At 63.3% G+C, this 56,732-nt stretch carries 52 protein-coding genes (2 of these 52 running past the window's edge); 32 read left to right on the plus strand and 20 right to left on the minus strand.

Annotated features, from left to right (window positions below; all coding sequences use genetic code 11):
* The 3 genes in view from A3AI_RS0120075 to A3AI_RS0120085 are tightly spaced (each overlapping or abutting the next) and all read left to right on the plus strand, a layout consistent with a single transcriptional unit that may run on beyond the window.
* Positions 1 to 348, plus strand: the 3' portion of a protein-coding gene (locus tag A3AI_RS0120075) for a branched-chain amino acid ABC transporter permease (protein ID WP_024517285.1). The gene continues 633 nt to the left of window position 1, outside the view; 348 of the gene's 981 nt are visible here — the last part of the coding sequence; its start codon lies beyond the left edge, outside the window; it ends in the stop codon at positions 346 to 348.
* Entirely contained in the window at positions 345 to 1,076 is a 732-nt protein-coding gene (locus A3AI_RS0120080; RefSeq protein ID WP_024517286.1) for an ABC transporter ATP-binding protein, read from the plus strand. Before A3AI_RS0120075 ends, A3AI_RS0120080 begins: the two co-directional genes overlap by 4 nt.
* Complete coding sequence (locus A3AI_RS0120085) at positions 1,060 to 1,764, plus strand: ABC transporter ATP-binding protein (RefSeq protein ID WP_024517287.1); 705 nt, start codon at positions 1,060 to 1,062, stop codon at positions 1,762 to 1,764. Before A3AI_RS0120080 ends, A3AI_RS0120085 begins: the two co-directional genes overlap by 17 nt.
* 125 nt (positions 1,765 to 1,889) lie before the next feature.
* Here A3AI_RS0120085 and otnC read toward each other — a convergent pair whose 3' ends face one another.
* Positions 1,890 to 2,561, minus strand: a complete 672-nt coding sequence (gene otnC / locus A3AI_RS0120090; RefSeq protein WP_024517288.1) for a 3-oxo-tetronate 4-phosphate decarboxylase — start codon at positions 2,559 to 2,561, stop codon at positions 1,890 to 1,892.
* Positions 2,562 to 2,655: 94 nt separating this feature from the next.
* On the opposite strand from otnC, the gene ltnD reads away from it, so the two are divergent.
* The 6 genes from ltnD (at position 2,656) to A3AI_RS0120120 (ending at position 12,255) form a co-directional block, all read left to right on the plus strand.
* Positions 2,656 to 3,570, plus strand: a complete 915-nt coding sequence (gene ltnD, locus A3AI_RS0120095; RefSeq protein ID WP_024517289.1) for an L-threonate dehydrogenase — start codon at positions 2,656 to 2,658, stop codon at positions 3,568 to 3,570.
* An 11-nt stretch (positions 3,571 to 3,581) separates the two neighbouring features.
* Complete coding sequence (gene otnI / locus A3AI_RS0120100; RefSeq protein WP_024517290.1) at positions 3,582 to 4,364, plus strand: 2-oxo-tetronate isomerase; 783 nt, start codon at positions 3,582 to 3,584, stop codon at positions 4,362 to 4,364.
* The gene (otnK, locus tag A3AI_RS0120105; protein ID WP_024517291.1) at positions 4,361 to 5,638 is read left to right on the plus strand and encodes a 3-oxo-tetronate kinase; all 1,278 of its coding nucleotides are present in this window, start codon (positions 4,361 to 4,363) and stop codon (positions 5,636 to 5,638) included. The genes otnI and otnK overlap by 4 nt, the downstream gene beginning before the upstream one ends.
* Before the next feature lie 179 nt (positions 5,639 to 5,817).
* Positions 5,818 to 7,509, plus strand: a complete 1,692-nt coding sequence (locus tag A3AI_RS0120110; RefSeq protein ID WP_024517292.1) for a methyl-accepting chemotaxis protein — start codon at positions 5,818 to 5,820, stop codon at positions 7,507 to 7,509.
* A 383-nt stretch (positions 7,510 to 7,892) separates the two neighbouring features.
* Positions 7,893 to 11,072: an efflux RND transporter permease subunit gene (locus A3AI_RS0120115; RefSeq protein WP_024517293.1), complete on the plus strand. Its 3,180-nt coding sequence runs from the start codon at positions 7,893 to 7,895 to the stop codon at positions 11,070 to 11,072.
* Complete coding sequence (locus A3AI_RS0120120; RefSeq protein WP_024517294.1) at positions 11,062 to 12,255, plus strand: efflux RND transporter periplasmic adaptor subunit; 1,194 nt, start codon at positions 11,062 to 11,064, stop codon at positions 12,253 to 12,255. Before A3AI_RS0120115 ends, A3AI_RS0120120 begins: the two co-directional genes overlap by 11 nt.
* A 159-nt stretch (positions 12,256 to 12,414) precedes the next feature.
* Here the strand turns inward: A3AI_RS0120120 and A3AI_RS0120125 are convergent, their stop codons facing one another.
* Positions 12,415 to 13,929 carry an acetyl-CoA acetyltransferase gene (locus A3AI_RS0120125; RefSeq protein WP_024517295.1) on the minus strand — a complete coding sequence of 505 codons (1,515 nt, stop codon included), beginning with the start codon at positions 13,927 to 13,929 and terminating at the stop codon, positions 12,415 to 12,417.
* Between the two features lie 137 nt (positions 13,930 to 14,066).
* A complete protein-coding gene (locus A3AI_RS0120130) occupies positions 14,067 to 15,200 on the minus strand; it encodes a nitronate monooxygenase (protein WP_024517296.1) in 1,134 nt (377 codons plus the stop codon).
* A 263-nt stretch (positions 15,201 to 15,463) separates the two neighbouring features.
* On the opposite strand from A3AI_RS0120130, the gene A3AI_RS0120135 reads away from it, so the two are divergent.
* A complete protein-coding gene (locus tag A3AI_RS0120135; RefSeq protein WP_024517297.1) occupies positions 15,464 to 17,119 on the plus strand; it encodes a flavin-containing monooxygenase in 1,656 nt (551 codons plus the stop codon).
* A gap of 174 nt (positions 17,120 to 17,293) precedes the next feature.
* Here A3AI_RS0120135 and A3AI_RS0120140 read toward each other — a convergent pair whose 3' ends face one another.
* Positions 17,294 to 17,905 (minus strand): flavin reductase family protein, encoded by a 612-nt coding sequence (locus tag A3AI_RS0120140; protein ID WP_024517298.1) that lies wholly within the window; start codon positions 17,903 to 17,905, stop codon positions 17,294 to 17,296.
* Between the two features lie 355 nt (positions 17,906 to 18,260).
* Between A3AI_RS0120140 and A3AI_RS0120145 the strand changes: the two genes are divergently transcribed.
* Positions 18,261 to 18,596 (plus strand): GYD domain-containing protein, encoded by a 336-nt coding sequence (locus A3AI_RS0120145; RefSeq protein WP_024517299.1) that lies wholly within the window; start codon positions 18,261 to 18,263, stop codon positions 18,594 to 18,596.
* Positions 18,597 to 18,732: 136 nt separating this feature from the next.
* Here the strand turns inward: A3AI_RS0120145 and A3AI_RS0120150 are convergent, their stop codons facing one another.
* Positions 18,733 to 18,951 (minus strand): hypothetical protein, encoded by a 219-nt coding sequence (locus A3AI_RS0120150; RefSeq protein ID WP_036048965.1) that lies wholly within the window; start codon positions 18,949 to 18,951, stop codon positions 18,733 to 18,735.
* A gap of 87 nt (positions 18,952 to 19,038) precedes the next feature.
* Positions 19,039 to 19,818: an SDR family NAD(P)-dependent oxidoreductase gene (locus A3AI_RS0120155; protein WP_024517301.1), complete on the minus strand. Its 780-nt coding sequence runs from the start codon at positions 19,816 to 19,818 to the stop codon at positions 19,039 to 19,041.
* Positions 19,819 to 20,019: 201 nt separating this feature from the next.
* Between A3AI_RS0120155 and A3AI_RS0120160 the strand changes: the two genes are divergently transcribed.
* From A3AI_RS0120160 to A3AI_RS0120170, 3 genes are read left to right on the plus strand one after another with little or no spacing between them, the layout of a single operon-like run.
* Complete coding sequence (locus A3AI_RS0120160) at positions 20,020 to 20,814, plus strand: enoyl-CoA hydratase/isomerase (RefSeq protein ID WP_024517302.1); 795 nt, start codon at positions 20,020 to 20,022, stop codon at positions 20,812 to 20,814.
* Positions 20,811 to 21,797, plus strand: a complete 987-nt coding sequence (locus A3AI_RS0120165; protein ID WP_024517303.1) for a phosphotransferase family protein — start codon at positions 20,811 to 20,813, stop codon at positions 21,795 to 21,797. Before A3AI_RS0120160 ends, A3AI_RS0120165 begins: the two co-directional genes overlap by 4 nt.
* Position 21,798: 1 nt before the next feature.
* The gene (locus tag A3AI_RS0120170) at positions 21,799 to 22,185 is read left to right on the plus strand and encodes a DUF6285 domain-containing protein (RefSeq protein ID WP_024517304.1); all 387 of its coding nucleotides are present in this window, start codon (positions 21,799 to 21,801) and stop codon (positions 22,183 to 22,185) included.
* Positions 22,186 to 22,286: 101 nt separating this feature from the next.
* Here A3AI_RS0120170 and A3AI_RS0120175 read toward each other — a convergent pair whose 3' ends face one another.
* Positions 22,287 to 23,066: an enoyl-CoA hydratase-related protein gene (locus tag A3AI_RS0120175; protein ID WP_024517305.1), complete on the minus strand. Its 780-nt coding sequence runs from the start codon at positions 23,064 to 23,066 to the stop codon at positions 22,287 to 22,289.
* 180 nt (positions 23,067 to 23,246) lie between these two features.
* Here A3AI_RS0120175 and A3AI_RS0120180 point away from each other — a divergent pair, with 180 nt between their 5' ends.
* Complete coding sequence (locus A3AI_RS0120180) at positions 23,247 to 24,521, plus strand: acyl-CoA dehydrogenase family protein (RefSeq protein ID WP_024517306.1); 1,275 nt, start codon at positions 23,247 to 23,249, stop codon at positions 24,519 to 24,521.
* A gap of 28 nt (positions 24,522 to 24,549) precedes the next feature.
* Here the strand turns inward: A3AI_RS0120180 and A3AI_RS0120185 are convergent, their stop codons facing one another.
* The gene (locus A3AI_RS0120185; RefSeq protein ID WP_024517307.1) at positions 24,550 to 26,130 is read right to left on the minus strand and encodes a fatty acid--CoA ligase; all 1,581 of its coding nucleotides are present in this window, start codon (positions 26,128 to 26,130) and stop codon (positions 24,550 to 24,552) included.
* 75 nt (positions 26,131 to 26,205) lie between these two features.
* Positions 26,206 to 27,078: an SDR family oxidoreductase gene (locus A3AI_RS0120190; RefSeq protein ID WP_024517308.1), complete on the minus strand. Its 873-nt coding sequence runs from the start codon at positions 27,076 to 27,078 to the stop codon at positions 26,206 to 26,208.
* A gap of 105 nt (positions 27,079 to 27,183) precedes the next feature.
* Between A3AI_RS0120190 and A3AI_RS0120195 the strand changes: the two genes are divergently transcribed.
* From A3AI_RS0120195 to ppc, 3 genes are all read left to right on the plus strand, one after another.
* Complete coding sequence (locus A3AI_RS0120195) at positions 27,184 to 27,999, plus strand: crotonase/enoyl-CoA hydratase family protein (RefSeq protein ID WP_024517309.1); 816 nt, start codon at positions 27,184 to 27,186, stop codon at positions 27,997 to 27,999.
* A 146-nt stretch (positions 28,000 to 28,145) separates the two neighbouring features.
* Positions 28,146 to 29,693: an acyl-CoA synthetase gene (locus A3AI_RS0120200; protein ID WP_024517310.1), complete on the plus strand. Its 1,548-nt coding sequence runs from the start codon at positions 28,146 to 28,148 to the stop codon at positions 29,691 to 29,693.
* 164 nt (positions 29,694 to 29,857) lie between these two features.
* Positions 29,858 to 32,653, plus strand: a complete 2,796-nt coding sequence (ppc, locus tag A3AI_RS0120205) for a phosphoenolpyruvate carboxylase (RefSeq protein WP_024517311.1) — start codon at positions 29,858 to 29,860, stop codon at positions 32,651 to 32,653.
* A 106-nt stretch (positions 32,654 to 32,759) separates the two neighbouring features.
* Here ppc and A3AI_RS0120210 read toward each other — a convergent pair whose 3' ends face one another.
* The 5 genes from A3AI_RS0120210 to A3AI_RS0120230 all read right to left on the minus strand — a co-directional run bounded on the left by A3AI_RS0120210 (position 32,760) and on the right by A3AI_RS0120230 (position 37,635).
* A complete protein-coding gene (locus tag A3AI_RS0120210; RefSeq protein WP_024517312.1) occupies positions 32,760 to 33,917 on the minus strand; it encodes an SMP-30/gluconolactonase/LRE family protein in 1,158 nt (385 codons plus the stop codon).
* Positions 33,918 to 34,020: 103 nt separating this feature from the next.
* Entirely contained in the window at positions 34,021 to 34,935 is a 915-nt protein-coding gene (locus tag A3AI_RS0120215; RefSeq protein WP_024517313.1) for an SDR family oxidoreductase, read from the minus strand.
* Between the two features lie 106 nt (positions 34,936 to 35,041).
* A complete protein-coding gene (locus A3AI_RS0120220; RefSeq protein ID WP_024517314.1) occupies positions 35,042 to 36,184 on the minus strand; it encodes a thiolase C-terminal domain-containing protein in 1,143 nt (380 codons plus the stop codon).
* Between the two features lie 4 nt (positions 36,185 to 36,188).
* Entirely contained in the window at positions 36,189 to 36,599 is a 411-nt protein-coding gene (locus tag A3AI_RS0120225; protein ID WP_024517315.1) for a Zn-ribbon domain-containing OB-fold protein, read from the minus strand.
* A gap of 121 nt (positions 36,600 to 36,720) precedes the next feature.
* Positions 36,721 to 37,635 (minus strand): LysR family transcriptional regulator, encoded by a 915-nt coding sequence (locus tag A3AI_RS0120230; RefSeq protein WP_024517316.1) that lies wholly within the window; start codon positions 37,633 to 37,635, stop codon positions 36,721 to 36,723.
* A gap of 105 nt (positions 37,636 to 37,740) precedes the next feature.
* Here A3AI_RS0120230 and A3AI_RS0120235 point away from each other — a divergent pair, with 105 nt between their 5' ends.
* From A3AI_RS0120235 to alkB, 11 genes are all read left to right on the plus strand, one after another.
* Positions 37,741 to 38,988, plus strand: coding sequence for an ABC transporter substrate-binding protein (locus tag A3AI_RS0120235; RefSeq protein WP_024517317.1), 1,248 nt, complete (start codon positions 37,741 to 37,743; stop codon positions 38,986 to 38,988).
* Between the two features lie 44 nt (positions 38,989 to 39,032).
* On the plus strand, positions 39,033 to 39,959 hold the full coding sequence (locus A3AI_RS0120240) for a branched-chain amino acid ABC transporter permease (RefSeq protein WP_024517318.1): 927 nt from the start codon (positions 39,033 to 39,035) through the stop codon (positions 39,957 to 39,959).
* Positions 39,952 to 40,872, plus strand: a complete 921-nt coding sequence (locus tag A3AI_RS0120245) for a branched-chain amino acid ABC transporter permease (protein ID WP_024517319.1) — start codon at positions 39,952 to 39,954, stop codon at positions 40,870 to 40,872. The genes A3AI_RS0120240 and A3AI_RS0120245 overlap by 8 nt, the downstream gene beginning before the upstream one ends.
* A complete protein-coding gene (locus A3AI_RS0120250) occupies positions 40,862 to 41,593 on the plus strand; it encodes an ABC transporter ATP-binding protein (protein WP_024517320.1) in 732 nt (243 codons plus the stop codon). The genes A3AI_RS0120245 and A3AI_RS0120250 overlap by 11 nt, the downstream gene beginning before the upstream one ends.
* Positions 41,583 to 42,302: an ABC transporter ATP-binding protein gene (locus A3AI_RS0120255; RefSeq protein WP_024517321.1), complete on the plus strand. Its 720-nt coding sequence runs from the start codon at positions 41,583 to 41,585 to the stop codon at positions 42,300 to 42,302. The genes A3AI_RS0120250 and A3AI_RS0120255 overlap by 11 nt, the downstream gene beginning before the upstream one ends.
* The gene (locus A3AI_RS0120260) at positions 42,302 to 43,648 is read left to right on the plus strand and encodes an acyclic terpene utilization AtuA family protein (protein ID WP_024517322.1); all 1,347 of its coding nucleotides are present in this window, start codon (positions 42,302 to 42,304) and stop codon (positions 43,646 to 43,648) included. Before A3AI_RS0120255 ends, A3AI_RS0120260 begins: the two co-directional genes overlap by 1 nt.
* A complete protein-coding gene (locus A3AI_RS0120265) occupies positions 43,645 to 43,959 on the plus strand; it encodes an AtuA-related protein (protein WP_024517323.1) in 315 nt (104 codons plus the stop codon). Before A3AI_RS0120260 ends, A3AI_RS0120265 begins: the two co-directional genes overlap by 4 nt.
* A 27-nt stretch (positions 43,960 to 43,986) precedes the next feature.
* Entirely contained in the window at positions 43,987 to 45,336 is a 1,350-nt protein-coding gene (locus A3AI_RS0120270) for an amidase (protein ID WP_024517324.1), read from the plus strand.
* The gene (locus A3AI_RS0120275; protein WP_024517325.1) at positions 45,329 to 46,015 is read left to right on the plus strand and encodes a DUF2848 domain-containing protein; all 687 of its coding nucleotides are present in this window, start codon (positions 45,329 to 45,331) and stop codon (positions 46,013 to 46,015) included. Before A3AI_RS0120270 ends, A3AI_RS0120275 begins: the two co-directional genes overlap by 8 nt.
* 111 nt (positions 46,016 to 46,126) lie before the next feature.
* On the plus strand, positions 46,127 to 46,876 hold the full coding sequence (locus A3AI_RS0120280; protein ID WP_024517326.1) for a 2OG-Fe(II) oxygenase: 750 nt from the start codon (positions 46,127 to 46,129) through the stop codon (positions 46,874 to 46,876).
* Entirely contained in the window at positions 46,873 to 47,526 is a 654-nt protein-coding gene (alkB, locus tag A3AI_RS0120285; protein ID WP_024517327.1) for a DNA oxidative demethylase AlkB, read from the plus strand. The genes A3AI_RS0120280 and alkB overlap by 4 nt, the downstream gene beginning before the upstream one ends.
* A 27-nt stretch (positions 47,527 to 47,553) precedes the next feature.
* On the opposite strand, the gene A3AI_RS0120290 is transcribed toward alkB, so the two are convergent.
* The 6 genes from A3AI_RS0120290 to hpaH all read right to left on the minus strand — a co-directional run bounded on the left by A3AI_RS0120290 (position 47,554) and on the right by hpaH (position 54,051).
* A complete protein-coding gene (locus A3AI_RS0120290) occupies positions 47,554 to 49,179 on the minus strand; it encodes a thiamine pyrophosphate-dependent enzyme (RefSeq protein WP_024517328.1) in 1,626 nt (541 codons plus the stop codon).
* Positions 49,180 to 49,314: 135 nt separating this feature from the next.
* Positions 49,315 to 50,187, minus strand: coding sequence for a fumarylacetoacetate hydrolase family protein (locus tag A3AI_RS0120295; protein WP_024517329.1), 873 nt, complete (start codon positions 50,185 to 50,187; stop codon positions 49,315 to 49,317).
* 5 nt (positions 50,188 to 50,192) lie between these two features.
* Entirely contained in the window at positions 50,193 to 51,176 is a 984-nt protein-coding gene (gene hpaD / locus A3AI_RS0120300; protein ID WP_024517330.1) for a 3,4-dihydroxyphenylacetate 2,3-dioxygenase, read from the minus strand.
* 107 nt (positions 51,177 to 51,283) lie between these two features.
* On the minus strand, positions 51,284 to 52,822 hold the full coding sequence (hpaE, locus tag A3AI_RS0120305) for a 5-carboxymethyl-2-hydroxymuconate semialdehyde dehydrogenase (protein WP_024517331.1): 1,539 nt from the start codon (positions 52,820 to 52,822) through the stop codon (positions 51,284 to 51,286).
* Positions 52,815 to 53,213, minus strand: a complete 399-nt coding sequence (locus tag A3AI_RS0120310) for a 5-carboxymethyl-2-hydroxymuconate Delta-isomerase (protein WP_024517332.1) — start codon at positions 53,211 to 53,213, stop codon at positions 52,815 to 52,817. The genes hpaE and A3AI_RS0120310 overlap by 8 nt, the downstream gene beginning before the upstream one ends.
* A 31-nt stretch (positions 53,214 to 53,244) precedes the next feature.
* The gene (hpaH, locus tag A3AI_RS0120315; protein WP_024517333.1) at positions 53,245 to 54,051 is read right to left on the minus strand and encodes a 2-oxo-hept-4-ene-1,7-dioate hydratase; all 807 of its coding nucleotides are present in this window, start codon (positions 54,049 to 54,051) and stop codon (positions 53,245 to 53,247) included.
* 122 nt (positions 54,052 to 54,173) lie between these two features.
* Between hpaH and hpaR the strand changes: the two genes are divergently transcribed.
* The 3 genes from hpaR to A3AI_RS0120330 form a co-directional block, all read left to right on the plus strand.
* On the plus strand, positions 54,174 to 54,698 hold the full coding sequence (hpaR, locus tag A3AI_RS0120320) for a homoprotocatechuate degradation operon regulator HpaR (protein ID WP_024517334.1): 525 nt from the start codon (positions 54,174 to 54,176) through the stop codon (positions 54,696 to 54,698).
* A 343-nt stretch (positions 54,699 to 55,041) separates the two neighbouring features.
* Complete coding sequence (locus A3AI_RS0120325; RefSeq protein WP_024517335.1) at positions 55,042 to 56,190, plus strand: ABC transporter substrate-binding protein; 1,149 nt, start codon at positions 55,042 to 55,044, stop codon at positions 56,188 to 56,190.
* A gap of 86 nt (positions 56,191 to 56,276) precedes the next feature.
* Positions 56,277 to 56,732: the 5' portion of a branched-chain amino acid ABC transporter permease gene (locus tag A3AI_RS0120330; RefSeq protein WP_024517336.1), read on the plus strand. The gene runs 420 nt beyond the window's last position; the window shows 456 of its 876 coding nt (coding positions 1-456); its start codon is at positions 56,277 to 56,279; its stop codon lies beyond the right edge, outside the window.

Raw genomic sequence — 56,732 nt, forward strand, 5'->3', positions numbered from 1 at the left:
AACTCCAAAATGGGCGCAGCTGCCGTCTCCGCGTTCCTCACCGCAATTGGCGGCAGCTTCTATGCGCAGTTCGTCTCCTATATCGACCCCGAGAGCGTGATGGGCTTCCAGTTCTCGCTTCTGATGGCGCTGCCTGCTGTACTCGGCGGCATCGGTACGCTCTGGGGGCCGGTGCTTGGCGCGGTAATCCTGATCCCGCTCACTGAGCTTACGCGGTCCTATATCGGCGGCTCCGGGCGCGGCGTCGACCTCATCGTCTATGGTCTCATGATCGTCCTGATCTCGCTGGCGCGGCCGCAAGGCCTGGTCGGACTGTTCTCGGTCTCGAAGAAGGCGGTGTCGCGATGACGGCGCTGCTCGAGACCCGGGGCATCACCCAGCGCTTCAGCGGGCTGGTCGCCAACAGCAACGTGTCGATTTCGGTCGGGCGCGGCGAGATCGTCGGCCTGATCGGCCCCAACGGCGCCGGCAAGTCGACACTGTTCAACCTGATCGCCGGTGTCTACACGCCGAGCGAAGGTTCGATCTGGTTCGACGGTGAGGACGTCACGCGGCTGCGGCCCGCCGCGCGCTGCCAGCGCGGCATCGGCCGCACCTTCCAGGTGGTCAAGAGTTTTGAGAGCATGAGTGTGATCGACAATGTCATTGTCGGCGCGCTGGTGCAGAACACCGTGATGCGCGAGGCTCGTCGCAAGGCGCATGAGGTGCTGGAGTTCACAGGCCTCGGAGCGCGTGCCGCGGTGCCGGCAAGCGACCTCGTGCCGGCGGAAAAGCGCCGGCTGGAAGTGGCGCGCGCGCTTGCGACCGAGCCGAAGCTGCTGCTGCTCGACGAGGTGCTGACCGGGCTGACGCCGACGGAGGCGCAGACCGGCGTGGAGCTGGTGCGCCGGGTGCGCGACACCGGCATCACCGTGCTGATGGTCGAGCATGTCATGGAAATCGTGATGCCGCTGGTCGACCGCGCCATCGTGCTCGATCTCGGCAAGGTGCTGGTTGAGGGCAAGCCGACCGAGGTCGTTCGCGATCCAAAAGTCATCACCGCCTATCTCGGGGACCGTCATGCTGTCGGTTCGTGAAGTCACCACCGCCTATCAGGGGCTGGTCGCCATCTCCTCCGTCTCGATCGAGGTGACGAAGGGCGAGATCGTCTGCGTCGCCGGCGCCAACGGCGCGGGCAAATCGACGCTTCTGAAATCGATCGCCGGCGCCGAACGTCCGCGCTCGGGTACGGTGACCTTCGACGGTAGTCGCATCGACGGGTTGGCGCCGCACCTCGTCACCGCCCGCGGCATCGCCTATGTGCCGGAGAACCGCAGGCTGTTTCCGCGGCTCTCGGTACGCGACAATCTGCGGCTCGGCAGCTATCTCTATCGCGGGCAGACTGACCGGGAAGGACCGCTGGACCTCGTCTTCAAGCTGTTCCCGCGCCTGCAGGAGCGGCTGGAGCAGCGCGCCGAGACGCTCTCCGGTGGCGAGCAGCAGATGCTTGCGATCGGGCGCGCGCTGATGACACGACCGCGGCTTCTGATGCTGGACGAGCCCTCGCAGGGTATCATGCCAAAACTGGTCGACGAAATCTTCGCCGCCGTGAAACGTATCCGCGATACGGGCATGACCGTGCTGATCGTCGAGCAGCGCATGGCCGAGTGCCTCGAGATCGCCGACCGCGCCTACATCCTGCAGACCGGCCGCGTGCTGATCGCAGGCCCGTCCGCCGAGATCAGGGTGAACCAGGACGTCCGCAAGGCGTATCTGGGGCTGTAGGTTTTCTCGCCGCCTGCGGAGCGGCTAAAGCATGATCCGGAAAAGTGTGTAGCGGTTTTCCGAAAAGATCATGCTCAATCAAAGACCTAAAGCGCGATGACGATTCAACCAAACCTCATCGCGCTTTAGTGCCCATGCGCCGGCAGCGTCAACCCGAACTTCTTGACCAGATCCGCAATCTGCTCCGGCGACAAAAATCGCGGGTTCAGCCCACGCAACAGCAGATACAGCCTCGCCGTCTCCTCCAGCTCCTCGGTCGCGAACACCGCTGCTTCGAGCGTATCGCCGGCGACCACCGGGCCGTGATTGGCAAGCAGCACCGAGGAATATTTCCCCGCCAGTCCCTTGATGGCGTCCGCCACCGCGGGGTCGCCGGGCCGGTAATAGGGCACGAGCGCGGTCGCGCCGCAGCGCATCAGGTAATATGCTGTCATCGGGGGAAGGACGGCGTGCGGGTCGATCTCGGGCAGCATCGACAGCGCGACCGAATGGGTGGAATGCAGGTGCACCACGGCACGCGCTGCGCTTCGGGTGTGGTATAGGGCGCTGTGCAGCGGCACTTCCTTGGTGGGCGCATCGCCCGACAGGAGGCGGCCCTGTGCATCCAGCCGCGACAGTCTGGCCGGATCGAGAAAGCCGAGCGAGGCGTTGGTCGGCGTGACCAGATAGCTGCCGTCATCCAGCCGCACGCTGATATTGCCGGAGGAGCCGGGCGTCAGCCCGCGCTCGAACAACGAGCGGCCGAACCGGCAGATATCTTCACGGACTTTTGCGTCCCCGGTTCCTGTTTCCTTCATGGCGGCCACCCTTTTTCTGCCTTGTCTCACGCTTTGGCAGCGTGGCCAAGCCATGATAGGCAAGAGGCAAAGCCGCAAATAAGGGAAACGCCGTATGCCGTCATCCGACAGACCTAAAATCGCCGTGATCGGGCTTGGCTCGATGGGATTTGGCATGGCGACCTCGCTCAGGCGCGCGGGATTTGAGGTGACTGGCTGCGATGTGTCCGCCGACAGCGTCGCCCGCTTTGTCGCCGACGGTGGCAAGGGCGCCGGGACGCCGGCTGAGTCGGCGAAGTCGGCCGATATCGTGGTGAGCGTCGTCGTCAATGCTGCCCAGACCGAGGCCATCCTGTTCGGCCAGAACGGCGTCGCGGAAACGCTGGCCAAGGATGCGGTGTTCATCTCCTCTGCCACCATGGACCCGGACATCGCCCGCCGGCTCGCGGCGCAACTCGAGGCAACCGGGCGGCATTATCTCGATGCGCCGATTTCGGGTGGCGCGCAGCGCGCCGCGCAAGGCGAGCTCACGATACTTGCGTCCGGCAGTCCGGCGGCTTTTGCAAAGGCGCGTCCCGCGCTCGATGCAATGGCGGCCAAGCTCTACGAACTCGGCGATGCTCCGGGCCAGGGCGCTGCGTTCAAGATGATCAACCAGCTCTTGGCCGGTGTGCATATCGCGGCCGCCTCCGAGGCGATTGCCTTTGCCGCGCGACAGGGGCTCGACATCCGCAAGGTCTATGAGGTGATCACGGCTTCCGCCGGCAATTCCTGGATGTTCGAAAACCGCATGCCTCATGTGCTCGACGGCGACTATGCCCCACGCAGCGCGGTCGAGATCTTTGTCAAAGACCTCGGCATCATCCAGGACATGGCGCGCTCGGCGCGGTTTCCGGTGCCGGTCGCGGCCGCGGCACTGCAGATGTTTCTGATGACCTCGGCCTCCGGCATGGGCCGAGATGATGATGCCTCCGTGGCGCGGATGTATGCGAAGATCGGCGGCGCCAAGCTGCCCGGTGAGACGAGCTGAGGAGGACGACAATGCCCCGTTTCGCTGCCAATCTCACCATGATGTTCAACGAGGTGCCGTTCCTCGATCGTTTCGAGGCGGCGGCCGAAGCCGGTTTCACCGCGGTGGAATTCCTGTTTCCTTACGATCATCCGGCGGATGAGGTCGGCGCGCGGCTGAAACGATTTGGGCTGACGCAGGCGCTGTTCAACCTGCCGCCGGGCGATTGGGCGGCCGGCGAAAAAGGTTTCGCGGCCTTGGCCGATCGTTTCGAGGATCTCAAACAGAGCCTCGTCACCGCGCTCCCTTATGCGAAGGCAACCGGCGTGAAGCGGGTGCATCTGATGGCGGGGATTGCAAGCCGGACGGACCCGCGAGCGGCCGAGGCGTTCCATAAATCGGTCGCCTGGGCTGCGGAGTTCTTCGCGCCTCACGGTCTTGATGTCGTCATCGAGCCGATCAATTCGCGCAACGTGCCCGGCTATTTCCTCAACGATTTCGCCTTCGCCCGCGATCTGATCGAGGAACTGCAAATCCCGAACCTGAAACTTCAGTTCGACATCTATCACTGCCAGATCATCCATGGCGACGTCACGATGCGGCTACGCGAGATGATGCCGATCATCGGCCATATCCAGATCGCCAGCATTCCCTCCCGCCATGAGCCCGACGGCGAGGAGCTGAACTATCCTTTCCTGTTCGACGAGCTCGACCGGCTCGGCTATGGCGGCTTTGTCGGCTGCGAATACAACCCGCGCGGCAAGACCACCGATGGCCTCGCCTGGTTCAAGCCATATGCCGGAGTAAAGCCGTGACCTTGAAGCTGGGCTGCATTGCCGACGACTATACCGGCGCCTCCGACCTCGCCAACACGCTGACCCGTGCAGGGCTTCGCACCGTGCAGACCATCGGCGTGCCCGCCGATGATCTGGCGCTGCCCGAGGTCGATGCCGTCGTGGTGTCGCTCAAGAGCCGATCGATCGAGGCGTCGCTTGCGGTGGCGAAGTCGCGTGCCGCCGAAAAATGGCTGCGCGGGCGCGGTGCACGTCACATCCTGTTCAAGATCTGCTCGACCTTCGATTCTACCGACCGGGGCAATATCGGCCCGGTGATGGATGCGTTGCGCGAGGACTGCGGCGAGAAGATCGTGCTGGTGACGCCGGCCTTCCCGGAGACCGGTCGCACCGTCTACCAGGGCAACCTGTTTGTAGGCGCGGTGCCGCTCAACGAGAGCCCGCTCAAGGATCACCCGCTAAACCCGATGCATGACTCGAATCTGGTGCGGGTCCTTGCGCGCCAGAGCCGGACCAAAATCGGACTGGTTCATCTCGCGACCGTTGCCAAAGGGGCGGAAGCGGTCCGCGCACGCCTGGCCGAGCTTGCGGCGCAAGGTTTTGGGGCGACCATCATCGATGCGGTGTTCGATGCCGATCTGGAGACCATTGGCCGCGTTGCTCTGGATCATCGGCTCTCGGTGGGCGCTTCCGGCATCGGGCTCGGGCTCGCCCGCGCGCTGGTCGCGACGACAAGCGGCAAGCCGGCCTCTTCCGGCGCAGCTGCAATGGCCGCGGTCGGCGGGGCCGCCGCGATTCTGGCCGGCAGCTGCTCGCAGGCGACGCTCGGCCAGATATCCAGTGCGGAGAAGGAGATGCCGGTGCTGCATCTCGATCCAGATGAGATCATTAAAGGCAAGGACGAAGCTCGTCGCGCCCTGGCCTGGGCGCGCGAGCGGCTGCAGAGCGGCCCGTTCCTGATCGCCTCAAGTGCCACGCCGGACCGCGTCGCCGCGCTCCAGGCGCGGCATGGCCGTGATACTACGGGTCACGCGATCGAGGACACCATGGCCGATATCGCCGAAGCCCTGGTGCAGGCCGGCGTGCGCCGTCTGATCGTTGCCGGGGGCGAAACATCGGGCGCGGTGGTCGACCGTCTGCAGATCCCGGGCTTCCTCGTGGGCGAGGAAATTGCTGCCGGCGTACCCGTATTGCGGGCAGTCGGCGCAGGGCAAGGCGATATGTTGCTTGCCTTGAAATCAGGTAATTTCGGCGGGGCGGAATTTTTCACGGATGCGCTCAGGCTCATGCGCTGAGCGCAGCGCCGCCTTTAGTCGTTATTCATTTCTTTCCTGTTCCGTAGTCGTACGGACCGCCGTTTACCTAAATTGAGGGTGCGACGTGTTTGATGGCGGCAGGCATTCGCCGGGTCTGTCGATTCACAGCATTCACGACGGCGCGCGATCTCTGCGCGCCCAGCCATAAGAGATTTATCATGCTCGCCAAGTACTCGATCCGCGCGAAGATCATCACGGTCGTCGCGTTCTTGCTCCTCGCGATGACCGGCATGGGTCTGCTTGCGGTCCAGAGCATGCATTCGATCAATGCCAGCACGGTCGACATCGCGACCAACTGGCTGCCGAGCGTCCGGGTGCTCGGTGAACTGCGCGCCGGCGTCATCACCTACCGCAACGTGATCCGCGAGCACATGCTGGGCGAGACGGCCGAGGACAAGGCTGCGACCGAGAAGGTGCTGCAGAGCGTCGTCGAGGCGAATGGCAAGATCCGCCAGAGCTACGAGCCCATGGTCACCTCGCCGCCGGAGCGGGCGCTGTACAACGACTGGGTCGCGAACTGGGAAAAGTACAAAAATGGTACCGAAGATGTCATGGCTCTGTCGCGCAAGAACCCGGGCCACTTCCCGCATGAGGCTCACGACCTGAACACCAAGACCGTCAACAAGATGGGTCTGGATGCCGACGAAATCCTGAAGAAGGATATCGATCTCAACAACGCGGGCGCCGACAAGGCGGCGGCCGACGCGGCAGCGAACTACAGCTCGGCGTTCTGGATGATGGCTACGATCCTCATCGCCGCCATCATTCTCGGCATCCTGGTCAGCGTCTACCTGATCCGCGACGTCTCCAGCGGCATTTCCTCCATCGTCAAGCCGATGCAGGCGTTGGGCCAGGGTGACCTGTCGGTGGAAATCCCCCACCGCGGCGAGAAGACCGAGATCGGCCTGATGGCGGATGCTCTGCAGGTGTTCAAGCAAGCCCTGATTGCCAAGAAGGCCGCCGACGAAGCCGCCGCGCGCGATGCGGAGGAGAAAATCGAGCGCGGCCGCCGCGTCGACGGCATCACCCGCGAATTCGAGGCAATGATCGGCGAGATCGTCAACACGGTGTCCTCGGCGTCCTCCCAGCTCGAATCCTCGGCCGGCACGCTGTCGACGACCGCGGAACGCTCGCAGAAGCTTGCGACCACGGTCGCCGCGGCGTCTGAAGAAGCCTCCACCAACGTGCAGTCGGTCGCTTCGGCCACCGAGGAGATGGCGTCCTCCGTTACCGAGATCAGCCGCCAGGTCCAGGAATCGGCGCGGATGGCGGGCGACGCCGTCGGCCAGGCCCGGGCCACGACCGATCGCGTCAGCGAGCTTTCCAAGGCCGCTACCCGCATCGGCGACGTCGTGGAACTCATCAACACCATTGCCGGCCAGACCAACCTGCTCGCGCTCAACGCCACCATCGAGGCGGCGCGCGCTGGCGAGGCTGGCCGCGGCTTTGCGGTCGTCGCTTCGGAAGTGAAGGCGCTCGCCGAGCAGACCGCGAAGGCAACCGGCGAGATCGGCACCCAGATCTCGGGCATCCAGGCCGCCACCCAGGAATCGGTCAACGCCATCAAGGAAATCTCGGGCACGATCGAGAAGCTGTCGGAAATCTCCTCGACCATTGCGGCGGCGGTGGAAGAGCAGGGCGCCGCGACCCAGGAAATCGCTCGGAACGTGCAGCAGGCCGCCCAAGGCACCCAGCAGGTGTCCTCGAACATCACCGACGTGCAGCGCGGCGCTACCGAGACGGGCTCGGCCTCCTCGCAGGTGCTCTCGGCCGCCCAGATGCTCTCCGGCGACTCCGGCCGGCTCAAGAGCGAGGTCTCGAAGTTCCTGACCTCGGTGCGCGCCGCCTAAGCGACGCGCGGCTGGCAATCAGTCCGACACGAATACGCCAAGAGTCCCGGCGCGCTATCCATGATCGCATCGAGCGCCGGGACTTGAATTTCTCAAGCGGGCCGTGGTTTTACGGCGCGTTTGTTTCATACCGGATTAATTGCCGCGCGGCAGCCGGCGACCGACACCTCCGGACGACGCCTAATGTGCCCAGCCGATGAGGCTGGGGTCGAAGACGAGCGGCCAGATCACGGTGTCGGGAGCAGATATCGCGGAAGTGAATACGCCCCATTACGCCCGCGCGTTAGCTAACCGGCTCAGATTCAGGTAAGGCGATACAACGCGCTTCGGGGAAGGCGGGTTCCGCGTTCTCCCCCTTTTGGTCCCTGGGAAACGCTTTACCAATGATCGCACTGGTCCGTATCGCCCTGAGCCGGCCATATACTTTCGTCGTGCTCGCGCTGCTGCTGCTGATCATTGGACCGCTGGCAGCGCTGCGTACCCCGACGGACATCTTTCCGGACATCCGCATTCCCGTGATCGGGGTAGTCTGGCAGTACACCGGACTGCCGCCGGACCAAATGGCTGGGCGCATCACGACGCCGTTCCAGCGCGCGCTGACCACCACCGTCAACGACATCGAGCATATCGTCGCCAATTCCTATAACGGCTTCGGCATCGTCAAGATCTTCTTCCAGCCGAATGTCGATATCCGTACCGCGAACGCGCAGGTCACGGCGATCTCGCAGACGCTTCTCAAGCAAATGCCGCCCGGCGCGACGCCGCCGCTAATCCTCAATTACAGCGCCTCCACGGTGCCGATCATCCAGGTCGCGCTGTCGGGCGAGGGGCTAACCGAGCAGAACCTCGCCGACATCGGCATCAATCAGTTGCGCACGCCGCTGGTCACCGTGCCCGGCGCTGCCATTCCTTATCCGTTCGGCGGCAAGCAGCGCCAGGTGCAGATCGACCTCGATCCTCAGGCGCTGCAGGCCCGCGGCCTGTCCGGCCAGGATATCGCCAACGCGCTGGCCGCCCAAAACCTGATCACGCCGGTTGGCACCCAGAAGATCGGCGAGTTCGAATACAACATCCAGCTCAACAACTCGCCGTTGAAGATGGAGGATCTCGGCAATCTCCCGGTCAAGACGGTCAACGGCGCCATGGTCTATATGCGCGACGTCGCCAGCGTCCGCGACGGCAATCCGCCCCAGACCAACATTGTTCACGTCAACGGCAACCGCTCGGTGCTGATGATGGTGCTGAAGGCGGGCTATACCTCGACGCTCGATATCATCGCCGGCATCAAGCAGAAGGTGATCGACGTCCGCGACCAGCTACCGGAAGCGCTCAAGATTGGTTTTATCGGCGACCAGTCGGTGTTCGTGCGCAGCGCCGTGACCGGCGTTGCCTTCGAAGGCGTGATCGCGGCGCTGCTGACCAGCGTGATGATCCTTCTCTTCCTCGGCAGCTGGCGCTCCACCATCATCATCGCGGTATCGATCCCGCTGTCGGTCCTGGGCGCGATGGTGATGCTTTCGGCGATCGGCGAGACGCTTAACATCATGACGCTGGGCGGACTCGCGCTCGCCGTCGGCATTCTGGTCGACGACGCCACCGTCACCATCGAGAACATCAACTGGCACTTGGAGCAGGGCAAGGACGTCGAGCCCGCGATCATGGACGGCGCTCGCCAGATCGTGACGCCGGCCTTCGTCTCGCTGCTCTGCATCTGCATCGTATTCGTGCCGATGTTCTTCCTGACCGGGGTCGCGCGCTTCCTGTTCGTGCCGATGGCGGAAGCGGTGATGTTTGCCATGATGTGGTCGTTCATCCTGTCGCGCACGCTGGTGCCGACCATGGCGAAATATCTCCTGCACAAGCACGAGCATCACGACGGTCCGCCGCCGCCGTCGCGCAATCCGCTGGTGTGGTTCCAGCGTGGTTTTGAGGCGCGGTTCGAGCGCATTCGCACCGGCTATCGCGACCTGCTGACGCTCGCCATGCACCACCGGGCGATCTTCCTGATCGGATTCCTCGGCTTTGTCGGATTGTCGTTCCTGCTTACGCCCTATCTCGGCCGCAACTTTTTTCCGGCGGTGGATTCCGGCTCGATCCTGATGCATGCCCGCACGCAGATCGGCACCCGCATCGAGGAAACCGCCAATCAGTTCGCCGATGTGCAGAAGGCGATCCGCAGGATCGTTCCGCCGAACGAGATCGAGACCTTGGCCGACAATATCGGCATGCCGATCTCCGGCATCAACATGACCTATAACAACACCGGCGTGATCGGCCCGCAGGATGGCGACATCCAGATCAAGCTGAAGGAGGGCCACCGGCCGACCGAGGACTATGTCCAGGCCATGCGCGAACAGTTGCCGCGACAGTTTCCGGGCATGACATTTGCGTTCCTGCCTGCCGACATCGTCAGCCAGATCCTCAATTTCGGCGCGCCGGCACCGATCGACCTGCAGATACGCGGCGCCAATCTCGACGCCAATTTTGCCTATGCTAACAATCTGCTCAGCCGTATCAGGAAGATTCCCGGCATTGCCGATGCGCGGATCCAGCAGTCACCCAGCAACCCGACCTTCAACATCGATGTCGATCGTACCCGCGCGCAATATGTCGGTCTGACCGAGCGCGACGTGACCAATTCTCTCGTCGTCAATCTCGCCGGCTCCTCGCAGGTCGCGCCGACCTATTATCTCAATCCGGACAACGGCGTGTCCTATTCGATCGTGATGCAGACGCCGCAGTTCCAGATCGACTCCTTGAGCGCGCTGCAGACGCTGCCGATCACCGCGGCCTCGACATCGAGCTCGCCGATACTGGGCGGCATCGCCAACATCACCCGGTCGATCTCCAGCGCCGTGGTCTCGCAATACGACATCCAGTCCATGGTGCAGATCTTCGCGACATCGCAGGGCCGCGACCTCGGCTCGATTGCAGCCGATGTGAAGGCCGCGATCGCGGATACCGCCAGGGAGGTGCCGAAGGGCTCATCGGTGGTGCTGCTGGGCCAGGTGCAGACCATGAACAGTGCCTTTGCCGGCCTGCTGTTCGGCCTGCTCGCCGCGGTCGTGCTGATCTATCTCCTGATCGTCGTGAACTTCCAGTCCTGGTCCGATCCGTTCGTGATCATCACGGCGCTGCCGTCCGCCCTTGCCGGCATCATCTGGATGCTGTTCACGTCGCACACCACGCTGTCCGTTCCGGCGCTGACCGGCGCCATCATGTGCATGGGTGTTGCGACCGCCAACAGCGTGCTGGTCATCAGCTTTGCCCGCGAGCGTTATGAGGCGCTCGGCGATCCCGTAGCCGCCGCGATCGAGGCAGGGTTTGTCCGCTTCCGTCCGGTGCTGATGACGGCGCTCGCCATGATCATCGGCATGACGCCCATGGCGTTGAGCCTGGGCGAGGGCGGTGAGCAGAACGCGCCACTGGGCCGTGCCGTGATCGGGGGCCTGATCTTCGCCACCGTGGCAACCCTGATGTTTGTGCCGGTGGTATTCAGTATGGTACACAAGAAGCAGGGCGCCAACGATGGCGCCGCATTGGAGACACCGCATGCCCACTGAACAGACGCCACCGGTTTCTCGCCGGAAGTTGGGCATTTTCGGTGTCGTAGCGATTACCGCCGCCGTCCTGATCGTGGTCACCGGCATCCGCGCGCGTGAGCAGGCGAGTGCCGAGCTCAGGCAATGGACCGACGACCAGGCGATCCCGACGGTGGCCGTGGCGCAGCCCGACGCCAAGGCGCTGAGCGCCACCATCGATCTGCCGGGCCGGCTTGAAGCCTATTACCGCGCGCCGATCTTCGCCCGCGTCAGCGGCTACCTGAAGAGCTGGACCGCCGATATGGGCGCCAGAGTGAAAACAGGCGACGTGATTGCCGAGATCGAGGCGCCGGACCTCGATCAGCAGCTCTTGCAGGCGCGCGCCGATCTGACCAGCCAGGAGGCGAGTGCCAAGCTGTCGGAAGCGACGTTGAATCGCCGCAAGACGCTGATCCCGTCCAACTTCGTTTCCATGCAGGAAATCGACGAACGCACCGCGGACCTGTCCAACAAGAAGGCTGCGGTGAAGGCCGCCGAGGCCAACGTCGAGCGGCTGGAGGCGCTCGCCGGCTACAAGAAGATCACCGTGCCGTTCGACGGTATCGTCACGGCGCGCGACACCGACGTCGGTGCGCTAATCAATGCCGGCGGCGGCGGCACGCCGATGTTCGTGATCTCCGATACCTCCAAGCTCCGCCTCTATGTCAACGTGCCGCAGAACTACGTCCCGGAGATCAAGATCGGCGCGAAGGCCGTGATCACCGTGCCCGAATATCCAAACCGCGCCTTCCCGGCGACAGTCGAATCCTCCTCGCGGGCTGTCGACGTCAACTCCGGCACGACGCGCATGCAGCTCGGGATCGACAATGCCAAGGGCGAATTGATGCCGGGCGGCTATGCCAGCGTGAAGCTCAGCCTGGAGCGCGGCAGCGTGCCGCTGCACATCCCTGCAAGCGCCCTGATCTTCAACCAGAACGGCCTGCGCGTGGCGACTGTGGGAGCCGGCGACAAAGTCCGCTTCAAGACGGTGACCATCGCGCGTGACCTCGGCCGCGAAATCGAGATCGGCTCCGGCCTGTCAGCGGATGACCGCGTCATCGTCGCCCCACCCGACGGCATCGCCGACGGCGACCAGGTCCACATCGCCGGCAGCGCCCCCAAGCCGGCGCCGAAGGTTTCCGAGCGGCAGGATGTGAAGGGGTAGGGCGGGCTCTTTCCTTCTTGCCTGATCCCGCTTGCGGGGAGAGATCGCATCGCATCGTCGGACGCGATGTCGATGAGTGGACTCTCCGCGCACTCCTTTCCGAGCATGCGGATGCGGCCCCTCTCCCCGCGCGAGCGGGGCGAGGGAGATGCGAGGGAATCACGCCACCTTCCACTCCGGCACGCCGTCGGCCGCCATCGTGATCTGGCCCACCGAACCAACCGGCGTGCGGTCCATGTTCGTCAGATGGGTCAACGTTGCCGTATCCTGCGTCTGAATGCGCCCCAATGTGCGGGTGCCTGTCGCCGTCCGCAGCATCACCACGCCGTGTTCGATGTCGCCATTGCGACCGTAGAGCAGCGTAAAGCTCTCCACCTTCCCCGTGCCTGAGGGCTCGTCGACGAAGTCAGGAACGGCGCCCTTGCTGCGGTCGGCGACGGCCTGAACGCTCGTCTCCTGTGATAGCTGCTCCCGCGGCGCCTGCCGTGACAGCACCAGCGCGTGATGTTTGGTCACGAAGCCGCCCTGGCCATAGAGCAGGCCGAGCTTGGCCCCCTCGCGCATCTTCCGCACCATGGCGCAGGCGGCATGGGTCATATAGGTGTTGAGCGGTGCGCCAAAGAAGGTGAGGCCGCCAGTGACAGTGGGCTTGACGTCGGGCCCGATCTTGAGCGTGCGGCGGGCCATCTTGGGCACGCAGGGGAAGCAGCTATAGAGTTCGATCGCATCGAATGCGCGGCCATCGCCCCCGACCATCCCCATGACAGCATTGAGCACCGCGTTCTGCGGATGGCTTTCGCTGAACTGGTCGCGGATCAAATAGTCGCGCGGTTCTTCGGCAGAGGCGCCGCCGAGCGGATAGATCAGGCGCTCCTCGGCAATGCCCGCCGCGCGCGCCCTTGCGAGACTGGTCAGTAGCACCGCGCCGCCCATGTTCACGGTCGGATTGGCGACCATCAGCTTGGTGTAGGGCCAGGCGATCGGGCGGTTGTCGGGCGTGGGCGTCGTGATCTCCTCCGGCGTAAAATGCCGCTTCAGCCAGGCATTGGGATTGTGCGCGGCGGCGTCCGAATAGCGCGACCACAACTGGCCGGATTCCGCGAGCGCCTCGCGCGGGGTCTGGCCCCAATGCGCGGAGCTTGCTACCTCGTAGAAGGGATAGACGCTTACGGGACGGAACACGCCGAGCTTCACGGCGAGCGGTTTCTGGAATGCCGCACCGCGCTTCGGCTCTGGCACATCATGGGCGAATGGTGTCCAGGGAAGGCTTACGCCGGCGCGCTCGGCCTTGGTTGCGGTCGACTGCGCTTCGGCGCCGCAGATCGCGGCGACGCTGCATTCGCCGCGCGCGATACGCTGCGCCGCCTCGTGGATGTAGCGGATCGGGCTCTCGCCGCCGACCGGGCCGTAATAGCAATGGGCCGGCGTCACGCCGATGCGTTCGGCCAGGAGCTTTTCAGGATCGCGATAGCGCCAGCTCAGGAAGTTCACCACATCGAGCGAGCCAAGCTCGTGCAGCAGCTTCGCACCGGCGTCCTGCTCGGCGCGCTTGAGCGCCTGCTCGAGCAGCGTCAGCGGTTCGAGGCCGTCTTCAATATGCTTGGGCCGGTCGACGATCTCGCCGATGCCGACGATGACGGGAATGCGGTCTGGGGAGAGGGATTGGACTGTCATTGTTTTTGTCGTCACCTTGTTGAATGCCGCTCCTCATCCTGAGGAACCGCGCCGAGCGCGGCGTCTCGAAGGACGGGGCCCGATTGGGACCTTCATGATTCGAGACGCGCTCCGCGCTCCTCACCGTGAGGATCTTGCTACTCCGCGACCAGCGCATTCATGTGCTCGATCGCTTCCACAAAATCTTCCTTGAACTCCTGCACCACGGCGCCGGCGGATTTCACGCTGTCGATTAGCCCGACACCCTGGCCGACGAAATAGCTGACGAGATCGCGCGCGCGGGCGTTGCCGCTCGCAGCCGCCCGGTCGATGGAATGAAAGGCGTCGCGGCTGATGATGCTCTGCAACGGCATCGGCAGCGCGCCGGGGCTGTTCTCGCCGCGATCCCAGGCATCGGTCCACACCGAGCGCAATTGCCGCGCCGGCTTTCCGGTGCGTCCTTTCGAACGTACCGCGTCGCGCGAGGATGCCGCGATCATCTTCTCGCGAAAAATCTCCGTCGTCTCGGATTCCACCGTCGATAGCCACACCGAGCCGGTCCAGGCGCCCGCCGCGCCCATGGCCATGCAAGCCGCCATCTGGCGGCCGGTCATGATGCCGCCGGCCGCAAGCACCGGCACGTCGCGGATCGGCTTGATCGCCTTGATCACCTCCGGCACCAGCACCATGGTCGACACCTCGCCGCAATGACCGCCGGCCTCCGTGCCCTGCACCACGAGGATGTCGACGCCGGCTGCGACCTGGCGCAGCGCGTGCTCCTTGGCGCCGACCAGCGCCGCAACCGGCACGCCGTGCTTCTTGCCCATCTCGATCATTTCCCTGGGCGGCACGCCGAGCGCATTCGCGATCAGCCGGATCGGATGGCGGAAGGAAACCTCGAGCAGCTGAAGCGCAGTTTCCCGATCGAACGGTTGCGGCTGGTTGTCGGCGACACTCGTAGTCGCAAGCTCGACATCGTATTTCTTCAGGAGATCGCGGGTGAAGTCGCGATGCTGCGGCGGGATGCGCGCTTCCAGGCTCTTCCAGGTGACGTGCTTCTCGCCGGCGGTGGAGATATTTTCCGGGATCAGCACGTCGACCCCATAGGGCCTGCCGTCGACATGATCGTCGATCCACTTCAACTCCTGCTCGATCGTGTCGGGCGAATGAACGGTCGCGCCCAACACGCCGAAGCCGCCGGCGCGGCTCACCGCGGCGACCACGTCGCGGCAATGGCTGAAGGCCAGCAGCGGAAACTCGATGCCCAGCATCTCGCAGATCGGCGATTTCATCGGTGTTCACTCCCTCGCGGCAGATTCCGTCTGCTCGTGTTGTTTTGAAAGATGTAGACGACGCTAGCCCATTGGAGGGCGCGACGCCAAGCGCGTTTTCCTTCTTCGACTTGCGTGCAGGCGCTAGCCGCGTAGTAGGCATTCCGCCGAGTAAAATATGCCGGCCCTCAGGGTGAGGATCTGGCGTGCGGCCTTGCCTCTTGCGCTTTCGTGCGGACGTGGAATGCTTCTGTCCAAATCAGAAAACCAGGGAGCGTCCTTCGATGTCCGCAAGCGAGACGAGCAAGCAAGGCCATGAACGCTACGACGTCGTCGTGGTCGGCGCGGGCTTTGCGGGGATGTACATGCTCCATCGCCTGCGCGATCTCGGCTTCTCGGTGCGGGTCTACGAGCAGGGCGGCGGCGTTGGCGGAACCTGGTACTGGAACCGCTATCCCGGCGCGCGCTGCGATGTCGAGAGCATGCAGTACTCCTATTCGTTTTCGGATGACCTGCAGCAGGAATGGGACTGGAGTGAGCGTTATGCGCCGCAGCCGGAGATCCTGAAATACGCCAACCACGTTGCCGATCGTTTTGGCTTGAGGGTCGACATTCAATTCAATACTCGCGTCGATCGCGCGGCATTTGACGAGGCAGAGAATATCTGGCGGGTGACGACCTCCGACGGCAAGACGATCATCACACGCTTCGTGGTGCTTGCGACCGGTTGTCTTTCCAACGCCCGCATGCCGGACATCAACGGCCTCGAAAGCTTCGAGGGGCCTGTTTATCACACCGGCAACTGGCCACATGAGCCGGTCGATTTCACGGGCCTGCGCGTCGGTCTGATCGGCACGGGTTCGTCAGGTATCCAGTCAACTCCGGTCATTGCGGAGCAGGCAAAACATCTCACGGTGTTCCAGCGTACCGCGAATTTCTCCATTCCGGCGCGTAACGCCAAGCTGACGCCGGAGGAGCGGCAGGCCTTCCGCGAGAAATATCCGGAGGTCCGGCACTTTGCGCGATGGGAGGCGCGCAATGGCATCTATACCGAGTTGCCGGATCGCGGTGCGCTCGACGACGGCGCCAATGAGCGGCGCTCGAAATATGAGGGACGCTGGCAGCGCGGCGGATTGACCTTCATGTCGGTCTACAACGATCTCGCCATGAGCAGGCCGGCCAACGACACCGCGGCCGAGTTCGTCCGCGGCAAGATCGCCGAGATCGTCGCCGATCCCAAGGCGGCGGCGCTGTTGCAGCCGCGCTCGCACCCGATCGGCACCAAGCGCATCTGCATCGATACCGACTATTTCGCGACCTTCAATCGCGACAACGTCACCCTGGTCGATATCAAGTCGAGCCCGATCGAAGAGATCCTCCCGCACGGGCTGCGTACCGCCACTGCGACTTACGAACTGGACGCGCTGGTGCTGGCGACCGGCTTCGACGCCATGACCGGCTCGGTCGCCAAGATCGACATCGGCGGACGCAATGGAGTGTCGCTGAACCAGAAATGGTCGGAAGGTCCCAAGACCTATCTCGGACTGATGACCGCCGGCTTTCCCAATCTCTTCATCATCACCGGCCCCGGAAGTCCGTCGGTGCTGTCGAACATGATTGTCTCCATCGAGCAGCATGTCGACTGGATCGCGGATTGCCTCGGGCATCTGCGTAGCAATGGCCTGGAGGTAATGGAAGCGGACACGAGCGCCGAGGAAAAATGGGTGGCCCATGTCAACGAGGTCGCGCATGGCACGCTCTATCCGCAGGCCAATTCCTGGTACATGGGCGCCAATGTTCCGGGCAAGCCGCGCATCTTCATGCCCTATATCGGTGGCGTCGGCGTCTACCGGCAGATCTGCACCGATGTTGCGGCCAAGGGCTATGAGGGGTTTGTGCTGACGGCGGCGGAGCAGGAGCGGGCGGCAGCGGTTTTCTGAGACCGCCACTACAAGCCGGGCCGTGACGAGAGAATGGGCCGTCGCGCCCTCTTGGCGTAGGGCCGCGATCTTAAATTTTTGTTCTGCTGGCGACCTGCATGCGCACGCCAGCAGCCCATAAGATTACGGAATCTTGCGTAAGCGTCGTCCGCTTTTCGCGTGGACGGCCAGCGCCTATTGCGTGCCTTGCGCGGCAGGAAATACGACGCGATCATCGGTACGACAGTAGCGATCTGCGAACATGCGCCCCACCGGATGGTAGCGCTCCATGTGCACGCGCATCGCCTTTTGGTCCCAGAGCTCGTCACGGATGTAGAAATGAATGCCTTCGCCCATGACGAGCTGGCGGTCGCCGTTGACGTCGATGGTCCTCCACGTCTTGCATTCCATCGCCCATGGCGCGTCGGCAAGCCGGGGGGGCGCGACCCGCGTCGAAGGCGCAAGCTTGAGCCCCAGATGATTCGGCTCGCCGATGTCGGGCGGAAAGTCTCCGCTGGATTCGTGCATCGCTCGCGCAAGCGGCTCGTCGGCAATGTGGACGACGAACTCGCCCGTGCGCTGGATGTTGGCGAGCGTGTCCTTGATCCGACCGTCGGGGCGGGCGTTGACGGCGATCATGCAGAGCGGCGGATCCTCAGAGAACACGTTGAAAAAACTGAACGGCGCAGCGTTGACCACGCCGGTCGGACCGAGAGAGGTCACCCAGGCAATCGGCCGCGGCAGCACGAAGGAGGTGAGCACCTTGTAGCGCTCGCGGGGCGAGAGGTCGGTGGCGTCATAGTCCATTTTATTTCCTTTTTGCATGGTGGGCGCTGCCGAAGGTAATCCGAGGTTCTCCGCCGATAAAGCCGCGAAGTCATGCTGTGGTGCCCTGCTTGCATGAGCGCAACGAGACGGGAGGCCAGCTTGCGGCCTTTTGTCGTCTCGGTCGCTGCGGCTCTTCCGCATGGAGTGGCGTTGATGTAACCTCTTTTCAGAGCCGCTGCCGGGACGTGCCGAAGCCCTGGAAATTATTGCGGCGCCTGTGCCCACGGCGGGCCCTGCAATTTATTCGAATTTTTTCAAGCACCAAGACAACCATCCCTCGCGTGTCGCGGATGGATATTGATTTTTGAACCCACATCCCATCGGAGAAATCGCCATGCATTTCTGCCTGACAGGACAGTACACGCCACGCGCCCTTAACAGCATCATGGAAAATCCCACTCAAAATCGCTACGAGGCGGCCAAGAAGCTGGTCGAAGCGGCCGGCGGAAAGTTGATTTCGATGTATTCGATGTCGGCGGAGGGGCCGAGCGTGCTGACCATTTTCGACGTGCCGGATCCTACCATGGCGCCGGTGATCTCCGGCCTCGTGGTGGCCGCCGGTACGCTGCAGAACGTCAAGCTGACGCGCCTGTTCACGCAGGAGGAGATCGTGCAGGTCCGGCAGAAGGCTGCCAAGCTCCGCGGTTCGTACACGCCACCCGGCGGCTAGCCACGGTTCGGGTGCCTGTCCTTTTGATTGAGGAAGGTAGAAAAGAAAGCACCCAAGCGAAACAAGAGAACGCCGATGCGAAGCATCGGCGTTGCCGCGGGTTGCCGCGCCAAAAACCGATCGCGCTCGCGTATTCTTACGGGTTAGTGCTCGCACCGCAATTCCTGCGATGCGCAAGCGCACAGTCCTCCTCTTGCGAAATATCAACGAGCTTGCTCAGGAAGAGATAGCCGAGCACGAGGGCGATCACGAGCGCAACGACGTACATCGCAAGCCTGCGGTTTGAGATCGGCGGTGTGTCACCGTCGCCGCGATCCGGCGGATTTCGTGACAGCTCGTCGTCTCTGCTCGACACCGTCCTGCCTCGCGTTGTGATGAAGTCCGCCCGCGTCAATGCGAAGCACGCAGAGCTTCGCGTGACGCGCGCCGCTATGCGCAATAGTTAAAATGCGGTGTAACCGCCGTCGATCACGAAGCAATCGGCCGTGTGATAGGACGACGCCTTGCTCATCAGATAAACCGCAATGCCGCCGAAATCGCCGGGCTCGCCGAAGCGGCGCATCGGAATGCGCGGCATCACGGCGCCGACGAATTTGTCGTCAGCCATGATCCTCGCAGTCATGTCGCTCTTGATCCAGCCGGGCAGGATCGCATTGGCGGTGACGCCATAGCGGGCGAGTTCCACGCCGAGCGCTCGGCAGAGCGCGTTGAGGGAAGCCTTGGTCGCGGCGTAGTGCTCGTTGCGCGCGGTGCCGAACAGCGACGCCAGGCTCGAGGTCGCAACCAGCCGACCGAACTTGTCGCCATTGTTGGCGCGCTCGGTCATGTGGCGTGCGGCCACCTGGAATGCATGGAACACGCCGTCCAGATTGGTTGCGAACATCGCGCGCCACTCCTCCTCGGTGCGTTCGATGAAGGCGCGCCGCCCGCCACCGCCAATGCCGGCATTGGCAAAACAGCCGTCGACGCGGCCAAACACATCCAGCGTCGCCTTCATGGCCTCATTGACGGAGGCCGGGCTCGTAACGTCGCAGACGCGACTCTCGACCTTGCCGGGACTGCCGGCCATTGTCGCGAGCGCCGCCTTGTTCTTTTCCGCATTGCGGCCCCAGATCGAGACATTGCAGCCACTCAACGCAAGTGCTTGGGCGATGCCGAGGCCAATACCGCCATTGCCGCCGGTGACGACCGCAACGCGGCCGGTGAGATCGAACATGTTCATGAGCGTGTCCTTGTCAGGCATTTTCGTTGTTATGACGCACGTCAGCCGTGCATCGAAGGGAGGTCATTGTTTGCCGGCAAGCATGGACAAGCGCGCGGCAAAAATCAAATATGCGGTATGAAGCTGCGCTGGTCCGCACTGCGGAATTTGGATCGCAAGAGACTATCGCAAACGATGATCACAAGAGATCAAGAGGAAACCATGCAATTCAAGCACTGCACGCTCGATTTCGACGGACCGGTCGCGGTCCTCAAGCTTGATCACCAGGAGGTCATGAACGCGGTCTCGATGGACATGCTCGCCGGCCTTGCCGAGGCGCTTGACGAGATCGAGGCCAACAAGGCAACCGTGCGCTGCGTGGTGCTGACCGGGGCGGGCCGCGCCTTCTGCACCGGCGCCAATCTGCAGGGTCGTAACCAGCAACAAAAGCCGGGTCGCAGCAACGCGGGTGCGGCCCTGGAGACCGCGTTCCATCCGTTCCTGCGGCGGATCCGTAACCTGCATTGCCCGCTGGTCACTGCCGTGAACGGCCCGGCCGCCGGCGCCGGCATGAGCTTCGCGCTGCTCGGCGACATGATCCTGGTCGCGCGCTCCGCCTATTTCCTGCAGGCCTTCCGCCGCATCGGCCTGGTGCCTGATTGCGGCTCGACCTGGCTGTTGCCGCGCCTGGTCGGCAAGGCGCGTTCCATCGAGTTGTCGCTGATGGGCGAGCGCCTCCCGGCAGAGAAGGCACTCGAATGGGGGCTGATCAATCGCGTCTATGACGATGGCGTGTTGATGGAGGAGGCGATGAAGCTCGCGCGCGAGCTTGCAAGCGGGCCGACGGTCGCGCTGTCCTTGATCCGCAAGCTCTATTGGGACAGCGAGGAAAATTCCTTCGAGGAGCAGCTCAACCTGGAGTACCAGTCGCAGCGCATCGCGGGCGCAACGGATGACTTCAAGGAAGGCGTCGCCGCCTTCCTTGAAAAGCGCCCGGCCAAGTTCGCAGGCAAATGATCGAGGCGGAGCTCAGCCGCTCGGTGCGAGGCTGGTATCCGGGCGCAACTGGCGTTGCTTCGGCGGCAAAATTGTCCGGCGGCGCCAGCCAGGAGACCTGGTCGTTCGAGATTGTCCATCCCTTGGGCAATCTCGGCGCCATCCTGCGCCGTGCGCCCAAGGGCTACGGCGCATCGCCGACGCGCGCGGCGGGGCTTGCGGCGGAAGCACGCCTGATGCAGCTCGCTTACGAGGCCGGTGTGCCGTCGCCGCGCGTGCTGCATGTGCTGACGCCGGAGGACGATCTCGGCACCGGCTTCATCATGGCCCGTGTCGAAGGCGAGACGATCGCACGCAAGATTCTGCGTGACGCGGAGTTCGCTGCAGCCCGGCCGAAGCTGGCGCGCCAACTCGGCCAGATCGCTGCGGGTATTCATGGTCTGGCGCGCGAAAAATTGCCGGAGCTGCGTCGGCTGACTGCGACGGCCGAGATCGCCGAGCTCGCGCGCGAATATCGCAGTCTCAACTGGCCGAAGCCGGTATTCGAGCTCGCGCTGCGCTGGCTCGCCGAGCACGATCCCGGCCCGCCGCAACGGGAGACGCTGGTGCATGGCGATTTCCGCCATGGCAATCTCATCATCGGCCCCGACGGTGTCCGCGCCGTGCTCGACTGGGAACTCGCCCATCTCGGCGACCCCATGGAGGATCTCGGGTGGATCTGCGTCAACTCCTGGCGCTTTGGCGAGATCGACAAGCCAGTCGGCGGCTTTGGCTCTCGCGAAGAGCTGTTCGGCGGCTACGAGGCCGCCGGCCGCAAGGTCGACGCTGACAGGGTGACGTTCTACGAGGTCATGGGCACGCTGCGCTGGGGCGTGATGTGCGGCGGCATGATGCAGCGTTTTCGGCTGGGTCCCGATCATTCCATGGAACGCGCCATGATCGGACGCCGGGCGTCGGAAACGGAGATCGATTTGCTGCGGCTGCTGGCGCCGCGAGGAAACTGACATGCAGGACGAACCGACACCAACGGAACTGACGAAAGCCGTGGCTGATTTCCTGCGTGACGACATCGCGCCGACACCGTCAGGCCACAGCGCGTTCAAGCTCCGCGTTGCCATCAACATACTCGATCTGGTGACACGGCAGTTGACGCTGGAAAAGGGAAGCGATGCCGCGGAAGCTGCGCGGCTGCGGCAGATGCTTGGCATGGACAGCTCGCTGATCGAGCTGAATGGTGTCCTCTCCGACAAGATCGCGAGCGGCGAGATGGACCTGCGAACGCCGGGTCTTGCCGAGCATCTCTGGCAGACCACGATGGACAAGCTCGCCGTCGATCAGCCGGGCTATGCGGCGTACAAGAGGGAGCTGGGGAGAGGCAACACCGGCGCCTAGCTCTCCGCTGTCATTCCGGGGCGGTCCGAAGGACCGAACCCGGAATCTCGAGATTCCGGGTTCGGTGCTAACGCACCGCCCCGGAATGACGTTGCCGACAACTACCGCCCTACCCATTTTGGCGGCCGCTTCTCGGCAAACGCCTTCGGTCCCTCGATGTAGTCCTGCGACGCCACCATCGCCTTTACAGCGGGGTAGTCGCGCTGTTCGGCCATCGCCTGCTCCAGCGAGACGCCAAGGCCCTTCTGAATCGTCTGCTTGGAGGCGCGGATCGACATCGGCGAGTTCTTGCAGATGGTCTCCGCCCAGCGCAGCGCGGCGGAAAGCGCTTCGCCCTGCGGCACCACCTCGTTGACAAAGCCAAGCTCGAGCCCCTCGCGCGCCGGAACGTGGCGTGCGGTCAGGATCATACCCATGGCACGTTTCAGACCGATCTGCCGGGGCAGGCGATGCAAGCCGCCGGCGAGAGCCGCAAGTCCTACCCGCGGCTCGGGCAAGGCAAACGTCGCGTTCTCGGAGGCGATGATGAGGTCGCAGGCGAGCGCGATCTCGAAACCGCCACCCATGGCGACGCCATTGACCGCCGCGATGATCGGCTTGTCGCAGTCGAAGCGCGTGGTCAGCCCGGCAAAGCCGCCCTTGTCCCAGCCGCGCTTGCCGCCCGCCGCCTGCCATTTCAGATCATTGCCGGCGCAGAACGCCTTGTCGCCGGCGCCGGTGACAATTGCGACCCACTGCTCGGGATCGGCCGAGAAGTCGTCAAACACCTTGTTGAGCTCGAAATGCGCCTCGATATGCAGCGCGTTGTACACTTCGGGCCGCGACAGCGTGACGATGGTGATAGGCCCCTTGCGCTCGACCTTCGAGAATTTCAGCTCCATGTTTGCTCCCTCGATTTTTCTGTAGCGCGGAATGCGGACGCGCCATCCTAGCTTGTTTCCGCAAGCCGAAGTCATGCAATTATGTCATTCAACCACGCTGGGCCAGCCCCGCGTTACAGGCCATGTCAGCCGGCGTTAGTGTGGGCTAACAACGATGAAACGATTTTTGGGAGACACGCCTTGGATTTCGCATTGCCCGCCGATCTCGTCGCCTATCTCGACGAACTCGACCGTTTCATCACGCGCGAGATCAAGCCGTTGGAGGGGGCCGATGACAACATCCGCTTCTTCGACCATCGCCGCGAATGGGCGCGTACCGATTTCGAGCACGGCGGCCTGCCGCGCCATGAGTGGGAGGCGCTGCTGCGGAAAGCGAAAGACCGCGCCGATGCGGCCGGCCATCTGCGCTTTGCAATCCCGAAGCGCTATGGCGGAAAGGACGGCTCCAATCTCTGGATGGCCGTGATCCGCGAGCATTTTGCGTCCAAGGGGCTCGGGCTGCACAATGATTTGCAGAACGAACATTCCATCGTCGGCAATTTCCCTGTCGTCACCATGCTCGACCGCTACGGCAGCGACGAGCAGAAGGCGATGATCGAGGGCTCGATCGCGGGCAAATACCGCATCACCTTCGGCCTCACCGAGCCGCATCACGGTTCCGATGCCACCCACATGGAGACGCGCGCGCAGCCTGCGACCCGCGACAATGTCAAGGGCTGGATCATCAATGGCGAGAAGATGTGGACGACGGGCATGCATGTCGCCACGCATTGCGCGCTGTTCGCACGCACATCCGGCAACGACGGCGATGCACGCGGCATCACCTGTTTCCTGGTGCCGGCGAAATCAGACGGCGTGAAGGTCGAGGAATATATGTGGACCTTCAACATGCCGACCGATCATCCCCGCGTCAGCTTTACCGACGTGTTCGTGCCAGTGGATGCGCAGTTCGGCGAGGTCGGGCGCGGGCTGTCGCTGGCGCAATGCTTTGTTCATGAGAACCGGATCCGGCAGGCGGCGAGCTCGCTCGGAGCGGCAGCCTATTGCATCAACGAGAGCGTCAAATATGCGCGCGAGCGCAAACCGTTCGGTAAGGCGCTGGCGGAGAACCAGGCGATCCAGTGGCCGCTGGTCGAGCTTGCGACACAAGCCGAAATGCTGCGGCTTTTGATCCGCAAGACCGCCTGGGAAATGGACCAGCTGACCCAGGCCCAGGTCGAGCACACGCTGTCCGACAAGGTCTCGATGTGTAACTTCTGGGCCAACCGCCTCTGCTGCGAGGCGGCCGATACCGCGATGCAGGTGCATGGCGGCATGGGCTATTCGCGTCACAAGCCGTTCGAGCACATTTACCGCCATCACCGCCGTTACCGCATCACCGAGGGAAGCGAGGAAATCCAGAAGCGGAAGGTGGCGGGATTTCTGTTCGGCTATATGGGCGCGGGAAAGCATTGACGAGGGAGAGTTCTCGCGCGAAATCTCGTCAATTCACCTGCCGGTCCTTGTCGGCCCAATAGGGATCGCGCAATTGCCGCCGCAAAATCTTGCCCGAGGGGTTGCGCGGGAGCGCCGGGACGAAGTCGACCGATTTCGGCGTCTTGAAGCCCGCGATGCGCTCGCGGGTGAAATTGATGATGTCGGTTGCGGTCGCCGTCTTGCCCGGCTTCAGCGCCACGACCGCCTTAACCGCCTCGCCCCATTTTTCATCGGGGATGCCGATTACGGCGGCCTCCGCCACGTCGGGGTGATCGCAGATCGCGCTCTCCACTTCCGCTGGATAGATATTCTCTCCGCCCGAGATGATCATGTCCTTGATACGGTCGTGGATGTAGAGATAGCCGTCCTCGTCCATGAAGCCCGCGTCACCGGTGCGCAGCCAGCCGTCCTTGTCGAGCGTACGCGCCGTCGCCTCCGGCAGATTCCAGTAGCCTTCCATGTTCGAGCCCGAGCGCGTCGCGATCTCGCCGACCTCGCGCGGCGGCAATTGATTTCCGTCCGCGTCCAGGATCGCAAGCTCAATGCCCGGCATCGCCTTGCCGGCCGAGCGCATCCGCTCCGATCCCTCGAGATGGTCCTCCGGCGGCAGCGCCACGATGGCGCCCGTGGTCTCGGTCATGCCGTAGACCTGAACGAAGCCGCATTTGAACACGTCGATGCATTCCTTCAGCAGCGCAGCCGGAATGGGCGAGGCGCCATAGAGCATGTGTTTCAGGCGCGAGAAATCCATCTGCCGCGCGCGCGGCTGGCGCACCACGAATTGCATCGCCGCCGGCACCATGAACAATTTGGTGATACCGGCCTGCTCGAAGATATCGAGCACTTTGGTCGGGTCGAAATCACGCGTGATCACGGCTCGTGCGCCATGAAAGAAGCCCATCACGCCCCAGCCGGAGCCGCCGATGTGAAAGAGCGGCATCGCCACCAGCGAGACATCGTCAGCGGTCCATTTGTTCCACTCCGGCTGCTCTGCAGCGGAGCCGGTGTTGACCAGGTTGAGGAAGTTGGCATGCGACAGCATCGCGCCCTTTGGCTTTCCGGTGGTGCCGGACGTGTAGAGCTGGAGAGCGATGTCCTTGCGTGTCACCTCGCTGCCGGGATCGGCGTCGTCCTGCGCGTCGCGCCAGGCCGAAAAATCCTGCCATTCCGGTGCGCCGCCTTCGGTCGTGATGACGGTACGCACGTCCGCCAGCCGTGGCAGAATGTTGCGCACCAGCGCGACGAACTCGGGGCCGACAAACAGCACCGGGGCCTTGCAGTCCTCGATAATGAACGCAACCTCGGGGGCGGCGAGGCGCCAGTTGATCGGCGCCATCACGATCCTGGCCTTGATCGCGCCGAACAGCAGCTCGAAAAAGACGTCGCTGTTCTTGCCGAGATAGGCGATGCGTTCGCCGGGCCGCACGCCCAGCGTTTTCAGCCCATTGGCGACGCGGTTGGTGTTGCGCTCGAAATCGGCGAAGGTTGTGATACGGCCTTCGAATTCAAAGGCGATGGCCTCGCTGCGGCTTTTGGCCTGCAGGCGCACGACCTCGGCCAGCGTCGCTGGCTGCACGGATGCCGACATGTTTCCCCCTTGAGGTTCTCTGTTGACCGCGATACTGGCGTTACGCGGCGACAAAGACAATACGGGGAAATGAGGCTACCCCCGTTTCGCGCGGTCCTTTTCGTTCTGCGCCATGATGGACTCGCGCGCCTTGGTCCAGTCGTCATTGCTCCAGTCGCGCAGCTGGTAAAAATTGCCGCCCATTGCGAGCGCCTGCGCGCCATCCATCGCGATGGTCTCGCCGTTGATCCAGTCGCAGCCGCCGGAGATCAGGAAGGTTGCGAGGTTCTGCAATTCCTCCAGGGTGCCGACGCGGCCCATCGGGTTCATCGCCTTGGTGCGGGCGCCGGCCTCATCGCCGGGCTTGATGCGCTTGCTCATGCCCTCGGTCGGGATCTCGCCGGGCGCGATGGTGTTGAGGCGGATGCCGTAGCGGCCCCATTCGGTCGCCAGCGACATGGTCATGGCATGGATGGCGGACTTACTCATCGCCGATGGCACCACATAAGGCGAGCCGTTGCGCACCCAGGTCACCGTGATCGACACCACATTGCCAGGCATCTTGGCGGCGATCCAGCGCCGGCCGACCGCGTGCGTGACATAGAAGGTGCCGTGCATGACGATATTGGCGACCGCGTCAAAGCCGCGCGGGCTGAGCTCCTCGCTGCGCGAGATGAAATTGCCGGCGGCATTGTTGATGAGATCGGTGAGGGGGCCCTCGCGAAAGATGTTCTCCACCATCTCGTCGACCGCGAGTGCGTTGCGGATGTCGACACCGTGGCTCGTGACCCGGCCACCGTAGAGATCCATCAGTTCGGTCGCGGTCTCGTCGCAGACGATCTTGCGGCGGCCGCAAATATGGACCTCGGCACCGAGTTGCAGGAAACGCGCGGCCATTGCCTTGCCGAGTCCAGTGCCGCCGCCGGTGACCAAAATGCGTCGCCCCGCCAGGAGATTGTCTTTGAACATGGTGTCCGCCTGAAGAAAATGCATGTTAATTGGTCGATTGACTAAATCCCTCTGAGGCCGTTCTGTAAAGCTGCAACAAGGGATAAGAGCCCAAGGAGTATTTTTATGGAGAGCCGCGTCTCGATCACGATGTCGGAAGGCGTCGCCGATGTGCGCCTGGTACGCGCGGAGAAAATGAACGCGCTGGACGCCGAGATGTTCGAGGCGTTGGTCGCTGCCACCGATAGGCTGGCGAAAGAGAAAGGCCTACGAGCGGTAGTGCTGTCGGGCGAGGGGCGGGCATTCTGCGCCGGTCTCGACATGGGCCGCTTCGCCGCCATGAAGGAGAAAGGCGGCAACGGAATTCCGGGTGGCGAAAAGCGTGACCTCACCGCGCGGACGCACGGGCTGGCAAATTTTCCACAAACCGCAGTGTGGGGCTGGCGGCAGCTCCCGGTTCCAGTGATCGCTGCTGTGCATGGCGTTGCCTTTGGCGGCGGTTTCCAGCTCGCGCTAGGCGCTGACATGCGCTTCCTCAGCGCAGATGCGCGGATGTCGATCATGGAGATCAAATGGGGCCTGGTCCCTGACATGGCAGGCACGCCCATCCTGGCGAGCCTCGTGCGCGACGACATTCTGCGCGATCTCACCTTTACTGGGCGGATTTTCTCGGCCCAGGAGGCGCTGAGCTATGGGCTGGCGACACGCATATGCGACGATCCGCGAGCCGCGGCGTTGCAGGTCGCGCGCGAGATCGCGGGCAGGAGCCCGGATGCAATCCGTGCGGCCAAGCGTATGCTGAACAATCTTTCGGTCGATCCGGGGCCTGCGCTGCTTGCGGAGTCGGTGGAGCAGCAAAAACTGCTCGGCAGCCCGAACCAGACCGAGGCGGTGCGATCCAATCTGGAAAAGCGCGTTCCGAAGTTTGCCGATCCAGGTTGAGAGGCCGGTCATTCCGGGGCGCGCGCTGGCGCGAACCCGGAATCTCGAGATTCCCTGATGTTGCGAGAGCACATCAGAGTTCGATGCTTCGCATCGTCCGGTAATGACAACTTAGAAATTTCAATCCGACCAAGATCGGAAGACAAATGAGCGAAACGTCCCGACCCTTTCTCGGCATCATCTCCGGAGCGCGCCGGCGCAGTCATGAGGCCGCCGCCGATCGCGCTGGCCGCATCGCCGGCGGCCTGCATCGGCTTGGCGTGCGCCAGGGCGACAGTGTCTGCATGCTGATGCGCAACGACATCGCCTTCATCGAGGCGGCCTTTGGCGAGATGCAACTCGGCGCCTATGGCGTGCCCGTGAACTGGCACTTCAAGCCGGAGGAGATCAATTACATCTTGAAGGACTCCGGAACGTCGGTGTTGATCGGCCATGCCGACCTCTTGCACCAGCTGCGGGATGCCGTTCCGCAAGGCGTGACGGTGCTGAGCGTGCCGACGCCGCCGGAGATCCTGGCCACCTACAAGATCGATCCCGATCATCTCGCAAGGCCGGATTTCGCTCAGGATTTCGAGAGCTGGCTTGCGGAGCAGCCGCGCCATGATGGGCCGGCGGTGCCGCAGCCGATGAACATGATCTACACTTCCGGCACCACGGGGCATCCCAAGGGTGTGCGGCGCGCCGCGCCGACTCCAGAGCAGAGCGCGGCGATGGAACGGATGCGGGCGATGATCTATGGGCTCAAGCCGGGTGCGCGGGCGCTGCTGCCGGGGCCGCTTTATCATTCCGCGCCCAATTCGTTCGGCATTCGTTCGGGCCGCCTCGGCGGGGCGCTGGTCTTGATGCCGCGTTTCGAGCCGGAGGAATTCCTGCGGCTGATCGAGGCCGAAAAGATCGACACTATCTTCATGGTGCCGACCATGTTCATCCGCCTGATGAAGCTGCCGGAGGAGGTGCGCCAGAAATACGACATGTCCTCGCTGCGTCATGTCATTCATGCCGCTGCGCCCTGTCCGGCCGACGTCAAGCGCGCCATGATCGATTGGTGGGGGCCGGTGATCTACGAGTTCTACGGCTCGACCGAATCGGGCGCGGTGACTTTTGCGACCTCCGAGGATGCGCTGAAGAAGCCCGGCACTGTCGGCAAGATTTCCCCGGGCGCCGAGCTGCGCTTCGTCGGCGAGGACGGGCGGGGGCTGCCGCAAGGCGAGATTGGCGAAATCTATTCCCGCATAGCCTCGCATCCGGATTTCACCTATCACAACAAGCCGGAGAAGCGCACCGAGATCGAGCGGGAAGGTTTCATCACGTCAGGTGACGTCGGATATATCGATGCCGACGGCTATGTCTTCCTCTGCGACCGCAAGCGGGACATGGTCATCTCCGGCGGGGTCAACATCTACCCGGCCGAGATCGAGGCGGTGCTGCATGGTCTGCCCGGCGTCCATGACTGCGCGGTGTTCGGCATTCCCGATGCCGAGTTCGGCGAGGCGCTGATGGCGGTGGTCGAGCCGCAACCGGGGGCGAGGCTCGATGTCGCCGACATCCGCGCCCGGCTGAAGACATCGCTCGCGGATTACAAGGTGCCTAAGCACATCGAGATCCAGACCGCCCTGCCGCGCGAGGATTCGGGCAAAATCTTCAAGCGCCGCCTGCGCGATCCCTATTGGGAGCGGGCGGGGCGGAAGATTTAGGGGGCAAAGGGAAATGAGCACCGTCGTCCCGGCTTTTCGCCGGGCGACGAGAGAGCTTTGCGGATTGAAACGGAGAGATCGCCACCGCCTCATTCTTGATCTTGCACTGCGTCAAAAAACTTGCAGACTGCAAAGCTGCCGGGCAGTTGCTGGAGCAGTCGACAATGTCCCCCCAGACCATGCCTTCCGACGCGGAACTTCGCTCCAATCGCGCTGATGACGCGCAAGCGCTGGAGGAAGACACCAGGCTCCGCAACGATATCCGCCTGTTGGGCCGTATTCTCGGCGACACTGTCCGCGATCAGGAGGGCGCCGATGTGTTCGACCTGGTCGAGCGCATCAGGCAGACCTCGATCCGCTTCCATCGGGACGAGGACCGCGCCGCCCGCCGCGAGCTCGAGACCATTCTCGACAGCATGTCGATCTCCGACACGGTGCGCATCGTGCGCGCCTTCAGCTATTTCTCCCACCTCGCCAATATCGCCGAGGATCAGAACACCATCCGCCAGATGCGGTCCAAGAGCGGTGCCAGGGGTGCGCCACGCGCCGGCGTACTGGCTGAGACGCTGGGGCATGCCCAGGCTGCGGGCCTTTCACCTGCCGATTTGCGCAAATTCTTTAGGGATGCGCTGGTCAGCCCGGTGCTGACGGCGCACCCGACCGAGGTCCGCCGCAAGAGCACCATGGACCGCGAGATGGAGATCGCCTCGCTCCTCGACACGCGCGAGCGCGTCCAGCTCACGGCGGAGGAGGGCGAGGCAGCCGACGAGCAGCTGCGCCGCGCCGTGCTGACGCTATGGCAGACCAACCTCTTGCGGCGGACCAAGCTCACCGTGCTCGACGAGGTCGCCAACGGGCTGTCGTTCTACGACTACACCTTCCTGCATGAGGTGCCGCGGCTGATCTGCGCGCTGGAGGATAAACTCAACGTGGGGGATGAGGCGGCCAGCGAAGTCGCGTCCTTCCTGAGGATGGGAAGCTGGATCGGCGGCGATCGCGACGGCAATCCCTTCGTCACGGCGGACGTCATGCGCGGCACGCTGCGCCTGCAATCGAGCCGCGTCCTGCAATTCTATCTGGAGGAGGTGCACGCGCTCGGCGCGGAGCTGTCGATCGCCGCGCATCTTGCCGAGGTTTCCGAGGATTTGCGCGTGCTCGCCGAACGTTCGCCCGACAGGTCGCCGCACCGCAGCGGCGAACCCTATCGCCTCGCGGTATCCGGCATCTATGCAAGGCTCACCGCGACCGCGGCAAAGCTCAAGGTCGAGATCAGCCGCAAGCCGGTCGGCGAGGCCGCGCCTTATGACAGCGTGAAGGAGCTGCAGGCCGATCTCGACGTGCTGCACCGCTCGCTGCTCGCCAACAATGCCCGCGTCATCGCGCGCGGGCGATTAAAGGTCTTGCGCCGCGCGGTGGATTGTTTCGGCTTCCATCTTGCCCGCCTCGACATCCGCCAGAACTCGGCGGTACATGAGCGCACGGTCGCCGAACTGCTGGATGCCGCGATGCCCGGCATGTCCTATCTCGCGCTGTCCGAGGAGGCGCGGGTGGCGCTGCTCTCCAACGAGCTGCGCAACACGCGGCCCTTGTTCTCGAAATTCGTCAAATACAGCGAGGAGACGCTGGGCGAGCTCGCGGTGTTCCAGGCGGCGGCGGAAGCCCATGCGCTGTTCGGCGCGGATGTCATTCCCCAGTGCATCATCTCCATGTGCCAGGGCATGTCCGACATGCTGGAGGTGGCCCTTCTTCTGAAGGAGGTCGGCCTCATCAATCCGTCGGGCCGCGGCGCCATCAACATCGTGCCGCTGTTCGAGACCATCGAGGATTTGCAGGCCTGCTCCGGCATCATGGACCGCATGCTGTCGCTACATGATTACCGGCGCCTGGTGGACAGCCGCGGCTCGGTGCACGAGGTGATGCTCGGCTATTCCGACAGCAACAAGGACGGCGGCTTCGTCACCTCGGGCTGGGAGCTGTACAAGGCGGAGATCGAGCTGGTCCAGGTGTTCGAGCGCCACCACGTCCGCCTGCGGCTGTTCCATGGCCGCGGCGGCTCGGTCGGCCGTGGCGGCGGGCCGAGCTATGACGCCATCATCGCCCAGCCGGGTGGGGCGGTGAACGGCCAGATCCGCATCACCGAGCAGGGCGAGATCATCTCGTCCAAATATTCCAACGCCGAGGTCGGTCGCAACAATCTGGAGATTCTGGCTGCCGCAACGCTGGAAGCGAGCCTGCTGCATCCGCGCCAGCCGGCGCCGAAGCCCGAATATCTCACCGCGATGGAGGAGCTCTCCAAACTCGCCTTCAAGGCCTATCGCGGCCTGGTCTACGAGACCGACGGTTTTGTCGATTATTTCTGGTCGTCCACCGTCATCAACGAGATCGCAACGCTGAACATCGGCAGCCGTCCGGCCTCGCGCAAGAAGACGCGCGCCATCGAGGATCTGCGCGCCATCCCCTGGGTGTTCTCCTGGGCGCAGTGCCGCCTGATGCTGCCGGGCTGGTTTGGCTTTGGCAGCGCGGTGGAAACCTGGATCGGCAACCACCCGGACCAGGGCATGCCGTTCCTGCGCGAGCTCTATTTGCAATGGCCGTTCTTCCGCACGCTGCTGTCGAACATGGACATGGTACTCGCCAAAAGCTCGATCGCCATCGCCTCGCGCTACGCTGAGTTGGTGCCCGACGCCGAGCTGCGCGAGAATATTTTCGGCCGTATCCGGCGTGAATGGCATCTTGCGATCGAAACCTTGCTCGACATCACCGGCCAGGAGCGGCTGTTGCAGGGCAACCCGCTGCTCGAACGCTCGGTGCGCAACCGCTTCCCCTATCTCGATCCGCTCAATCACGTGCAGGTCGAGCTGTTGAAGGAGCACCGCGCGCAAAATCCCGACGAGCAGGTGCTGCGCGGCATCCAGCTCACCATCAACGGCATCTCGGCGGGGTTGAGGAATACGGGCTAATCGTCATTTCCCGGGCGCGCGAAAGCGCGAGCCCGGAATCCCGAGGTTCCGGGTCTGGTGCATAACGCACCATCCCGGAACCACCGAGATATGTCTCAGCAGATGATCACGGCTTCATAGCGCCTTGCACACCCGTGTAGACTGCGTAGAGTGACGTCGAGCCGCAGATATAAAGCCTGTTCCTTTGCTGACCGCCAAAGCACAGGTTGGCGACAGTTTCTGGTATGTGGATCTTGCCGAGCAGATCGCCACCAGAGGTGTAGCAGCGCACACCATCCTCGTTCGGATCGCCCCAGCCGACGGAGCACCAAATATTCCCGGCTGTGTCAGCGCGCATCCCGTCGGTAATGCTGGGTTTGGGCATTTCCGCGAAGACTTTGCCGTTCGAAACCTTACCGGACCCAATGTCTACGTCGAACACGCGGATATGCGACGGGTTGTCTGGTCCATCCGTGAAACCGGTGTCGATGACGTAGAGCTTCTTCTCGTCGGGCGAGAACGTAATGCCGTTGGGCTCGACGAAGTCGTCGACCACAACCTTTATGTCCCCTGATTTCGGGTCGACCCGGTAGACGTTGTGTTTTTCCTGCTCGGGATCGGCTTTGACGCCCTCATAATAGCCGCCGATGCCATAGGCTGGATCGGTAAACCAGATCGAGCCGTCCGACGCGACAACCGCATCGTTCGGCGAGTTCAGCTTCTTGCCATTGTACTTGTCGGCAATGATCGTGACCGAACCATCGAGCTCAGTTCGAGTCACCCGTCGGCCGCTGTGTTCGCAGGTGATCAGGCGTCCTTCCCGATCAATCGTATTGCCGTTCGAATTCATCGACGGCTGACGGTATACGCTCAGATGACCGTCATCTTCCGAGAAGCGCATGATGCGATTGTTCGGAATGTCGCTGAATAGAACGTAGCGCCCGGCCGGGAAGTAGACCGGTCCTTCGGCCCAGCGCATTCCCGTCGCGACGCGCTCGACCGCCATTGTTCCGGCGAAGGCCGGAAAGCCAAAAGGTCCGAACGAAAGCTTGGGATGGCCGGACTCCAAGTGGGAATCCGGATAGCGGCTGCCGGGAAGCGGCCCCAAGGGCAAGGGTGCGGTTGACCTCGTTGGAGTGCCCGTTTGGCCCAGCGGTGCTACCGTCGCCGCGGAGGCCGTATTCATGGTCACTGCCGTCGCCGCCAGTGCCCCCGCAGCGCCCCTGAGCAGGACGCGGCGGTTGAGGTTGGTCTCTTTGTCAGGAAAGGTCAGTGGAGTTGTCATGGTTTCCTCCCAAATTTTTGTTGGGAGGAAACCATCCGTTCGCATTCCGGCATAAAGCGGGCGGATGAGGCAAGGCAACCAGAGATAGTTTGGTTATTGTCGGTCAGACCGGATCCCAGCCGAACACGTCGGCTGACCTGTCAAGTTTGTAGAACGAGGCCTTGAGCGCCGGCATCGCATGTTCTGCGACCGTTGCGGGCGTCCAGCCTTCGCCGCGGTGCACCGAACGCAACGGACGCGATTGACCCATCAGGAAAATTTCGTTCATGCGCACTGCAAAAATCTGCCCGGTGACGTCCTTTGCGGCGTCGCTCAGCAGATAGGCAACGACCGGGGCGATCTTCTCTGGCCCCATCTGCTGGATTTTTGCGACGCGGGCCTTCTCGGCCTCGGTCTCGGTCGGAATGGTTCCGATCATCCGGCTCCAGGCAAAGGGCGAGACGCAGTTGGAGCGAACGTTGAAGCGGTTCATGTCGAGCGCGATCGACTTTGACAGGCCGACAATGCCGAGCTTCGCGGCCGCGTAATTGGCCTGGCCGAAATTGCCGACAAGGCCCGAGGTCGAGGTGAAGTGCACGAAGGAGCCGCTCTCCTGCTCGCGGAACAGACGCGCTGCGGCGTGTGAGACATAGAACGAGCCGAGCAGGTGCACCTTGATGACGGCCTCGAAGGCTTCCACGCTCATCTTGTGGAAGATCATGTCGCGCAGGATGCCGGCATTGTTGACGACGCCGTCGAGCCGGCCGAAATGATCGGTCGCGGATTTGACGATGCGGCTCGCCGGGATCGCTTCCGCCACGCTTTCAAAATTCGCGACCGCAGTGCCGCCGCGCTTCTTGATCTCCTCGACCACCTCTTCAGCCGGCGCTGCGCTTGAGCCCGAGCCGTCCGACGCGACGCCGGGGTCGTTCACAACGACCTTGGCGCCCTCAGCCGCACAAAGCAACGCAATCTCGCGCCCGATGCCGCGGCCTGCGCCGGTGACGACGATGACCTTGTCCTGCAGTAATTTTGTCATGATGCCTCCTGTTGTCTGTCATTCCGGGGCGCCTCAAAGAGGCGAACCTCGATGCGCAATTGCGCACCGTAGTTCGGTGCTTCGCACCGCCCCGCAATGACTAGGGTTAGCTTTTCTCATTCGTGAAAATGATCGTGCCCGATGCCGCGAACATGCCGCCGACGCCGTGACACACCGAGATCTTGGCGTCGGGTACCTGCGCAGGCGCAATGCCGCGCATCTGCCGCACGCTCTCCTGCAGCGCGTACATGCCGTACATGCCGGAGTGCATGTAGGACAGGCCGCCGCCATTGGTGTTGAGCGGCAGCTTGCCGCCGGGCCGGGTGTTGCCGTCAGCGATGAACTTGCCGGTCTCCTGGTAGGGCATGAAGCCGAGATCGCCGAGGCCATAGAGCGGCAGATGCGCGAAGGCGTCGTAGATCATGAGATGATCGACATCCTTGTGGGTGATGCCGGCTTCGCGGAAGGCCAACGGTCCCGCGACCTTGAAGGCGCGGGAGGAATTGAACGTCTCCATCTGGCTGACCATCGGCGTTTCCACGCTCTCGCCGGTGCCGAGGATGTAGACCGGCTTCTGCGGAAAATCCTTGGCGCGATCGGCGGAGGTCAAGATCAACGCGCCACCACCATCGGTGACGAGGCAGCATTGGAACAGGCGCAACGGATAGGCGATCATCCTGGAGTTCAGGACGTCGGCGACCGTGATCGGCTCCTTCATGGTGGCGCGCGGGTTTTTGCCCGCCCACTCGCGCTGCACCACCGCGACCATGGCAAGCTGCTCATGGGTGATGCCGTGGGTCTTCATGAAGCGCAGCACCGGAATCGGAAACATGCTGGCGGGCGTGGTAACGCCATAGGGCAATTCGAACTGGCCGTTCAGGCTGTCCGCGCCGATCATGCGCGGCGTGCGGCCGATGTTCGACTTGCCGCTCTCGGCATGCGTGATCAGCACCGTCTTGCACAGGCCGGCCTCGATCGCGGCCGCGGCATGGCGGACATGCAACATGAAGGAGCAGCCGCCGACCGAGGTGCCGTCGACCCAGGTCGGCGTGATGCCGAGATAATGACAGATCTGCTGCGGCGTCTCGACCGCGGTGGCGAAGCCGTCGATGTCTGAAAGCTTGAGTCCCGCATCCTTGATCGCGTTCAGCGCCGCATCCGCATGCAGCTGGATCTGCGACATGTTGGGGATGACACCGAGCTCGGTAGTTTCGGCCGCGCCGACAATGGCAACCTGGTTTCTGCGCATGGCCTTACCCCTTCGCCGGACGGAAGAGAGGAAGGGTGATCTGCTCGTCGAGCTTCTCGAACTTGATCTCCAGGGGCATGTCGAGTTCGAGCGCGTCCGGTGTCTGCGGGCAGTCGACGATGTTGCTCATCATGCGCGGACCTTCGTCGAGCTCGACCACCGCTATGGAATAGGGCGGGGTGAAGCCGGGCGCCGGGCGATGATGAATGACGTAGCTGTAGAGCTTGCCTTTGCCGCTGGCCTTGAACACCGACACCTTGCGCGAGCCGCAGCCAGGACAGAACGGCCGCGGTGGGAAATAACTCTTGGCGCACTCGTCGCAGCGCTGCAGGCGCAGCTCGCCCGCTTTGGTGCCGTCCCAGAAGTGCTGGGTCTCGGGGGTCGGTTTGGGTCGTGCACGCGCTGCCTCGGCCATGTCGGCATTTCCTCCATCGGCTTGATTGGCAATCTTGATGCGCCAACGGCCATCACCCGTCAACGGCGAAGCAGACATACGCGTGCGCGGCTAGCGTATTCCACCGCGCGCAAAATGTTCTTCAGGACGCATCATCCCGTTTCAGGAAGCTCACCTGCTGGCGCGACAGATGATCGGCAAAGGCCTTGCTCAAGGGCGGCAGCGTGCGGTTCCTTTTCTTGATCAGCGAGACCTGCCGGGAGAAATTCGGATCGCTGATCCGTCGCGTGCGCAAGGTGGGTTCGGCGGCGATTTCGCGCGCGGACGCCGGCAGCAGCGTAATGCCGATCCCGGCGCGCACCATGCCGAGTGCCGTCATCATCTGTGTGGCTTCCGTTACCGGCGTCGGCATCAGCTTCGCGCTGCGGAAAGCATGGTCCGTTACCGCCCGCACGCTGGTGCGGCTGTCCAGCATGACGATCGGATACTGCGCCAGGCGCTCGGCAGTGAGGCGCGAGAACTTTTCGATCGGATGTCCTTGCGGAAAAATCACCCTGATCTCGTCGCTGGCGCGAAACAGCACCTCGATGTCCGGAAAGTCGACATTGCCGCCGGTCAAGCCAAGATCGACCTCGTCGGAGCGCACCAGTCCGAGCAGCGCGCTTGCGATCACGTCCTTCACTGCAAAGGATGCGCCGGGGTTCTTGGTTCTGAACTGCAATATGGCATCCGGCAGGATGCTCGCCGCAAACGACGGCAACGCTGCGATCCTGACCACGCCAAGTTGCGCGGTCGAGACGTTCTTGACGTCAAGCAGCACGGAATCGAGATCCTGCAGCGTGCGCTCAAACGAAGGTAGTAGATCGCGGCCCACCCGCGTCAGGTTGACCGCGCGCGGATTGCGGTCGAAAAGCTTCAGCTGCAGCGCGTCCTCCAGCCGCCTGATCTGCACGGTGAGCGTCGGCTGGGAGACATGCAGGAACTCTGCGGCGCGTGTGAAGCTTCCGAGCTTGGCGACGGCGACGAACGAGCGCATTTGCCGCAGGCTGATATCCATAGCCAAATCGTATGGCTGAGATTGAATTATTTCAATCCTCGTATAGTTGATTTGTCCGCCCGGACGCGTCAAAAGGACCGCGACAACAAGGCTTGAGGAAACGCTATGATCAAGAAAAGCTTGGCCGCGCTGGCATTGACCGCGACGCTCGCGGCGCCCGCATTTGCGGCGGACGTACCCTCCGAAATCAAGATCGGGACGCTCTACGCCTCCTCGGGCCGCTACGCCTCGATCTCGATGCCGGTGTACAGCGCGCTGAAACTGTGGGCCGACCAGAAGAACGCCGAGGGCGGCGTCTATGTGAAGGCCTTCGACAAGAAGCTTCCCGTGAAGCTCATCTCCTATGACGACCAGAGCAACACCGCAACCGCGTCGACGCTCTATAACCAGCTCATCACCCAGGACAAGGTCGACCTGCTTGTCGCCGATTCCGGCTCCGTCTTGACCGCGCCGGCCGTTGCGATCGCGCGTGACCACAAGGTGTTCCTGTTCGACCAGACCGGCACTGGCGCGAGCTTCTTCTCCAAGGATAATCCGTACATCGCCCTGATGGCGGACCCGGTCTCCACCGTCTGGCCCAAGCCCGTCGCCGACTTCATCACTCATGACGGCCCGGCGCTCGGCATCAAGAAGATTGCGATTCTCTACGCGACCAACGAGTTCACGGGAACGCAAGCCAACGCGTTCCGCAAATTCGTGAAGGATTCCGGCGCGCCGATCGAGATCGTCTATGACCAGGGCGTGCCGACCGAGACCACCAACTACACGGTCATCATCAACAACATCAACAACGCCAACCCGGACGCGGTGATCCACTTCGGCTATGCGCCGAACGACATCGCCTTCCTGCGCAACGTCCAGGACGTCGGCGTCAATTTCAAGATGCTGTTCTCGATCTATGCCGGCCTTGAGACCGAACTCCTGGAAAAGAACATCGGCGCCAAGGGACTCGAGCACATCTGGACCTATGTGCCGCCGTCCGAGCTGGAATATCCCGTCAATTTTGGCATGCCCATGAAGGACTACAAGGCGGCCTGGGACAAGGCTTATCCCGGCGGAAAGATCGAGTTCGGCTTCAATGCTGTCGCGGGCTACACCACGGCGCTCGTGATCGAGAAGACGCTGTCGGTTGCGACATCTCTCGACCAGATGGAACTGCGGAAAGCGGTGTTCAGCCTATCGGGCCAGCTCAAGACCCTCGACGGCACCTTCGCGCTGGACGAGATGGGCGGCCAGATCGGCGAATTGACGCCGCTCGGTCAGCTCACCCTCGACGACCACGGCCACGTCAAATTCGTCTCGATCTATCCGCACGAGACCGCGACCGGCAAGCCGGTCTATCCGGCACCATGAGGCTGATAGGGGCGATCAGGCTGACACCGGGGGCGCTGCGCTAAATGTTGACCTACGCGCTCGTCGCCGGCGTCCTGTTCGGGCTTTATTTCAGCCTGGTCGGTATCGGCCTCAATCTCGTGTTCGGCGTCATGCGCATCGTCAACCTTGCGCATGGCGACATCCTGATGCTCGGCGCCTTCATCGCGCTCGGGGTGGTGACGCTTGCCGGCATTGATCCCCTGTTTGCGGTGCCGCTCGCCTTCATCGTGTTCTTGATCGTTGGGCTCTTGCTCTATTGGGTGCTGGTGCCGCGGCTGCAGGGCTCGGTGAACCCCGAGATGCTCTCGATCATCCTGTTCTTCGGCCTGTCGCAGGTGATCGAGGCCATTACCACTATCTTCGCCGGCACCAGCGAGCGTTCGATCCAGAGCCGCCTGCTCGGCACCGTGTTCACGACCATCCAGGTCAAATGGTTCGGCGGCAAGCCGGGCAGGGGCGGGCCGATCCAGATTTTCGGCCAGAGTTTCCCGGCACCCTGGGTGATCGCTGCCGGCACGAGCCTGATCGCGATCGGGCTTGTCTATCTCTATCTCTACCGCACCCGCCTCGGCACCTTGACGCGCGCAGTGATGTCGCGGCGTGACGAGGCGCTTGCGACCGGCATCGATGTCGACCGCGTTTCGGCCGCTGCTTTCGGCGTCGGCCTCGGCCTTGCGGCGGTAGCGGGCGTATTCGCCCCCTTCATGTTCGGATCGGTGACGCCGGCCTTCGGCGCCGATGCCACCGTCACCTCTTTTGCCATCGTGGTGCTGGGCTCGCTCGGCAACCCGCTCGGTACCGCGCTCGGCGGTGTCGTCTATGGCGTCTGCTACATGCTGGTGCAGACCTATCTCTCGTCCTGGGCCGATCTCTTGCCTTATGTATTGTTGATCCTGATCCTGTTGCTGCGTCCGAGCGGGCTGCTCGGAAGGCAGGTGCGCGTTGCCTAGCGCTCTCCGCCATCTGCTGTTCATTATGGCGCCGCTGGTCGTCGTGCTGGCGGTGCTGCCCGGCGTCTATCAGAACCATCTGCTGCTGTTCAACTTCGTGATCTTCCTGATCCTCGCGCAGGGCGTGAACATCATCTACGGCTTCACCGGCTATCTGCCGTTCGGCTATGTCGGCTTCTTCGGCGCCGGTGCCTACGGCTTTGCCATCATGGTGATGCATCTGCAGGCGCCCGCCGTGGTCGCCGTGGTGGTCGCAGGCCTTGTCGGCGTCGCACTCGGTCTGCTGCTGACGCCGCTGTTACGACTGTCGGGTGCCTATTTCGCGATCGCCAATCTCGCGGCGTCGCTGGCCGTGCTGCATCTCGTCGCCAATCCGGCGCTGGAGAGCATCACCAAGGGGCCCTATGGCGTGTCGCTGACCGGCACCTTCAATCCGAACTCGGCCTATATCGCGGCACTTGTCGTGCTCGCGCTGACACTGGCGGGTGTGGTCTACCTGAAAAACTCGAGCTTCGGGCTTGCGCTGCAGGCGGTGCGCGAGGATTCGGTCTCGGCCGCAATGTCGGGCGTCAGCGTTGTGAAGATGCGTGTCATCGCCTGGTTGGCGTCCGCGCTGGTCGCCGGTCTCGCCGGCGGCATCTATGCCTGGTACGTCTCGGTGTTCTATCCCGACAACGTGTTTTCGGGTGATTTCAGTATCTTCGCCATCGTGTTCGCGCTGTTCGGCGGGGTTGCCACCATCACCGGGCCCATCGTCGGCGTGATCATCCTCTATGGCATCTATAACGTGATCGGCTTCACCACGCCGCAATACTTCCAGCTGATCTACGGCCTTCTGATCATGGGGCTGGTGCTGTTCCTGCCGGCGGGGCTGGTCTCGCTGGCGACGCGGAGGGGATGGCATGTCCCCTGAAGCAAAACCCATTCTCAATGTCAGCAAGCTCGTCAAGCGCTTTGGCGGCTTCTATGCGCTCGATGGCCTGAGCTTCCATGTCGCTCCCGGCGAGATTCTGGGCCTCGTCGGCCCCAACGGCTCCGGCAAGACCACGGCGATCAACGTCATCTCCGGCCTCTACGCGCCCGATGGCGGCGAAGTGGCGTTCGATGGCCAACAAATCGGTGGCATCGCCTCGCACCGGCTGGTGCATCGCGGCATCAATCGTACCTTCCAGGTGCCGAAGCCGTTCATGTCGCTCACCGTGCGCGAGAACATCAAGGTCGCGCTGTCTTACGGCCGTGCGATGGTTGCGCCGCCCGCTATCAATGAGCTGCTTGAGCAATATCGTCTTGCCGAGTTCGCGGAGCGCCCGGCCTCCGAGCTCAATAGCGCCCAGCAGAAGATGCTGGATCTGACGCGAGCGCTCGCCACCCGCCCGCGGCTGTTGCTGCTCGACGAACTCGCGGCCGGTCTCAATCCAGCCGAGCTCGACTGGATCGCCGGCCACATCAAGGCGCTGGCCGCAAGCGGCGTTGCAATCATCGTGGTCGAGCATCTCATGGGCTTTATCGAGCACATCACCGACCGCGTCATCGTGCTCAATGCCGGCAAGGAAATCTTCGAGGGCAAGCTTGCCGCGGCGGTGAAGGAGCCCCAGGTAATCGAGGTGTTCCTGGGAGGCGAGCATGCCGCCTGAACCCAGCTCGTTGTTGGACGCCAAGGGCGTCGAGGCGGGCTACGGCACCATGCAGGTGCTGTGGGGGGTCGATCTCGACGTGCGTCCCGGCGAGACCGTGCTGCTGCTCGGCGCCAACGGCGCCGGCAAGACGACCTTTTTGAAATCGCTGGTCGGCCTCGTGCAGGCGCGCAGCGGCATCATCAGGCTCGGCGGCGAGGACATCACGCGGATGCGTTCCAGCGACCGCATGCGCCGCGGCATGACCTACATGTCGGAGCTCGCGGTCTTTCCCGATCTCACCATCGAGGAGAACATCCGTATCGGAGCGCAGGCGCTCGGCCATGCCAACCCCAACGGGCGCATGGACGAGCTCTACCAGCTGTTTCCGGTGCTGCGCGAAAAGCGCCGCCAGCTCGCCTCGAGCCTGTCGGGCGGCCAGCGCAAGATGCTCGGCGTCGCCAAGGCGCTATCGGCCGAGCCGAAGCTTCTGGTGATGGACGAGCCGTCGGCGGGCCTGTCACCGTTGTTCGTCAAGGAAGTGATCCGTGTGCTCAGCAGCCTGCAGGGCCGCGGGCTTGCGCTGTTGATCGCGGAACAAAATATCAGTTTTCTGGAAGTCGCGACGCGGGTGTTCGTGTTGGAGGGCGGCCATATCCGCTTTTCCGGCACGGTTGCCGAGATGAGCGGCAATGAGGACCTGCATCGCGCCTATTTCGGGCTGACGTGATGCGCACCATCAGGATAGGGTCCGGCGCCGGTTATTCCGGCGACCGGATCGAGCCGGCAGTCGAGCTCGCCGAAAAGGGCGACATCGATTATCTCGTGTTCGAATGTCTCGGCGAACGCACCGTGGCACTTGCGCAGCAGGCGCGCCTGAAGAACCCCGACACCGGTCACGATCCGCTCTTGGAAGAGCGCATGAGCGCGGTGCTGCCGCTCTGCGCCAAGAAGGGCATCAAGATTATCACCAATATGGGCGCGGCCAATCCGGTGGCCGCGGCGAGGAAAACCGCTGAGATTGCCCGCGCGCACGGTCTGCCGTCACTGAAGATCGCGGCCATCGTCGGCGACGACGTGCTCGATGCCTGCAAGCAGGGCGACCTGCCGGTCCTGGAATTTCCGGGCAGCATGAAGCAGCTCGGTAACCGCATCGTTTCGGCCAACGCCTATCTCGGCGCGGAGCCGATGGCCGAGGCGCTGTCCGCGGGCGCCGATGTCGTGATCACTGGCCGCGCCTCCGATCCCGCGCTGTTCCTGGCGCCGATGATCCATGCCTTCGGCTGGGCCATGGACGACTGGAATCTCCTGGGCAAGGGTACGGTCGCCGGGCATCTGCTGGAATGCGCCGGCCAGATTACTGGCGGTTATTTTGCCGATCCCGGCTACAAGGATGTCGCGGGTCTCGCACGGCTCGGCTTTCCAATCGGTGAGGTCGGCGAGGACGGTTCGCTCGTCGTCACCAAGGTTTCCGGCTCGGGCGGGGCGGTGACCGCACAAACCTGCAAGGAGCAGCTGCTCTACGAGGTGCATGACCCCAAGCGCTATCTGCAGCCCGACGTAACAGCGGATTTCTCGGAAGTCGAGATCGAGGAGATCGCACCGGACCGCGTGCGGATCACGGGCGGGCGCGGCACAGCGCGGACCGATACGCTGAAAGTCTCGGTCGGCTATGTCGACAGTTTTATTGGCGAGGGGCAGATTTCCTACGCTGGCCCCGGTGCGCTGGCGCGGGGGCGCCTGGCACTCGACATTGTCCGGGAACGCCTCAAGTTGACTGGTGTTGCCGCAAGCGAATTGCGTTTCGACCTGATCGGCGTCGACTCCCTGCACGGGCCGCAGGTCTCGGCGCAAGCCAATGAGCCCTATGAAGTGCGCGTCCGCGTCAGCGGCCGCACAGAAAATATGCGTGAAGCCATCAGGATCGGCAACGAGGTGGAGACGCTCTACACCAACGGTCCTGCCGGCGGCGGCGGGGCCTGGAAATCGGCGCGCGAGGTGGTGGCGGTGGCCTCGGTGCTGCTGCCGCGCGAACAGGCTGCGCCGCAAGTGCGTTTTGTCGGGGCTGAGCCATGAAGCTGCGCGAGATTGCCCATTCCCGCACCGGTGACAAAGGGAATACCTCCAATATCTCCGTGATCGCCTATGAGGCCAAAGACTACCCGCTGCTGGTTGCGCAAGTGACGGCGGAGCGGGTCAGGGCCCATTTTGCCGGCGTTGTCGAAGGCAGTGTGGTGCGCTATGAGCTGCCAAGGATAGGTGCGTTGAATTTCGTGATGACGGAGACCCTGGGCGGCGGGGTGACGCGGTCGCTGGCGCTGGACGCGCATGGCAAGTCGCTCTCCTCAGCGCTGCTGGATCTCGAGATCGAGGCGCCTGCGGATTAGAGTTGATACTGAAAGGGCGAGGTGTTCATGACACAGCTTCCAACCATTGCCTCGCTTGCCGACGATCTCGAAGCCGGCCGCACCTCGGCCCGCAAGCTGGTCGAGGAATGCATTGCCAGGATCGCTGATCCCAAAGGCGAGGGGCAGCGCACCTTCATCCATGTCGACAAGGATGCCGCCCTCGATGCGGCTGACGCCATGGATGCGCTGCGCCGGGCCAAGGCAGCGCCCTCGCGCTTTGCCGGCATCCCGGTCTCTATCAAGGACCTGTTCGACATCAAGGGACAGGTGAGTCGCGCGGGCTCGCGCGCGCTGGAGGATTCAGCGCCTGCGGAGGCCGATGCCCCCGTGGTGGCGCGGCTGCGCCAGGCCGGCTTCATCGTCATCGGCCGAACCAACATGACCGAGTTTGCCTTCTCCGGCATTGGCATCAATCCGCACTATGGGACGCCCAAGGGCGCCTGGAAGCGCGGCGAGGGACACATTCCCGGCGGCTCGTCCTCTGGCGCTGCAGTCTCGGTGGTCGATGGTATGGCGCATGGCGCGCTCGGCACTGACACCGGCGGTTCTTGCCGAATTCCAGCGGCTTATAACGGCATCGTCGGCTACAAGCCGACGCAGCGGCGCATTCCGCTCGACGGCGGCGTGCCGCTGTCGTTCTCGCTCGACAGCTACGGGCCGCTGGCGCGCAGCGTGAGCTGCTGTGCCATCCTCGATGCGGTGCTCGCGGACGAGCCGGTCACGGCTTTGCGGCCGCGGCCGATCAAGGGCGTGCGGCTCGCGGTGCCGACCACCATCGTGCTCGACGAGCTCGATGACGCCGTGGCGCAGACGTTCGACCGCGCCTTGACCAGGCTTTCCAAGCTCGGCGCGGAGATCGAGCATATCGAGGTCCCGGAATTCCTGGACAGCATCACCATGAACAGCACGGGTGGCTTCGCTGCGGCCGAGAGCTATGCCTGGCATCGCTATCTCCTGACCTCCAAAGGCGACGTCTATGATCCACGCGTTTCGGCACGCATCCTGCGCGGCGAGACGATGAGCGCGGCCGATTACATCGACCTGATCCAGGCCCGCCGCTCGCTGATCGCGCGCGTCAATGCGCGGCTTGCACCGTATGATGCGCTGGTGCTGCCGACCACGGCCAACACCCCACCGCGCATCGCCGATCTCGCCGACGACAAGGCCTTCACCACGGCGAACACGCGGTCCCTGCGCAACTGCTCGCTGATCAATCTGATCGACGGTTGCGCGATCTCGCTGCCCGCGCACCGCGAGGGCGAGGTGCCGGTCGGCCTCATGCTGGCGGCACCAGGCGGCGCCGACCGACGCATTTTCGAACTTGCGGCCGCTATGGAGCCTGTGATCCGTGTTTGACCTGACCTTCACTATCGAAGCCCAGAGCGGGCCTGTTCCGCTGACGCTTGCGATCGAACAGCTGGTGATCGCGGGCTGGACCGGCCGCGATCCGGTCGCGCGCGACAAGCATATCGCCGAGCTCGAGGCGCTCGGGATCGCGCGTCCCGCGACGACGCCGATCTATTACCGCGCTTCGGCACGGCGGCTGACCCAGGAGGACTCGATCGAAGCCTGCGGCAATGATTCCAGCGGCGAGGTCGAGTTCATCCTGATCGGCTGGCAGGGCCGCGTCTTCGTCGGCCTTGGCTCCGACCACACTGATCGCAAGGTTGAGAGCTACAACGTCACCGTCTCCAAGCAGATGTGCGACAAGCCGATCGCGTCGGTCCTGTGGGAACTTGAGGACGTCGCCGCCCATTGGGACCGGCTGATCCTGCGCTCCTACGCCGTAACCGGGAGCAAGCGCGAGCTCTACCAGGAGGGCACGCTGGACGCGATGCTGTCGGTTGCCGAGCTGATCAAGCGCGGTTTTGATGGCGGCAAACTGCCCGACGGCTGCGCCATGTTCGGCGGCACCTTCGCCGCCAAAGGCGGCATTCGTCCCGCCGACCGCTTCGAGTTCGAGCTGGAAGACCCGGTGCTCAAGCGCAAGATCAGCCACGCTTACGATGTGATCTCGCTGCCGGTGCGGGGGTAACTCTCTGCGCTCCATCGTGACCGGGTCAAGCCCGCCGCCCATGACGGCAAGGGAACAGGCTCCCTCGGAAATCGGGTGGTCCGGCCTGCCGCGATCTGCGAGACTGGGCGCATGATCGCACATGCCAAGAAAATCCAGCAGCCGCTTCCGTCGCTGGACATCTCCGCCCGGGTCGATGCGCTTGCCTGGCCGCAGGTTGAAACCGACCTCGACGCACAGGGCTGCGCGGTGCTCAAGCAGTTGCTCACGCCCGATGAATGCCGCGCACTGGCCGCGCTCTATCCCGATGATGCTCGATTCCGCAGCCGCGTCGTGATGGGCCGCCACGGCTTCGGCCGCGGCGAGTACAAGTACTTCTGCTATCCTTTGCCAGATCTGATTGCGCAGTTGCGGCCCGCGCTCTATGCGCGGCTCCAGGGCGTCGCCAATCGTTGGAACGAGGCGATGGGGATCGACATCCGTTATCCGGCGCAGCACGACGCGTTCCTGAAACGCTGCCACGATGCCGGCCAGACGCGTCCCACTCCGCTGCTGCTGCAATATGAAGCCGGCGACTACAACTGCCTGCATCAGGATCTCTATGGCGAGCACGTTTTCCCGCTTCAGGTCGCGATCCTCTTGTCGGCGCCCGGCAACGATTTCGAGGGCGGCGAGTTTGTCCTCACCGAGCAGCGGCCGCGCATGCAGTCGCGCGCCGAGGTGGTGGCGCTCGCGCAGGGCGATGCGGTGGCATTTGCCGTGCATCATCGGCCGGTGCAGGGGACGCGCGGCACCTATCGGGTCAACCTGCGCCATGGCGTCAGCCGTCTGCGCGTGGGACGGCGCCACACCGTCGGCATCATCTTTCACGACGCCAAATGACTGCGGATTTGTTCGACGGCACGGCCGATGTCGGACCCGCGGAGCAGGCAATCGCGGAGGGCGCGATCCTCTTGCGCGGCTTTGTGCGCCCGTTCGAGCATGATCTGCTGCCGGCACTGCACGCGGCGATCGAACAGTCCCCGTTCCGCCACATGCAGACGCCGGGCGGCCACCAGATGTCTGTGGCCATGACCAATTGCGGCGCTGTCGGCTGGATCACCGACCGCAGCGGCTACCGCTATGACGCGACTGATCCGCAAACCGGGCAAGCCTGGCCCGCCATGCCGGATGTCTTTCTCCTGCTGGCGCGACAGGCGGCCACGCGCGCGGGCTTTGGTGGCTTCGTGCCGGATGCCTGCCTGATCAACCGCTACGAGCCCGGCGCGCGGATGTCGCTGCATCAAGACCGCGACGAGCGCGATTTTTCCGCTCCGATCGTCTCGGTCTCGCTCGGCTTGCCTGCGATCTTCCTGTTTGGCGGCCCAAAGCGCGCCGACAAGCCGCTGCGCTATCGGTTGCAGCATGGCGATGTCGTGGTCTGGGGCGGGCCGTCGCGCCTGTTCTTCCACGGCGTGGCGCCGCTCGCCGACGGCGACCATGCGGCGCTGGGCCGCAAGCGTATCAACCTGACCTTTCGCAAGGCGCGCTGAAGTTTTCGCTATCGCGGCGACGGAGGTTTACGGCTTGGCCGGATGGATGAACGTCCAGGGCGTCACTTCCGAATCGCGGGGCACCTCGATGGCGATCAGGGAAGGCCCGCCATGCGCGAGCGCTTTCTCCAGCGCCGGGCGGAAATGATCGGGCGAGGTGACGCGCGCGCCTTGGACGCCGAAGGATTCCGCAAGCTTGACGAAATCCGGATTGACGAGGTCCGAGGCCACCACGCGGCCGTCAAAGCGCTGGCGCTGGTCGCGCCGCACATTGCCATAGGCGTTGTTGTTGAACACCAGGGTTACCACGCCGATATTGAACTGCACGGCGGTCGCAAGCTCCTGCACGGCGAACATGAAGCCGCCATCGCCGGTGATCGCAACCACCGGCTTGTCGGGATTGGCGATCTTGGCGCCGAGCGCGGTCGGGAAGCCCGAGCCGAGCGTGCCCTGATAACCCGAGGTGATGAACGTGCGCGGCTCGTAGATCGGGAAGCCGTACCAGGAAGCGAAGCCGACCTGCGACAGCTCATCGGTGACGATGGCATTGTGCGGCAGCACCTCGCGCAGGATGTTCAGATAGGCCATCTGCGGCTGAACCTGCTGGATTTCCTTCTGCGCCGCTGCGGTCGCATCAGTGATCTCGGTGCGCCGGCCGCTGGCCTTGCGGTAGCCTGCCTTCCGAACCGCCGCGAGCAATTCGGCCGTAGCCGCCTTGGCATCCGAGATCACGGCGACATCGGACGTGAAGCGGCGCATCTCGACCGGATCGATGTCGATGCGCACCGACTTCAGCCCGTCTGGCCGGTACGGCCAGCGCGACATGGTCGGCAGCTCCAGCCGCGTGCCGATGCCGATCATCAGGTCGGTCTTCGGCCAAAGCCTGTAGGCGGCGGCCATGGTCAGTCCCAGCTCATGCGCATTGGAGACGATGCCGCGGCCGCTGCGGAACGCGACAACAGGCGCGTCGATCAGCTCGGCCAATTCGAGGATCTCCTCGCGCGCGTCGATCGCGCCGCTGCCGACGAAGATCATCGGCCGCTTGCTGGCGGCGATCAGCGCAGCCGCATCCTTGATGCGATCAGGATCGGGCAGCGGAGCAGGGAAGGGATCGAACACCTCCGCCGGGCCGGCCGCTGCGCGCTGGGTGAAGACATCCCAGGGCATTTCCAGCGCGGCGGGGCCGCGGCGTCCCGACAGCATCTCCTGGAAGGCGCGCGCGACCATGGTGGGTGCGACATCAGGATATTCGATGCGCTCGGCCCATTTCACGAAGGTGCGCAGGGTCGCAAGCTGGTCCGGCATTTCATGCAGATGGCCGCGGCCCTTGCCCAGGAACTGCGTCGGCACCTGGCCGGTCAGGCACAGCACCGGCTCGTTGGAGCCGAAGGCGGTCAGCATGGCCGCGCCAGCATTGAGCACGCCCGGACCCGGCACCACGCTGAAGACACCGGGCCTGCCGCTCGATCGCGCGTAGCCATAAGCCATGTAGCCGCAGGCCTGCTCGTGCCGCGCGCCGATCACCTTGAGCTGCGCCTGGTGGAAGGCGTCGAACAGCCCGTACACCTGCGCGCCGGGCAGGCCAAACACTGTGTCAACGCCGTGGGCCACAAGGCCGCTCACGATCGCTTCGCCACCGGTCATTGTCGTCATTGGGAGATTCCAGTCGATCTTTGCAGGTTTGCTTCTAGAGCATGATCCGGAAAAGTGTGCAGCGGTTTTCCGAAAAGATCATGCTCAATCAAAGACCTAAAGCGCGATGACGATTCAACCAAATCTCATCGCGCTTTAGGCGGCTTCGTCGATCACGCCGTTGTGCAACAGGCCGATGCCTTCGGCTTCGACCTCGACGACATCGCCGGGCTTCAAGTAGCGCGGCGGATCGAAGCGCGCGCCGGCGCCGGTCGGCGTGCCCGTGACGATGATGTCGCCTGGGACCAGCGTGGTGAAGGTCGAGATGTAGCTGATCAGATAGCGGAACGGAAAGATCAGCCGGCTGGTGCGGTCGTCCTGCCGCAACTCGCCATTGACGCGGGTGGTCAGGCGAATATCGGCGATTTGCGCTTCGTTGCTGTAGGGTACGATCCACGGACCGAGGCTGCCGCTCGCGTCGAAATTTTTGCCCTGCGTGACGTTGAACTTTGCGTGGCGCAGCCAGTCGCGAACGCTGCCTTCGTTGCAGAGCGTGAGAGCGCCGATGTGATCGAGCGCGGCGCTCTCCTTGATGTGCCGGCCCGGCTTGCCGATCACCAGTACGACCTCGCCTTCGTAATCGAGTTGCGGCGAGGCGTGCGGGCGCACCAGCGGCGCGTCGTGACCGACGAAGGAGCGCGGCGTGCGCATGAACATGGAGGGATATTTCGGCGCGTCCTGACCGTCCTTGTATTCGGCGTTGCGGTCGGGATAGTTGACGCCGATGCAGATGATCTTTTCCGGTGCGGGGATCGGCGGCAGCCAGGTGATGGCGTCGAGCGCGTGATCGGGCGAACGCCGCGCGGCGTCGTCTGCAAGTTTGGAGAGGGCATCAGCGGCGATCACTTCGCGAAGCGTCGGATAGTCTTTCCCGAAACGCGTCGAGAGATCAACGATGCCGTCGTCAACGACGGCGCCGTAGCGCGTCGCGCCGTCGATTGCATAGGTCACGAGGCGAGGGGAGATCATCGGCATCAATCCGCAATCGTCACATCAGCGACAAACGCCGGCTCGCGCACCTTCTGCCCCGTAAACGGCGAGCCCTGCTCGAACCAGGAGCGCGGGGCGGGTGCGCCCCACAAGGTCTGACGGCGCGGGTCCTTCAGCGACCAGCGCAGCGGCTCGTGGTCGTGGTCCATCGTAAAGTAGTCGCAGGTGTAGAGTTCGAGCCGATGGCCGTCGGGATCGCGGACATAGAGGAAGAAGGCATTGGAGATGCCGTGACGGCCCGGGCCGCGCTCGATGTTCTTCAGGTAGCCGCTGGAGGCCATGACATCGCAGAGATGGATGACATTCATCGCGGTGGGCACCCAATAGGCGAAATGATGCAGCCGCGGTCCCTTGCCGTTGGTCAGCGCGAAATCATGCACATTACCCTTGCGATGCATCCAGGCCGCGGCCATGCGGCCGTTTGCGCCGTCCTCCTCGGCATATTCGGTGAGGCGAAAGCCGAGCCGGGCGTAGAAGTTCACGGTGTCCTGCAGCTCGGCCGCGAACACGTTGAAATGATCCAGCCGCTGCGGATGGCAGCCCTTGTAGAGATCGAAACGGCGGAGCAGATGTGGCCGCTTCTCCATGGTCGCATAGAGCTCGATCTGGTAGCCGAAGGGATCAGTGAGCTGCAGCGTGCGGCCCTGGAACGGCTGATCCGCGAAGGCACAGGCGATGCCGTTCTCCTTAAAGAAGCTAGCGGCCTTGTCGAGGTCCTTCTCATTGCCGACCTTGAAGCCGAGCTGGTTGCAGGCGGGAGCGGCGGCCTTCCGCAACACCAGCGAGTGGTGCTGGTGCTCCTCCGCCGCGCGCAGGTAAACGGCGTTGTCGTCGGCGTCCTCGACATGCAGCCCGACCGTGGTCTCGTAGAATTCGCGGCTGAGCTTCAGGTCAGTCACGTCGAGCACCGCGTGGCTTGCACGGATGATGTTGAAGGGCGGATCGAAGACGTGTTGCGGCACGGGCATGGTGTTTCCCCTCTCTTCCGTCATTCCGGGATGGTGCATTAGCACCAGACCCGGAATCTCGAGGTTACGGGTTCGCGCTCTGGCGCGCCCCGGAACTACAGTGTTTGTTAAATTCCCAGTCTCTGAATTTTGTGCGTGCCCCGCGCGAGCGAGACATGCTTGGTTTCCATGTAGAAATCGAACGAGTAGTCGCCGCCGTCGCGGCCGATGCCGCTCGCTTTCATGCCGCCGAACGGCGTCGGCAAATGGCGGACGTTCTCGGAGTTGAGCCAGATCATGCCGGCCTCGAGCGCGTCGGCCACCCGTAGCGCCCGACCCATGTCGTTGGTCCAGACATAGCCGGTGAGGCCGTATTTCACATCATTGGCAATCGCGATTGCGTCCTTCTCGTCGCCGAACGGGATCACGGTCAGGAATGGTCCGAACACCTCCTCCTGCGCCACGCGCATCTTGGCGTTCGCGGCGGTCACCAGCGTCGGCTGCACATAATGGCCGCCGCCGGGACCGTCATGGGTCTTGCCGCCGACCGCGATCACGGCGCCGTCCTGCCGCGCCACGTCGAAATAGGAGCAGACCTTTGCCAGATGCCGCTCATGGATGAGTGGCCCGATCTCGGTGGCGGGATCGAGCGGATGGCCGACCTTGAGCGCCTTCACCCGCGCGGTGAGCTTTTCGATGAAGGGCTCGGCAATGCTCTGCTGGATCAGCAGCCGCGAGGAGGAGGTGCAGCGCTCGCCATTGAGCGAGTAGATCATGAATACGACCGCATCTAGCGCGCGGTCGAGGTTGGCGTCGTCGAACACGATCACCGGGTTCTTGCCGCCGAGCTCGAAATGCACCCGCTTCAAGGTCGGCGCGCCCTGCGCCATGATGGCCGAGCCCGTTGCGCTCTCGCCGACAAAGCCGATCGCCTTGATGGCGGGATGCTCGGTCAGCGCCTTGCCCGCCTCCTCGCCGAAGCCGTGTACGGTGTTGAGCACGCCGTCGGGAACGCCGGCTTCCTTGACGATTTGCGCCAAGAGATCGGCCGTCACCGGCGACCATTCGGCCGGCTTGTGCACGACGGTGCAGCCCGCCGCGAGCGCCGGCGCAATCTTCCAGGTCGAGAGCATGAACGGCGTGTTCCAGGGCGTTATCACGCCGACAGGGCCGATCGGCACCCGCGTCGAAATGTTCCAGTGCTCCTCGCTCGGCGTATTGAGACCGTCGCGGGCGTCAGTACATTTGTCGGCAAAGAAGCGGAAGTTTTCGGCGGCCCGGATCGCAGCCTTGGCCATGAAGCGATGGGCCTGCCCGGTGTCGATGCATTCGAGCACCGCGATGTCGTCGGCTCGGGCCTCGATCGCATCCGCCACGCGATGCAGCAGCTTGCGCCGCATGGTCGCGGCCATGTCGCGCCAGGCTGGGAACGCTTCAGCGGCAATGGTCGCGGCGCGATCGATATCCTCCGCATTGCCGCGCGCGACCTTGGCGAGAACCGAGCCGTCGACCGGCGATCGGGTCTCGAAAGTCGCCCCGGAGATCGACGGTACAGTCTGGCCGTCGATCATGTGCCCGATGCCGTCGTCTTTCAGTTTCGCGAGCAGGGGAGCGGCGCGGTCGAGATTGGCCTTGAACAGATCGGCTTTGGGCGTTGCCTTATCCATGGACGGCCTCCGCTTTCAGAGCTTCGTGAATGTTGTTGCGCTTCCAGCTCGTCTCCTTGTCGTTGATCTGCATATCGAACGACAATGCGAGCTTGCTTGCAGAGAACACCGGATCGAGATGCTGGGACAACGCGCGGAAAATATGCTCGCCGGCGGTCTTGCGGGTTGCGAGGTCGCGGCCCTCGCCGAGCCGCAGCACCATGTCGAGAAAGCCATAGTCGCCCCGGCTATCGGCGATGGCATAATGCTCGCATCGGATCGCGCGGACGCGGATGCCGCCGAGCGGGAAGATGCCGGTCTCGACGGCGGCATTGCGCACGACCTCGACGACTTTGCCCATGTCGAGGCGCCCATCGAGATTGGCGGAATATTCGATCGTGAAATGCGGCATGGCGAGATCACTCCACTCCACGTTTGAGGCTTTAAGCGAAGTAGCAGCTTACGGTTCCGTATGGACCATAATCGGCCTGGATCGTGTCGCCCTTGCGGGTCTCGATCGGGCGGATGAAGGATCCCGCGAGCACGACCTGGCCCGGCTCCAGCGCCAGTCCCAGAGGTGCGATCTTGTTGGCAAGCCAGGCGACCGCGGTCGCGGGATGATTGAGCACGCCGGCGGCGAGGCCTGTTTCTTCCAACTGGCCGTTGCGGTAGCAGAGTGCGCCGATCCAGCGCAGATCGGCATCGAGCGGTCGTAGGGGCCGGCCGCCGAGCACGATGCCGGCGTTCGCTGCATTGTCGGCGATGGTGTCGAAGATCTTTCGTGTCGCGTTCGTTTCGGGATCGACGCGCTGGATCCGCGTATCCAGAATTTCCAGCGCCGGCACCACGAACTCGGTGGCGTTGAGCACGTCGAACAGCGTGCAATTGGGCCCTTCAAGCCGCTTGCCCATGATGAAGGCGAGCTCCGCTTCGACGCGGGTGGCGATGAAGCGTTCGGTCGGCACCAGCCCGCCATCGGCAAAGAACATGTCGTCGAGCAGTACACCGGAATCCGGCTCGTCGATGTTGAGCGCGCTCTGCATCGCTTTCGAAGTCAGGCCGATCTTGTGGCCCTTCACGACCCGGCCCTCGGCGCATTTGATCTCGATCCACGCCGTCTGGATTGCATAGGCGTCCGCAATCGTGATGGCAGGAAATTCCTGCGACAATTGCCGGATCTGCGTGTGCGACTTCTCCGCCTGGTGCAGGCGCTCGGCCGCGCTCTTTATGTCGTTGCTCGATAGGGCCATGGACAGGGCGATGCTTGCTCGGCAAAAAGGGATGCGGACAAGTATTTAACATGTTAAGTTTGTCCGCGCAAACCCGATTGCGGCATGTTGCAACGCAAACTTTTGGAATGATCGGAACGCCGATGCCGAAGAAATTGTCCAGTCGATCGGGCGGGAAAGATGGAGGACAGTCGGTGCATCATCTGCCGATGCGCGAATTCTCGCGCTCGCTGCCGATGGCGCTGCTCCGCGCGCGCGAAGCCGTGATGCGGCAGTTCCGGCCCTCGCTGCGCCAGCATGGTCTGACCGAGCAGCAATGGCGCATTTTGCGCGCGCTCGCAGCTGTCGAGGAAAGCGAGGTCACCGAGCTCGCGCGTACCGCCTTTCTGCTCGGCCCCAGTCTCTCGCGCATCCTGCGCGATCTCGAGGCGCGCCGGCTGATCGAGCGGAGAACGGCGGAGAGCGATCAGCGCCGAGGCATGGTGTCGATCTCGGAGAAAGGATTGAAATTGATGGAAATGGTCGCGCCCTCGTCGGAAGTCATCTACGCCGCGATCACCAGGCGCTACGGCGCCCGCAAACTTCTCGAATTACAGGACATGCTTGGCGCACTGGAGGCGAGCCTCGCAGGCCTCGGCGTCGATGATGTCGAGCCGTCAGACGAGTAGATGCAAATTTGCATGATGATCTGCGGTGGGGCGCATAGCTGTAATTTTTGCACAGGCTTTGAGCATCGAAATGGCCTGCCTATGGCCTTCTGCGCAGTTAGAGCATGATCCAGAGCAGTTAGAGCATGATCCGGAAAAGAGTGCAGCGGTTTTTCCGATAAGATAGTACCCAATCAGAAAACTAAAGGGCCATGAGGATCATCGCCCTTTAGTCGAAATCGCAGCGATATCAATTTACTCCGCACGCGAGAGTCCTTAAACAGCTGTTCGGTTTTCGAAGATCGTGCGTGATCGCCAAGACCAAGAAGGGCCGACAAGGAAGCCCGGCCCCAGGGAGGAATGAATGAGACTGACAAGACGCGATTTCGCGGCCGGCCTCGCTGCCGGGATTGCTGCCCCCGCCATCATCGGAAGTGCGCGAGCGGAAGGCGCCGCCACGATCAAACTCGGCATGTGCGCGCCGGTGACGGGACCAGCGGCGGAATCCGGCCGGTATGCCATTCAGGGCGCCAAGCTCGCGCTCGAGGCCGTCAACAAGGCCGGCGGTATTCTGGGCAAGCAGGCCGAGCTCGTGATCGAGGACGATCAGACCACCAATCCCGGCATCGTGCTGGCCTTCTCCAAGCTCGCCGCGCAATCCGACATCGTCGCGTTCCTCGGCTCGATCCGTTCCACGCAGGTGCACGCGATGGCGCCCGACGTGCTCAAGCTCGGCAAGCCCGTGATGATCGGCGGCACCGATCCCAATCTGACACACATGGGCAATCAGTGGCTATTCCGCTTCCGCCCGAACGACAGCTATTCGGGTCGCGTCATCGCCGAATATGGCGTGAACACGCTCGGCAAGAAGAAGTGGGCGGTGCTGCACTCGACCGACGCCTTCGGCACCGCCGGCGGCAAGGCGCTGACCGAGGCGCTCACCAAGCTCGGCAGCGCGCCCGTGCTCGATCAGGGCTATGCCAACCAGAGCCAGGACTTCACGCCGGTCGTGCTCGCGATCAAGCAGTCCGGTGCCGACATTCTCGGCTCCTACTTCACGTTCGAGAACGACCTCGGCATATTCGCCCGCCAGCTGCGCCAGCTCGGCGTCAACATTCCCTGGGTCGGCTCGCCCTCGATCGTCAACATCACCGCGCTGAAGCTTGCGGGCCCGGCGCTCTACAACACGTTCGGCGTCGCCGATTATGCGGAGGATTCGTCCGATGCATCCAAGACGTTCGGCAAGGCCTATCGCGACCTGGTCAAGGTCGCGCCCGATAACCAGAGCTCCTGGACCTTTGACGCAGTGACCGTGCTGTCGGCTGCGATCAACAAGGCCGGCTCTACCGATCCGGTAAAAATCCGGGAGGCGATTCTGGCTACCAAGAAGTTCCCAGGCGCCGAGGGCGAGTATAATTTCGACCAGAACGGTGACGGCCTGCACGGCTACAACATCGTGAAGAACGACAAGGGCACAATCGCCTTCGACAAACATATCGAGTTCACCGACTAAGTCCCGCTTTGCGGCCTCTCCTGTTATCCCGGGGGAGGCCGCAACTGCGCCGGCGACAGTAACGGATGATCTAACTCGGACTCCTCATGGATCTTGTCCTGCAACTCCTGTTCACCGGGATCGGCATCGGTGCCGTCTACGCCCTGGTGGCACTCGGTTTCGTCCTCATCTTCCGCGCCACCAATGTGGTGAACTTCGCGCAAGGCGAGTTCTCGATGGTGGCAGCGTACCTGATGGTGGTGTTCGCGGTCGATCTCGGCTGGCCCTATTGGCTGTCGTTCCTGATCGCGCTCGCCGGCATGGCGCTCTTGGGTGTCGTCTTCAATCTCGGCGTCTATTATCCGCTGCGTCACCGCAGTTTTCTGCCAGTGATCATCGCGACCATCGGTGCCTCGATCCTGCTCGCCAATTCCGTGCTCGCGATCTACGGCCCGCAGCCGCAGGTGCTGCAGGGATGGTTCGAGACTCCTGGCATCCAGCTCGGCCCGGTCTATCTTGACAGCCAGTATCTCCTGATCATCGCGGTGACGATCGCGCTCGTC

Origin of the sequence: Bradyrhizobium sp. Tv2a-2 (assembly GCF_000472425.1) — a bacterium.
Lineage (GTDB): Bacteria > Pseudomonadota > Alphaproteobacteria > Rhizobiales > Xanthobacteraceae > Bradyrhizobium.

Bases quoted from the DNA above. Each gene is read 5' to 3' on its own strand.
- A3AI_RS0120080 (WP_024517286.1), top strand. From the start codon at position 345: ATGACGGCGCTGCTCGAGACCCGGGGCATCACCCAGCGCTTCAGCGGG.
- A3AI_RS0120085 (WP_024517287.1), top strand. From the start codon at position 1,060: ATGCTGTCGGTTCGTGAAGTCACCACCGCCTATCAGGGGCTGGTCGCC.
- otnC (WP_024517288.1), bottom strand. From the start codon at position 2,561: ATGAAGGAAACAGGAACCGGGGACGCAAAAGTCCGTGAAGATATCTGC.
- ltnD (WP_024517289.1), top strand. From the start codon at position 2,656: ATGCCGTCATCCGACAGACCTAAAATCGCCGTGATCGGGCTTGGCTCG.
- otnI (WP_024517290.1), top strand. From the start codon at position 3,582: ATGCCCCGTTTCGCTGCCAATCTCACCATGATGTTCAACGAGGTGCCG.
- A3AI_RS0120110 (WP_024517292.1), top strand. From the start codon at position 5,818: ATGCTCGCCAAGTACTCGATCCGCGCGAAGATCATCACGGTCGTCGCG.
- A3AI_RS0120115 (WP_024517293.1), top strand. From the start codon at position 7,893: ATGATCGCACTGGTCCGTATCGCCCTGAGCCGGCCATATACTTTCGTC.
- A3AI_RS0120120 (WP_024517294.1), top strand. From the start codon at position 11,062: ATGCCCACTGAACAGACGCCACCGGTTTCTCGCCGGAAGTTGGGCATT.
- A3AI_RS0120125 (WP_024517295.1), bottom strand. From the start codon at position 13,929: ATGACAGTCCAATCCCTCTCCCCAGACCGCATTCCCGTCATCGTCGGC.
- A3AI_RS0120130 (WP_024517296.1), bottom strand. From the start codon at position 15,200: ATGAAATCGCCGATCTGCGAGATGCTGGGCATCGAGTTTCCGCTGCTG.
- A3AI_RS0120135 (WP_024517297.1), top strand. From the start codon at position 15,464: ATGTCCGCAAGCGAGACGAGCAAGCAAGGCCATGAACGCTACGACGTC.
- A3AI_RS0120140 (WP_024517298.1), bottom strand. From the start codon at position 17,905: ATGGACTATGACGCCACCGACCTCTCGCCCCGCGAGCGCTACAAGGTG.
- A3AI_RS0120145 (WP_024517299.1), top strand. From the start codon at position 18,261: ATGCATTTCTGCCTGACAGGACAGTACACGCCACGCGCCCTTAACAGC.
- A3AI_RS0120155 (WP_024517301.1), bottom strand. From the start codon at position 19,818: ATGAACATGTTCGATCTCACCGGCCGCGTTGCGGTCGTCACCGGCGGC.
- A3AI_RS0120160 (WP_024517302.1), top strand. From the start codon at position 20,020: ATGCAATTCAAGCACTGCACGCTCGATTTCGACGGACCGGTCGCGGTC.
- A3AI_RS0120165 (WP_024517303.1), top strand. From the start codon at position 20,811: ATGATCGAGGCGGAGCTCAGCCGCTCGGTGCGAGGCTGGTATCCGGGC.
- A3AI_RS0120170 (WP_024517304.1), top strand. From the start codon at position 21,799: ATGCAGGACGAACCGACACCAACGGAACTGACGAAAGCCGTGGCTGAT.
- A3AI_RS0120175 (WP_024517305.1), bottom strand. From the start codon at position 23,066: ATGGAGCTGAAATTCTCGAAGGTCGAGCGCAAGGGGCCTATCACCATC.
- A3AI_RS0120185 (WP_024517307.1), bottom strand. From the start codon at position 26,130: ATGTCGGCATCCGTGCAGCCAGCGACGCTGGCCGAGGTCGTGCGCCTG.
- A3AI_RS0120190 (WP_024517308.1), bottom strand. From the start codon at position 27,078: ATGTTCAAAGACAATCTCCTGGCGGGGCGACGCATTTTGGTCACCGGC.
- A3AI_RS0120195 (WP_024517309.1), top strand. From the start codon at position 27,184: ATGGAGAGCCGCGTCTCGATCACGATGTCGGAAGGCGTCGCCGATGTG.
- A3AI_RS0120200 (WP_024517310.1), top strand. From the start codon at position 28,146: ATGAGCGAAACGTCCCGACCCTTTCTCGGCATCATCTCCGGAGCGCGC.
- ppc (WP_024517311.1), top strand. From the start codon at position 29,858: ATGTCCCCCCAGACCATGCCTTCCGACGCGGAACTTCGCTCCAATCGC.
- A3AI_RS0120210 (WP_024517312.1), bottom strand. From the start codon at position 33,917: ATGACAACTCCACTGACCTTTCCTGACAAAGAGACCAACCTCAACCGC.
- A3AI_RS0120215 (WP_024517313.1), bottom strand. From the start codon at position 34,935: ATGACAAAATTACTGCAGGACAAGGTCATCGTCGTCACCGGCGCAGGC.
- A3AI_RS0120220 (WP_024517314.1), bottom strand. From the start codon at position 36,184: ATGCGCAGAAACCAGGTTGCCATTGTCGGCGCGGCCGAAACTACCGAG.
- A3AI_RS0120225 (WP_024517315.1), bottom strand. From the start codon at position 36,599: ATGGCCGAGGCAGCGCGTGCACGACCCAAACCGACCCCCGAGACCCAG.
- A3AI_RS0120230 (WP_024517316.1), bottom strand. From the start codon at position 37,635: ATGGATATCAGCCTGCGGCAAATGCGCTCGTTCGTCGCCGTCGCCAAG.
- A3AI_RS0120235 (WP_024517317.1), top strand. From the start codon at position 37,741: ATGATCAAGAAAAGCTTGGCCGCGCTGGCATTGACCGCGACGCTCGCG.
- A3AI_RS0120240 (WP_024517318.1), top strand. From the start codon at position 39,033: ATGTTGACCTACGCGCTCGTCGCCGGCGTCCTGTTCGGGCTTTATTTC.
- A3AI_RS0120250 (WP_024517320.1), top strand. From the start codon at position 40,862: ATGTCCCCTGAAGCAAAACCCATTCTCAATGTCAGCAAGCTCGTCAAG.
- A3AI_RS0120255 (WP_024517321.1), top strand. From the start codon at position 41,583: ATGCCGCCTGAACCCAGCTCGTTGTTGGACGCCAAGGGCGTCGAGGCG.
- A3AI_RS0120260 (WP_024517322.1), top strand. From the start codon at position 42,302: ATGCGCACCATCAGGATAGGGTCCGGCGCCGGTTATTCCGGCGACCGG.
- A3AI_RS0120265 (WP_024517323.1), top strand. From the start codon at position 43,645: ATGAAGCTGCGCGAGATTGCCCATTCCCGCACCGGTGACAAAGGGAAT.
- A3AI_RS0120270 (WP_024517324.1), top strand. From the start codon at position 43,987: ATGACACAGCTTCCAACCATTGCCTCGCTTGCCGACGATCTCGAAGCC.
- A3AI_RS0120280 (WP_024517326.1), top strand. From the start codon at position 46,127: ATGATCGCACATGCCAAGAAAATCCAGCAGCCGCTTCCGTCGCTGGAC.
- alkB (WP_024517327.1), top strand. From the start codon at position 46,873: ATGACTGCGGATTTGTTCGACGGCACGGCCGATGTCGGACCCGCGGAG.
- A3AI_RS0120290 (WP_024517328.1), bottom strand. From the start codon at position 49,179: ATGACGACAATGACCGGTGGCGAAGCGATCGTGAGCGGCCTTGTGGCC.
- A3AI_RS0120295 (WP_024517329.1), bottom strand. From the start codon at position 50,187: ATGATCTCCCCTCGCCTCGTGACCTATGCAATCGACGGCGCGACGCGC.
- hpaD (WP_024517330.1), bottom strand. From the start codon at position 51,176: ATGCCCGTGCCGCAACACGTCTTCGATCCGCCCTTCAACATCATCCGT.
- hpaE (WP_024517331.1), bottom strand. From the start codon at position 52,822: ATGGATAAGGCAACGCCCAAAGCCGATCTGTTCAAGGCCAATCTCGAC.
- A3AI_RS0120310 (WP_024517332.1), bottom strand. From the start codon at position 53,213: ATGCCGCATTTCACGATCGAATATTCCGCCAATCTCGATGGGCGCCTC.
- hpaH (WP_024517333.1), bottom strand. From the start codon at position 54,051: ATGGCCCTATCGAGCAACGACATAAAGAGCGCGGCCGAGCGCCTGCAC.
- hpaR (WP_024517334.1), top strand. From the start codon at position 54,174: ATGCCGAAGAAATTGTCCAGTCGATCGGGCGGGAAAGATGGAGGACAG.
- A3AI_RS0120325 (WP_024517335.1), top strand. From the start codon at position 55,042: ATGAGACTGACAAGACGCGATTTCGCGGCCGGCCTCGCTGCCGGGATT.